Origin of the sequence: Streptomyces sp. NPDC098781 (assembly GCF_044759995.1) — a bacterium.
Taxonomy (GTDB): Bacteria; Actinomycetota; Actinomycetes; order Streptomycetales; family Streptomycetaceae; genus Streptomyces.
The window spans coordinates 115,344-171,524 of the sequence record NZ_JBIWAK010000009.1 but is presented as its reverse complement, the minus strand read 5'-3'; the positions used below and the strand labels follow the sequence as shown (position 1 = coordinate 171,524).

The following is a 56,181-nucleotide window of genomic DNA, read 5'->3' as shown; positions in this document are numbered from 1 at the left end:
CAGGCGAGGGGTTCGATGAGGAAGTCGTCGGCGTCGGGGTCGGTCTCGGCGTGGGCGACGCGGCTCAGGCCGCACACCTGACGCGCGTACTCCAGGAGCGCGTGCTGGAAGCCGCCGCAAGTGCCGAGGAACGGGATGCCCGCCTCGCGCGCGGTGCGGATCGCCGACAGCACACCCGCCTCACTGCGGTACGGGCTGCCCGGCAGCACCCACACGGCGTCGAAGCCGCGCACCGCGTCGTCGGCCTCGGCGTCCCGTGAGGGGATCCAGTAGGCGTCGAGGACGAGCCGGTCGCGTTCGGCGAGGGCGTCCAGCAGGAGCGGCACGCGAGTGTGCGAGGCGACGTTGGGGGAGCGGTCCCCGACCAGGGCGAGCCTGGCCGTCCGAGCGGCGATATGCGTCATGGGCTCATCCTGGGCGCGGCCCCGAGTTCACGTCCAACGATGATTTCTGCACACTCGATAAGCGCCACTGATGCCCTGCGGGATGCTGTCGCCCATGGACCCGCACCTGCTGCGCACCTACGTCACCGTCGCGCGTCTCGCCTCGTTCTCCGAGGCCGCACGCGAACTGGGCTACACCCAGTCCGCGGTCTCCCAGCACATCGCCGCGCTCGAACAGGACCTGGGCGCACCCCTGCTCACCCGCCGCCCGGTGCTGCCCACGGCGGCCGGCGAGCGGCTCCTCGAACACGCGGGCCCCCTGCTGCTGCGCCTGGAGGCGGCCCGAGCGGACGTCGTACGGGTCGCCGCCGCACCCGACCACGGGCTGACTCTCGCGACCGCGCCGACCGCCCTCGGCCCCCATGTCCTCGCCGCGCTCCCGGCATCCGGCGTGACGCTGCGCGTGCTGCCCCGCGAAGAGGTCCCCGCCGCTGTCGCCACCGGCACGGCGGACCTCGGCCTCGTCGACGGACTGGCCGCCCCCAGCGACCCGCTGCGGCTGCCCGACGTGGCACCGCTCACCACCCACGGTGTCGCGGAGGAGCCGGTCTGCGTCCTGCTGCCCGACACCCACCCGCTCGCGAGGCGCACCGGTCTGCGCCTCGCCGACCTGGCGGACGCCCGCTGGCTCGACGCCCCCGACACAGGCCTGCCACTCGCCCAGTTGCGCGCCGCGAACGGCGGCCACGGCTTCCGCCCCGCCCTGCGCTACGACGGCACCGACATACGCGCGCTCACCGCCCTCGCGGGCGCCGGGCACGGCCTGACCCTGCTGCCCTGCTCGGCGGCCACCGGCGTGGCCGGCACGGTCGCCGTACCGGTCGAGCAACCGCGTGTCGTGCACCGTACGGAACTGGTGTGCGCCGGGGCGCCCCAGGGAGCGGCGGCGACCGTCGCGAGGGCGCTGGCCGAGCGGCGGTGAGGCGGACCGCGCACCCCGCCCCACGTGGTGGTCCTCGGCCCGACGGCTATGACTTCCCGTTCCTGACCACCGGTCAGTCTCACTCGTTCGTGGCTCGTTGTGCGCCGGTGCGCGGGGTAGTCACCAGCCGGAGGCGATCCGATGGAACAGACCGCGTTGCGACCCAAGCCCATGCCTGGTCAGGGGCCGGGTGACGAAGCCACGACCGGCCCCGGAGCACGGCGCCCGCACGCCGCGCCCCGGCGCCGCGGCCGACGGCTCACCACCCTGTTGTGCGCCCTGCTGGCCGGGCTGGTCCTGATCCTCACCGGAGTCGGACTCGGCACGCTCGGCGCCACGGTGATCGGCATGAGCCGACTCGCCGAACTGCAACGGCAGATGGCACCGGGCGGCCCCCCGAAGCCGGCGCCCTCGACGGCCCCCGCCCCGACCGCCTCGCCGTCCCCCGCCGTCGCCGCCACCCTCGGCGTGGAGGCCGTGGACGCCGACAAGAGAGGGGCCCTGGTCGTCGGCGTCCATGTGCCCGGCCCGGGGTACACGGCCGGTCTGGTCCGCGGCGACGTACTGCTCGCGTTCGGCAGGACCCGTATCGACTCCGCCGCCGACCTCGCACGAGCCGTCGCCGGGTCCCGTCCGGGCGACGAGGTCACCCTGACGGTGCGCCATCGCGGCGGCGGCCACCAGCAGCTGACGGTGGTGCCGGGCGTCGTCACCTGAGCGCCCCGCGGCTCGGGAAGTCAGCGAAAACCACTCGTCACGTCGCGCCCGGGGGGCCACCATGACCCCATGCCGACCACCCTCCTCGCGTTCCTAGGGGCCTGCACCCTCGTCGCCGCCTCACCCGGCCCGAGCACCGTGCTGATCATCAAGCAGTCCCTGCACAGCAGACGCTCCGGCTTCCTGACCGTCCTCGGCAACGAGACCGGCGTCTTCATCTGGGGAGTCGTCGCGGCGTTCGGCCTGACCGCGCTGCTGACGGCCTCGGAGATGGCGTACGACGTGACCCGCTTCGTCGGCGCCGCCGTGCTGATCGGCTTCGGCATCCAGGCCCTGCGCCAGGCACGACGTGCCAAGAGCGCCGAGCCGGGTGCGTGGGAGCCCACCGTGAGGAGCGGCTGGGCCTCCTACCGCGCCGGGCTGCTGCTCAACCTCGCCAACCCCAAGGCGGCCGTGTTCGCCATGTCCTTCCTGCCGCAGTTCGTACCGCGCGGCGCCCCGCACCTCCCGGCCATGCTGGGCCTCGCCGCGCTCTGGGCGGTCTACGAGGTCGGCTACTACGGCCTGTACGTCTGGTTCGTCGGCCGGCTCAGGTCCGTGCTGTCCCGCGCGGGCGTGCGCCGGCGCCTGGAGCAGGTGTCCGGAGGCGTGCTGCTGCTCCTCGGCGTCCGTATGGCGCTGGAAGGCTGAGCCGTGACGGAGCGGCCGTTCGAAAGACCCGCCGACCGGCTCGCGCCGCCCTCCCGGTCCGGGCAGGATGCTGCCCGTAGCCCCTTCACGCGCCCAGGGAGGCCCGGATGACCGGCACCGCACCCGCGCCCTTCACCGCCGACGACTACCGGGCCCGTATGGAGCGCGCCGCGCGGACCGCCGCCGACGCGGGCCTGGCCGGACTCCTGGTGGCGCCCGGCCCGGACCTGGTCTGGCTCACCGGCTACGCGCCCACCGCCGAGACCGAGCGGCTCACCCTGCTGGTCCTCGTCCCCGGCCGGGACCCCGTCCTCGTCGTCCCCGCGCTGGAAGCCCCCGACGCCGCGAAGGCCACCGGCGCGCCCGGCCTGACCCTGCGCGACTGGACCGACGGCAAGGACCCCTACGCCGCCACCGCCGCCCTCCTCGGCTCGAGCGGCCGGTTCGGCATCAGTGACAACGCCTGGGCGATGCACCTGCTGGCATTGCAGCGGGCGCTGCCCGGCACCTCGTACGCCTCCCTCACCGACGCCCTGCCGATGCTGCGCGCCGTCAAGGACGCGGCCGAGCTGGAGCTGCTGGCTGCCGCGGGTGCGGCCGCCGACGCGACGTTCGAGGAGATCCGGAAGGTTCCCTTCGGCGGCCGTCGCGAGTCCGAGGTCGCCGCCGACCTCGCCCATCTGCTGCGCCGCTTCGGTCACTCCCAGGTCGACTTCACCATCGTCGCCTCCGGCCCCAACGGCGCCAATCCGCATCACGAGGTCGGTGACCGCGTGATCGAACAGGGCGACATGGTCGTCCTGGACTTCGGCGGCCTCAAGGACGGCTACGGCTCCGACACCTCCCGCACGGTCCACGTCGGCGAACCCACCGACGAGGAACGCCGGGTCCACGACCTGGTGCGCGAGGCCCAGGAGGCGGGATTCCGCGCGGTACGGCCCGGCGTGGCGTGCCAGGAGGTCGACCGGGCCGCCCGCGCGGTCATCGCGGACGCCGGGTACGGCGAGCGCTTCATCCACCGCACCGGTCACGGCATCGGCGTCACCACGCACGAGCCGCCGTACATGATCGAGGGCGAGGAGCAGGCCCTCGTGCCCGGCATGTGCTTCTCCGTGGAGCCCGGCGTCTATCTGCCCGGCCGCTTCGGTGTGCGGATCGAGGACATCGTGACCGTCACCGAGGACGGCGGGCGGCGCCTGAACGACACCACCCGCGAGCTGGTCATGGTCGACTGACCGCCGACCGACCCGGCGCGAGGAGCCCCGCGGACCCCGACACAGACCCCCGAGCGACAACGGCGCGACCATGACACAGGCACCGACACCCACCGCGGACACCGTCCGCCGACTGGTCCGTTCCCTGCTCAAGGACGGCGGGGCCGAATCGGCCGGACCCGACGTACGGCCCGCCGCCCCGGGCGCCGAACCCGCCACCTGGTGGGTCGGCACCCGCCATGTGCTGCGCCTCGCCCCCGACCGTGCGGCCGCCGCCCGCCAGCGCCGCGAGCTGCGACTGCGCGACCTCGTCCGCACGCATGTCCCGGTCGCCCTGCCGACGAGCGTGGCGTTCGGCGAGTGGGCGCCGGGGCTGACCTACACCCTGGACACCAAGGTGCCCGGCGGATCGGGCGCGCGGCACGACATCTCCGCCGTCGGCGAGGCCGACCTGGCCGCACTGCTCACCGGGCTGCGGGAGGTCCCGGTACGGCAGGCCGAGACCCTCGGTGTGCCGCGCGCCGCGCCACGCTCCCTGGAGGCCCTGCGCCGCGCCGCCGAAGCCGCCGCCGCCCGCCTCGCGGACGCGGACGAGTTCGACGCCGCCCGGCTGCGCCAGCTCACCCAGCCCGCCGCCGTGCAGCTCGCGGCGCAGCCCACCGCCGCCGTCCTCGTCCACCACGGCCTCACCCCCGACCACCTCGTCGTCAGCGCCGACGGCCGGGTGCGCGGCGTCCTCGGCTGGGCCGACACCGCGCTCGGCGACCCCGCCGAGGACATCGCCGGCCTCGCCCGCGCCGTCGGCTCCCCGGCCGCCGTCCGCGCCGCCACCCTCGCCGGTTACGGCGCCCGCCCGTGCCTGCGCGGCCTCTGGCTCGCCCGCTGCGACGCCCTCCTCCACCTCGCGGACCGCCTCGACGGCAAGAGCGACACGCCGCCGCCCACGCTGAGAGCACAGCTCCGCCACGCGTGGGAGGCGATCCTGCTGGAGCGCGTGACAGAGCTCCGGGACGAGGAAGAGGACCAGGAGCTCCACTAGGTGGTCTGTGACTGTCCCTGTCCGCCCCGGGCCGTCCGGCACGCAGGCGCGCCGCGTCGCCGAAGCGCCCGCCCGGTTCACCGGCTCACCCCTGCAACAGCACCACACCCGACTCCCCGGGCACGTGAAGCACCCCGTCCGCCCCCGGCGCCGCCACGGGCTCCCACGCCGCCAGTACGGCCGCCTGGCGCGGCCCCAGCGGGATGGCCGCGGGTTCCTTGGCGAGGTTGACGGCCACCCGGACGTCACCGCGGCGGAAGGCCAGCCAGCGCTGCTGCTCGTCGTAGGCCACCTTGGTGTCCGCGAGGTCCGGATCGGTGAGGTCGGGGTGCTCGTGCCGCAGGGCGATGAGGCGGTGATACCACGCGAGCACGCGCGCGTGGGGCTCGCCGTCGAGCTCGGACCAGTCGAGGCAGGAGCGGTCCCGGGTCGCCGGGTCCTGCGGGTCGGGCACGTCCTCCTCGGCCCAGCCGTGCGCCGCGAACTCCCGCCGCCTGCCCCGCCGTACCGCCTCGGCGAGCTCCGGGTCGGTGTGGTCGGTGAAGAACTGCCAGGGCGTACTCGCGGCCCACTCCTCGCCCATGAACAGCATCGGCGTGAAGGGCGCGGTCAGCGTCAGCGTGGCCGCGCAGGCCAGCAGGCCGGGGGAGAGGACGGCGGCGAGCCGGTCGCCCTGCGCGCGGTTGCCGACCTGGTCGTGGGTCTGGCTGTAGCCCAGGAGGCGGTGCGCCGCCACGCGCGTACGGTCCAGGGGGCGCCCGTGGCTTCGGCCCCGGAAGCTGGAGTACGTGCCGTCGTGGAAGTAGCCGCCGGTGAGGGTCTTGGCCAGGCCCGCCAAGGGTGCCCGTGCGAAGTCGGCGTAGTAGCCCTGGGACTCGCCGGTCAGCGCGGTGTGCAGGGTGTGGTGGAAGTCGTCGTTCCACTGCGCGTGCAGACCGAGGCCGCCCTCCTCGCGCGCGGCGATGAACCGCGGGTCGTTCAGGTCCGACTCCGCGATCAGCGACAGCGGCCGGCCCAGGTCGGCGGCGAGGGCGTCGACGGCCGTCGACAGCTGCTCCAGGAAGTGGCACGCGCGCGTGTCCACCAGAGCGTGCACCGCGTCCAGGCGCAGCCCGTCGAGGCGGTAGTCCCGCAGCCAGGCCAGCGAGCTCTCCACGAGGAACGCCCGCACCTCGTCCGAACCGGGCGCGTCCAGGTTGACGGCGGCACCCCAGGGCGTCTGATGGGTGTCCGTGAGGTAGGGACCGAAGGCCGGCAGATAGTTGCCGGAGGGGCCGAAGTGGTTGTGCACGACATCGAGGACCACGCCCAGGCCCAGTCCGTGCGCCCGGTCGACGAAGCGTTTCAGCGCCTCGGGGCCGCCGTACGGCTCGTGCACGGCCCACAGCGAGACGCCCTCGTACCCCCAGCCGTGCCGCCCGGGGAAGGGGTTCACGGGCATCAACTCGACGTGGGTGACGCCCAGTTCGGCGAGATGCCCGAGCCGCTCGGCGGCCGCGTCCAGGGTGCCCTCAGGCGTGTACGTGCCCACGTGCAGCTCGTACAGCACCGCACCGGGCAGGGGCCGGCCCGCCCACTCCGTACGCCACTCGTGGCCCGCGTGGTCGACCACCGCGCTCAGCCCGTCCGGGCCGTCCGGTTGCCGGCGCGAGCGCGGATCGGGCAGCACCGGGCCGTCGTCCAGGGCGAATCCGTACCGGGTGCCGTCCCGCGCCTCCGCCTCCCCCCACCACCATCCCGCGCGATCGGGATCGCGCTCCAACGCGCGCGTGGCGCCCTCGCAATGGAGCGTCACACGGTCGGCCTGCGGTGCCCACACCTCGAACTGCACGGACGGTTCCCCTTCGTCTGCTCACCGTGATGTAGCCCGTCCATGGTGCTCCAAACGAGATCAATGCGCTTTTGAATCTTCCCTTTTGCGGCAGGTGTCGCCAGGAGTTCCGTCGATCACGTGCGCATGGTGGCCGTTCGGCCGTTTTCTGGACACCCGGGAGCCACTGACCGACAATCAGCACCGTGACGTCGTCCTTCGAGTTCAACACGTACCCCGCGCGGCTCTCCGACGCGGAGCGCGACCAGGCGCTGAAGGTGCTCCGTGACGGCGTCGCCATGGGCCGGCTGTCGCACGACACGTTCGTACGCCGCATGGAACTCGCCCTCGCCGCCCGCCGCGCGGACGAGCTCGCCGTCCTCACCGCCGACCTGCCCTCCGAGAGCCGGCTGTCGCGGGTGGTCTTCGGCACCGTCGAGGCGGTCTCCGGCTTCACCGTGCGGCTGCGCAGGGCCTGGCAGGCCGAGCGGCTGCCCAAGCTGCTGCTGCCGCACCGCGCGTCCGGTCATCCGCTGCGGATAGGCCGTGACCCCGCCAACGGGCTGCGGCTGACCCACGAGACGGTGTCCCGGGTGCACGCCGAACTCAGCCACCAGGCCGGTCTGTGGATCCTGCGCGACCTCGGCTCCACCAACGGCACCACGGTGAACGGCCGACGCGTCATCGGCGCCGTCGTGGTCCGCGAGGGCGACCAGGTCGGCTTCGGCCGGATGTCCTTCCGGCTCGCCACGCACTGAGCCGAACCCCGGTTCCGGCCCTGGCCCCCCTTGATGGCCGGTGCAAGTCCCTTTGCCTTTCGTGGTGTTGACGTACTGGTCAACTCGTGACTGACTGTGCGTACACCATGCACACCAGGTGAACCGACGGCACCACATTGTGGAGGTGTGCCCTGCCGCCACTCCTCCGCTACCCGACCGTCGACGAGCTGGGCGCACGGGCTGCCGCGCTCGTCGCCCGCCGCCCCCGCGAGGCCCGACTGCGCCGTGTCGGGACGTCCCGCGCGGGCACCCCGCTGTGGCTGCTGTCCATCGGTCACGGCAGCCGGCAGGCCCTCGTCGTGGCCGGCCCGCACGCCAACGAGCCGGTGGGCGGCGGCACCGTGCTGCGGCTGGCCGAACGGGTGCTCGCCGACCCGAGGCTGCACGAGGGCGCCGACGCCACCTGGAACCTGCTGCTGTGCCTCGACCCGGACGGACTGCGCCGCAACGAGGGCTGGCTGCGCGGCCCGTACGCCCTCGGCGGCTACTTCCGGAACTTCTTCCGGCCCGGCTTCCTGGAACAGCCCGAATGGCTGCCCGACGGGGCGGACGCCGCCACGCTGCCCGAGACCTGCACCCTGCTCGAACTCCAGGACGAGCTGCGGCCCTTTCTCCAGTGCTCCCTGCACGGCGTCGACGTCGGCGGCGGCTTCGTCGAGCTGACCCACGACCTGCCCGGCCTCGCCCAGCGCGTCGCGCACTGCGCCGCCCGCCTCGGCATCCCGCGCGAACTGGGCCCCTACGACACCCTGTACTGGCCGGAACTGGGCCCCGCCGTCTACCGGATCCCCAGGCCGCGCAGGGGTGACCTGGCCGCCGCCATCACGGAGGCGGCCGTCGAGTCGACCTGGTTCCATCCGCACCGGCACGGCACGGTCACGGCGGTCGTCGAGGCCCCCATGTGGGGTGTGGCGGCCGTGGAGGACCCCGCTCCGCATGTTGATGAGGAAACGGTCCTGCGCAGGGTGAGCCACACCCTGCGCCACGACGCCCGCCTGCTGGAACGGCTGCTGGAACGCCTGCGGCCACATCTTCCCGCCGGACCGGAGACGGCCCGGCTGCTCGCCCCGGTCGACGACTATTTACTGGTCTGCCCAGGGCTCGCCGACACCTGGGACCCCGAGGTCGAGGACCGGGTCGGCGCCCACCCCCTCCCGCCGCTGAGCACCGCCCACCTGGCCGCCCTGCGGATCGCCGGACGGCGCCTCGCCCTGCGCACCGCGGGACTGCTGCACCAACTGGTGACCGCCGCGGGACGCGATCCGGCCGGGGTGCTGCCGGAGCTGGACCGGCGCATCGACGAGTGGTGCGACGACTACCGCGACGGCTGCGGGGCCCGCTGGATACCGGTCGCGCGCCAGGTCGAGTACCAGGCCCGGGTGGTGCTCGCCGCGTTCGAACTCGCCGGACGGCACGCGCCCGCCTGCTCCCGTTCGGGTGAGTCGGGGTGGAATGCCGGGGCCGCCGTGCCGATACACCGGGAATGACGCGACGTAGCACTGCGGTACGAGGCGGCCTGCTCGCGGTGGCCGCCGCCCTCGCCCTCGGCGTGACCACGCCCCCGGCGACGGCACAGGACTCCGACTCCGGCAACTGGCTCTTCGTCACGGTCACCCGCGGCGACGGCGACCGCTCCGAGGCGCCCGGCAGACTGCTGCTGTGCGACCCGCCGATGGGCCACAAGAAGGCGGCCGAGGCCTGCGCGGACCTCGACCGGGTGGGCGGCGACATCACGCGGCTCCGACGGAAGGACGCCTACTGCCCGATGATCTACGCGCCGGTGACCGCCCACGCGCGCGGGGAGTGGAACGGACACCCGGTCGAGTACCGGGAGACGTTCTCGAACGGCTGCGGGATGGCGGCACGGACAGGAGCGGTGTTCGCGCTCGACGGCTGATGCCGACCGGCAACGGTTCACCGCACGGCGCCGCACGCGCGCGTGGCCGCCCGCGGCCTCACGCGCGCCTGCGGCGGCCCGGGCTCAGGCCGCCCGGTCGCGCGCGTGCAGCGCCGCCGCGACGACCGTGCGGGACTGGTGCTCGATCTGGTGCTCCAAGGGCACCCAGCGGGCGCGGAAGCGTTCGGCGAACGCGTCGCTCCAGGTCGCCACGAGCTGTTCGAGGCGCTGGGCCCCGAGGTCCTCGGTCTCCCGCAGGACGCGCAGCAGCATCGCCGCCGCCCGCAGCGGCAGCCGGCGCCCGAAGGCGTCCACGCTCCCGACGTAGGCCATGGTGTTGTCGGCGGGCGGCGTGTGCGTCCAGTCGGCGGCCAGCCCCGGCACCAGCTCCAGCGCCCACTTCGCGGCCCGCAGCAGCGGCCCGTCGACGCCGTCCAGCCGGGGCAGCGCCTCGGTGAGCACCCGGTCGACCTCCCGGCCGTCCCGCAGCAGCCTGGCCCCCAGCCCGCGCAACGCCCGGGCCGGGTCCGGATGCGGCGCCGGATCGTCCACCAGGTCGCTCGCCCACATCGGCACCTCCACGACCGCGGTCAGCCCGCCGTACCGGTGCACGTGGTACCAGGTGCTGCTGCGCGCGTCGTCCGGCATGCTCGGATACGCCGCTCCCGCACCCGGCGCCGGCATCACATGCACCCCGGGTCCGGCCGCGGGCCAGCCCGCCGCGTCCGAGGCGCCGGTCTCCACCGGTATGTGCAGCTCGGCCGCGGACTTCGCGAACGGTTCGGCGAGCCCGGGGACGTCCTTGGTCAACTGCACCCAGCTGCCGCCCAGATCGGTGCCGTGCAGGGTCACCTGGAGGTAGGGCCGCAGTTCGTCGATGACCCGGGTCAGCACGCGCGTCTCGGGCGGCAGACGGTCCGCCGGCAACGTGGCCGGAGCCCACTCGGGCTGCTCCGGAGCGGCGGGCCGGAAGAAGCCGCGGTGGTAGTCGAGCAGGCTGCGGGGCGCCGGAGTGACATGCAGACTCGCCCCGTCGGGGTCCACGCAGAGCAGGAAGTGCCAGGAGATGTCGGCCCGCAACTCCCGCTCGCGCAGAACCCTTTCGGCGACCGCGAGAAGCGCGGGGCCGCCCGTGGGTTCGTTGGCGTGCGCGCCCGCGACCACCAGGACGGCCCGTCGCGCCTGGCCGATGGAGAGCAGGTGCAGGGGTCTGCCCGCCCGGGAGGACCCCACCTGTCTCAGTGTGCACAGTCCGGGTCGGTGAGCCGCCAGCGCACGGGCGGACAGCACCAGTTCGGCAAGGGTGGGGTAGCGCAGCTCCGGCAGAAGACTCACCCCCGTCTCGTCCGCCCCGGATTCGCAATCCGCAGTACCCCATGGTCTCGTTGAGGTGTCAAGGACTTGGCGGGGGAGGCTCCCGGGGGCGCCCGGTTGCGTTCACGCCGAGGGGCGCGGCGGTGGGCGCCACCGGGAGAGCCGGGTCCGTCCCGCCCGGGATACCGCACGCCGTTGTCCTGCCCCGACGGACCCCGGGACACCGGGGCGCGGAGGGAATCCCGCCGCTCGCCACCACGCGCCGGCCGTCGGGCCCGCGCCCCGGGAGCGCGCGCGGGCCCGAGCCGGTCGTGCGGGTGACGGGACGGCGTGCGACAGCGCCGCGAGCGCGCCCGCTCAGCCCGCCTCTTCCTCGCCGACCCGTTCCAGCAACGCCACCGGCAGCCGGGCGAACAGGTCCTCCACGCGCGCCTTCCCGGTGAACTCCCGCTCCGGGTCCAGCACATCCGCCCACCGTCCCGGCGGCAGCGGCAGCACAGTCTCGCGCCAGCCGCCCGACCGCACCAGCCGCAGCGACAGCCGCGTCACGGCGGTCAGCACCTCCCCGGACCGCACGAAAGCCGCGCAGTGGGCGCCCGCCGGCCCCTCGGCGGTCAAGGGCGCGTACGACGCCGAGTCGCCGAACACCTCGGGACGCCGCCTGCGCAGCCGAAGCGCCGCCGCCGTCACCGCGCCCTTCTCACCCGGGTCCGGGTGCGGGTAGTCCACGGCACGGCGGTTGTCCGGGTCCACCAGCGCCCGGTACTCGGCCTCCGTGCCCTGATAGACGTCCGGCACGCCCGGCATCGTCAGCTGGGTCAGGGCCATGCCCAGCACGTTGGCCCGGACGTGCGGCTCCAGACCGCTCCGGAAGGCCGTCACACGCCCGCCGGACGCCCCGCACGGCCCCCCGGCGACGAACGCCGCCACCGCCTCCTCGTACGGCGGCTCCTGCTCGGTCCAGCTCGTGAACAGCCCGGCCTCGCGGACATGCTTCAGCAGCGCCCCCTCAACGCGCTCCACATCCGCCTCGCCCAGCCCGAACACCGTCTGCCAGGCGGCCCACGCGAGTTGCGCGTCCGGTACGCCCTCGCCGTCGAGGGTCACCTGGGTCAGGACGTCGGCCCAGAGCTCCGGGCACTCGGTCAGCACGGCCAGCGCGGCCCGTACATCGGCACTGCGCTTGGTGTCGTGGGTCGACGTGACCGTCCCGGTCACCGGCCAGTCGCGCTGCACGCGCGCGCAGTACGCGTGGAACTCGTCCGGCGTGATCGCGGGGCTCCCCGGATTCCCGCCGACCTCGGTCGCCGACAGCAGCGGCACATAGCGGTAGAACGCCGTGTCCTCCACGGACTTGGCCCGCAGTGCCGACGCGGTCTGCGCGAACCGGGTCCGGAACTCCACATGGTCCGGCCCGTCCCCGGCCCGCCCGAGCACCAGCTCACGCACGACGTCGACCGCGCCGGCCTCCTCGGGCACCACGAAGGCGAGCCGGGCCTGGGCGGCGGCCTCCTCGGTGACCACCAGGGCCGCGTCACCGGAGGCGTACGGCCGGTAGACCTCCAGCCGGACGAGGAGTTCCTCCAGCGCCGTGCGCAGCGCCCAGGGCGCCCGGTCGCGCAGCGCGGGCTCCGCCGACGTGGCGCACACGCGGTTCGCGACCCGCGTCAACCGGTCGACCTCCGCGACCAGCTCGTGCGTGAGGACCTTGTACGCCGCCCGCCGCACCGTCGCCTCCCAGTCGCCGCCCCGGTCCGTCTGGGGGGCCGCGAACCGGCGGTACTGGCCGAGGAGTTCACCGAAGCCGGCCGGGTCGGTGAAGAGGCCGTCGACGTGCCGCAGGGCGTCGTAGCCGGTGGTGCCGGCGACGGGCCAGGAGGCCGGCAGCCGCTCCCCGTCCGACAGGATCTTCTCCACGACCGTCCAGCGCCCGCCGGTCGCCTCGTGCAGGCGCTGGAGATAGCCGTCGGGGTCGGCGAGGCCGTCGGGATGGTCGACGCGCAGACCGTCGATCACGCCCTCGTGGAGCAGCTGGAGGATCTTCGCGTGCGTGGCCTCGAACACCTCCGGGTCCTCCACCCGCACCCCGATGAGCTCCGAGATGCTGAAGAACCGCCGGTAGTTGAGCTCCGTACGGGCCAGCCGCCACCACGCGAGGCGGTACCACTGGGCGTCCAGCAGCTGCGGCAGCGGCAGTTCCCCGGTGCCCTCGCGCAGCGGGAACACATGGTCGTAGTAGCGCAGCACGTCGCCGTCGACCTCCAGGTCGCCGAGCGTCTCGCCGAGCGGCTGCCCCAGCACCGGCAGCAGCACCTGGCCGCCCTGCGCCTCCCAGTCGATGTCGAACCAGCGCGCGTACGGCGACTTGGGGCCCTCGCGCAGCACTTCCCACAGGGCCCGGTTGTGGCGCGGGGCCATGGCCATGTGGTTCGGCACGATGTCGACGACGAGTCCGAGACCGTGCTCGCGCGCGGTGCGCGCCAGCGCGCGCAGCCCTTCCTCGCCGCCGAGTTCCTCGCGCACGCGCGCGTGGTCGACGACGTCGTAGCCGTGCCCCGATCCGGGGACGGCCTCCAGGACGGGGGACAGATGCAGGTGCGAGACGCCGAGCGAGGCCAGGTACGGCACGGCCGCCGCGGCGGCCCCGAACGGGAACGCGGGCTGCACTTGGAGTCGGTAGGTGGCGGTCGGCACCATCGGGTCGGGTCGCTCAGGTGTCATGGAAACCTACGTACCCGCCTCGGCGCGCTTCGTGTCATCGTCCCCTCCACGTGGGCCCACGCGCGTGCCTAACGTCGAGCGATGACGAAGCCGGGGGAGGACGGGGAGACCATGGCACGAGGCGGCGCGTCGGCGACCTACCGCGAGGTCATCGGTCTGACCGGGCCGCTGCTGCCCGTGATGTCGTTCCTGGCCCGGCTGCCGACCGCCACCATCCAGTTCGGCAGTGTGCTGCTGATCGCGCGGACCAGCGGCTCCCTCGCGGCCGCCGGGCTGACCGGCGGCGCGCTCGCCCTCGGGCAGGTGGCCTGCGGTCCGCTGGTGGGCCGGCTCGCCGACCGGCACGGCCAGCGGGCGGTCGTCCTCGTCTTCGCCCTCGCCAACGCCCTCGCGGTGGCCGCCCTGGTCGCCGGGGCGCTCGCGGGACTGCCGACGCCGGCGCTGGTGGTGCTCGGGGCGGCGGCCGGCGCCACCGTGCCGCAGATCGGACCCATGGCCCGGGCACGGCTGGTCGCGCTGGCCCGCCGGACCGGAGCCCGCGAGAGCACCGTGGGCGCCGCGCTCTCCTTCGAGAGCACCCTGGACGAGATCTCCTTCGTCCTCGGGCCGGCCCTGGTCGGCCTGGCCGCGGTGACGGCGCATCCGGCGTACGCGCTGGGCGGCGCGGCGGTGCTGGTCGGCCTGTGCGGCACCGGGTTCGCGCTGCACCGGACGGCCGACGTGGAACGGCCCCGGGCCCTGCGCACGCCGTCGGAGCGAGGAACCGGTCCCGCCGCGCCTCGCATCCCCCGCGCCATTCACCCCCTGCGAGCCGCGCTCGCCCTCCAGGGCGCCATGTTCGGTGCCTGTCAGGCCGGTATCACCGCGCTGACCGAGCGGCTCGGACAGCCGGAGCAGGCGGGGCTCGTCTACGCCGCCATGGGCGTGATGAGCGCCGTCGCGGGGTTCTCCATGGCCGTCGTGCCGAGCCGCGTCGGGCTGAGCGCGCGGTGGCGGGCGGCCACCGGGGCCGCGTTCGCGCTGTCCCTGCCCCTGCTGTGGACCGACGGCCTTCCCGCTCTCTACGTCACCGTCACGGTCCTCGGCGTGGCCTACGCCCCGCACCTGATCACGGTGTTCGGGCTCACCGAGCGCGTGGTACCGCCCGCGCGGCTCGCCGAGGCGATGACGGTGGCGACGAGCGCGCTGGTCGGCGGGCAGGCGCTGGCCGTCGCCGGAGCCGGGCGCCTCGCCGAGTCGTACGGCCCCGCGGCGGCCTTCGGGGTGGCGAGCCTCGCCGCGGCGCTCGCGTGGCTGATCGCGCTGGCGGTGCGCCCGGCGTCGTACACCGGACGGACCGCCGGAAGCGAACGCCACGCGCGCGTGCCGGAGCGACCACCGAGCCCGTCCGGCTAGACCGGCCGCTGAAGCACCGTCATGCTCCGGTCCACCAGCGTCAGCCGGTCTCCGCCCGTCACCTTCTGTCCCTCGCCGCGCAGCACGCCGTCCGCGCCGGCGGTGTCGACCACGACCTGCCACTGCCGGCCGTGGTTGACCGGCACGACGAAGTCCAGCGTGCTGGGCGAGGCGTTGAACATCAGCAGGAACGAGTCGTCGCCGATCCGCTCCCCGCGCGCGCCCGGTTCGGAGATCGCGTTGCCGTTGAGGAACACCGTCAGCGCCGAGGCGGGCGCCGAGTCCCAGTCCTGCTGGGTCATCTCCTGGCCCTCCGGGGTGAACCAGGAGATGTCCGACAGCTCGTCGTGGGTGCCCGCCACGGGCCGCCCGTGGAAGAAGCGGCGCCTGCGGAAGACGGGATGGTCCTTGCGCAGCCACACCATCGCGCGCGCGAACGCGTGCAGCCCGCCCTCGTCCTCGTCGGCGTCCGGCCAGTTCACCCAGGCGAGTTCGTTGTCCTGGCAGTACGCGTTGTTGTTGCCGCGCTGGGTGCGGGCGAACTCGTCGCCGTGGCTGATCATCGGCACGCCCTGGGACAGCATCAGCGTGGCGACGAAGTTGCGCATCTGGCGGGCGCGCAGCTCCAGGACGTCCGCGTCGTCGGTCTCGCCCTCCGCCCCGCAGTTCCAGGACCGGTTGTGGCTCTCGCCGTCGCGGTTGTCCTCGCCGTTGGCATGGTTGTGCTTGTCGTTGTACGCGACGAGGTCGTGCAGGGTGAAACCGTCGTGGCAGGTGACGAAGTTGATGGAGGCCAGCGGGCGCCGGCCGTCGTCCTGGTAGAGGTCGGACGATCCGGTCAGCCGGGACGCGAACTCCGCCAGCGCTTGCGGCTCGCCCCGCCACAGGTCCCGCACGGTGTCGCGGTACTTGCCGTTCCACTCGGTCCACAGCGGCGGGAAGTTGCCCACCTGGTAGCCGCCCTCGCCCACGTCCCACGGCTCGGCGATCAGCTTCACCTGGGAGACCACCGGGTCCTGCTGCACCAGGTCGAAGAACGACGACAGCCGGTCCACCTCGTGGAACTGGCGGGCCAGCGTGGCCGCCAGGTCGAAGCGGAAGCCGTCGACGTGCATCTCGGTGACCCAGTACCGCAGCGAGTCCATGATCAGCTGGAGGACGTGCGGGGACCGCATGAGCAGCGAGTTGCCGGTCCCGGTGGTGTCCATGTAGTAGCGCGGGTCGTCGGTCAGACGGTAGTACTGCGGGTTGTCCAGGCCCTTGAAGGACAGGGTGGGGCCCAGGTGGTTGCCCTCGGCGGTGTGGTTGTAGACCACGTCGAGGATGACCTCGATGCCCGCCTCGTGCAGCGCCCGCACCGCCGACTTGAACTCCAGCACCTGCTGGCCGCGGTCGCCCCAGGAGGCGTACGCGTTGTGCGGGGCGAAGAAGCCGATCGTGTTGTAGCCCCAGTAGTTGTTCAGGCCCATGTCGACCAGCCGGTGGTCGTTGACGAACTGGTGCACCGGCATCAGCTCCAGTGCCGTCACACCCAGCTCGGTGAGGTGCTCGATGAGCGCCGGGTGCGCGAGGGCGGCGTAGGTGCCGCGCAGCTCCTCGGGCAGCCCCGGGTGCCGCATCGTCAGGCCCTTCACATGGGCCTCGTAGATCACCGTGTGGTGGTACTCGGTGCGCGGCCGCCGGTCGTCGCCCCAGTCGAAGTAGGGGTTGACCACGACCGACGACATCGTGTGCGGTGCCGAGTCGAGGTCGTTGCGCCGGTCGGGTTCGCCGAAGTGGTAGCCGTACACCTCCTCGCCCCAGCCGATCGAACCGCTGATCGCCTTCGCGTACGGGTCCAGCAGCAGCTTCGCGGAGTTGCAGCGCAGCCCGCGCTCGGGGGCGTACGGGCCGTGCACCCGGAAGCCGTACCGCTGTCCCGGCATGACGCCCGGCACATACGCGTGCCGCACGAAGGCGTCGCTCTCGCGCAGTTCCACCGCCGTCTCCGAGCCGTCGTCGTGCAGCAGACACAGCTCTACTCGGTCCGCGGCCTCCGTGAAGACCGCGAAATTCGTGCCGGCGCCGTCGTACGTGGCACCGAGTGGATATGCCTCTCCAGGCCAGACCTGCATGGACACGACTCTTTCAGCTCGGGCACGCCGTCGGGGACGCCTTGACGTCGAGTCTCCCCGAAAGTGATGGAACCACCTATGACTTACGTCCCTCTTACCGGTCGACCAGTGCAGAAGACAGGTATGCCGACAAGCGCGTACCAGTGGGGCCGACACGTACTCCCGGGGACCTACGGGGAGTAGGGGGAAGATGTGCGCAAGATAGTGCACCGCCACCTGGGCAAGGTGGTGGCAGGTGCGGCGATCGCGGTGGCCGGAACGGCCGTGATGGTCGGAATCACCCTGCCGGGGACGGCGGGGGCCGACGAATCGGGAGAGGACGGCAGCGGCCGGTCCGCCCAGCAGGCGGCCCAGGGGCAGGGGGCCGCGGCGGCGCCGCCCGGCGTCGTCGAGCAGGCGCCCGACGAGGGCGACCGGGGCACCGGCAACGACCCGCTGACCGACGACGAGCTGGAGCGGGCCGCGAAGCTCGCGGCGAGCCCGCAGATGCGCAGCGCCGCCGAGGACGTCGACGGCGACCGCGGCCCGCAGCGCGTCGGCGTCGACCTCGCCGAGCCGGAGTCCGGCGAGCAGGCCAGGGCCGACGCCCCGCGCCGCGCCGAGGTGACGTTCTACGACTACAAGGCCGACACGCTCGTCACCAGGACGGTCAACCTCGACACCGGCAAGGTGGAGCAGACCACCACCGAGCGCGGCGTCCAGCCGCCGCTGAGCCGGGACGAGTACGCCGAGGCGGCGAAGATCCTGATCGCCGACCCGCTCGGCGCCGGCATGAAGGCCGACTTCAAGGACGCCACCGGCAAGGAACTCACCTCCCCGGACCAGCTGCTGCTCAACGGCGCCGTGTACCGGGCCGCCCCGGGCGCCCAGCCGGCCGTACTCGACAAGTGCGGGGACCACCGCTGTGTGCGCCTGTTCCCGAAGGTCAAGAACGGGCCCTGGATCGACGCCCGGTCCTTCGTGGTCGACCTGAGCGCCCGCAAGGTCGCCAAGCTCGACATGGGCTGAGCCGCAGTCGGTTCAGTTTTCCAACCCGCACTCCACGCAACCGCACCTCACGTACTTGCACCTCCTGTAAGGGAGTCACTTCTTCATGCGCGTGAACAGAATGAGCCGTGCCCGCAAGGGCGCAGCCCTGGGCCTGTCCGTGGCCGCGCTGGCCGCCGGCGCGACGACCGGCGCCGGGCCCGCCTCCGCCCAGCCGAAGAACGCCCCGGCGCCCGCCGCCGATTGCAGCGCCGCCTACCGCATCGAGCAGAAGCTCACCGGCGGCACGACCTGGCGGATGTGCTGGCGCTACGACGGCAAGGCCGGACTCGTCCTGGAGAACATCTCCTACCAGCCCAAGGGCGAGACCAAGCCGATCAAGGTCCTCAACAGCGCCCGGCTCGGCCAGATCCACGTCCCGTACGACGACGGAAGCGTCGAGTACGACGACCTGACGGGCTTCGGCTTCGCCCAGGGCCTGATGAACCTGGCGCCCGGCGAGTGCCCCGGCGGCACCATCAAGACCGTCAAGGTGCCGGAGGCCTGGGACCCGCAGAACCAGAACGTCAAGGGCCTGTGCACCACCACCCGCGCGCGTGGGCACGCCTACCGCATGCAGGGCGACAGCGCCGACAAGGTCTACCAGGCGCAGAGCAAGGACCTGCTCGTCTACTCGGTCAACCAGGTCGGCTGGTACGAGTACATGACCGAGTGGCGCTTCCAGGACGACGGCACGGTCACGATGAACGTCGGCGCGACCGGCAGCCTGTCGTACGACGACTACGACGCCGGCGACGGCCGCGGCTGGCCCATCGGCAAGGGCGACCGGGCCAAGGCCACCAGCCACAGCCACAACGTCTTCTGGCGCCTCGACTTCGGTCTGGACGGCTCCACCAAGAACCGTGTCGAGCAGTACGACTCGACGGTGACCGCGCCCGCCGCCGGTGACCGGGCCCCGAAGACCAAGACCACGGTCACCAAGGTCGGCAAGGAGCTCGCGGGCGACGCCAAGGCCTACCGCTGGTGGCGCATGGTGAGCGCGACCGGCAAGAACAAGGACGGCCACGCCCGCTCGTACGAGATCGTCCCCGGCGCCACCACGAAGTACCCGGGCCGCAGCTTCACCAAGCACGACGTGTACTTCACCGAGTACGACAAGTGCGAGAAGTTCGCCTCGAACAACCCCGGTTGCGGCAACGGCCACCCCAAGAACGTCGACAAGTGGGTCGGCGGCCAGGCACTCAAGCACCCGATCACCTGGATGAACGTGGGCTTCCACCACATCGCCCGGGACGAGGACCAGCAGCCCATGCCGGTCCACTGGCAGGGATTCTCCATCGTCCCGCGTGATGTGACGGCTATGAATCCGCTCACTCCGGGCGAGCTCGCCTGGCAGAACGGACACTGGCAGCCGCGCAGTTGAGAAACGACGTGTCCATCCGGCTGCACCGCCCACCGCTCCCGGAGTACCCTTCCTTGATCGTTGGGACGGGGAGTGCTCGGGGGAGCGGAAGGCGGTGCGCGGGTGGGCTCGGGAGGGCTGGAGTTGCCCCCTGGTGACGAGGGTCACGAGGGGAACTCCACAGAGGTCCCGCCCGGCACGGTGTCCCTGGCACGGCCGATGGAGACGAACTCCATCGGCCCGGAGCTGGACTGGGACACCGACGCCTGGCGCGAGGTGCGTACGCGCGCCCAAAGAGCCGGCCGGGCCTACATCTGGCTGAACCTCGTCGAACAACGGCTGCGCGCGGTCGTGGCCGCCGTGCTGCGCCCCATCTACGAACCCGTCCACGGCGACGAATGGGTGGTCGCGGCGGCCGGCCCGGCAGGCCAGGAGTGGGTGCAGCGCGCGGTCGCGGTACGCGAAGTCAGCCGCCGCAAGGGATACTTGCTCGACCCTGCAGACGACAACGTCCTCAGCTTCCTGACGCTGCCCCAGCTGCGCGAGCTGATGGTGCAGCACTGGCCGTGCTTCGAGCCGTACGTCGACGACCGCAGAGACGTCGAACTCGCGCTGGACGAGCTCGAGGTGAGCCGGAACGTCGTCTCGCGCAACCGCGCCCTGTCCGAGGCCGTCCTCAACCAGGCGGAACGGGCCTCCGCGCGCCTGCTGGAGATCCTCGGCACGGCCGGTGACGTGCCCTCCGCGCGCCGGCTGCCCATCGACGCCGTGGAGGACCTGGTCGGCGACCGGTACGCCGATGTGGTCGCCGTGCACCCCGACCGGGTGCGGCTGCTGCGGCAGTTCCCGGCGGAGGACATCTTCGGCGGCGCCCGGCGGCTCGACGCCATCGGCATCGGCCTCAACCTGCTGGTGCAGAACTTCTCCGGCCGGCGCCTGGTGCGGCTCGCCGAGTCCGGGTGCCGGGTGCGGCTGCTGTTCCTGAACCCGGCCTCCAGCGCGGTCAAGCGACGCGAACGCGAACTCGGCATCAAGCGGGGCGAGCTGAGCCGCGCGGTCGAGATGAACATCCTGCACATGCGCCGGGTGCGGGCCCGGCTGCGTGACCCCGACGCCTTCGAGATCCAGGTCTTCGACGACACGCCCCGCTTCACGGCGTATCTGGTGGACGGCGACGGCGCGGACGGCGTCGCGGTCGTGCAGACCTATCTGCGGCGGATGCGGGGTCTGGAGGCGCCGGTCCTGGTGCTCCGCAACGGCAGCAAGATGGTCAAGTCGGACGAGATCGACGAAGGTGGACTCTTCCCCACCTATCGCGAGGAGTTCGAGCTGATGTGGGCGGATTCGCGACCGGTGTCCTGAACCGTCCGGCAGGAGGGCCCGGCCCGCCTGTGCCCGCCGCCAAGCGGAATGCGGTCCTCTGATTGTCAGTGGCCCATGGGAAGGTGGAGACCACTGGGGGAACGCACCACAAGAAAGGGGGACCGCCCATGGGCTGGCACCGTGAGCTGCTGATCGGCTTCGACCTGGAGACGACGGGCACCGATCCGCGCGAGGCGCGCATCGTGACGGGGGCCGTGATCGAGGTCGGGGACGGGCAGCCCATAGGGCGCAAGGAGTGGCTGGCGGATCCGGGCGTGGAGATCCCGCCGGACGCGGTCGCGGTCCACGGGATCAGCAACGAGCGCGCGGCCGCCGAGGGCCGCCCGGCCGACCGGGTGGCGGACGCCATCGCGGACGTCCTCGTCACCTACTGGAAGACAGGCGTGCCGGTCGTCGCCTACAACGCCGCCTTCGACCTGAGCCTGCTCTCCGCCGAACTGCGGCGTCACGGACTGGCGTCCCTGCGCGACCGTCTGGGCGGCGCGGACCCCGCTCCGGTCATCGACCCGTACACCATCGACCGCTGGGCCGACCGCTACCGCCGGGGCAAGCGCAACCTCGAAGCGGTCTGCCGGGAGTACGGCATCGCTCTCGACTCGGCGCACGACGCGTCCGCCGACGCCCTCGCCGCGGCCCGGCTGGCCCGTGCGATAGCCCACCGCCACCCCAAGATCGCGGGCCTCGGCCCGGCGGAGCTGCATCGCCGTCAGATCGAGTGGCATGCCGAGCTGGCGGCGGACTTCCAGAACTTCCTGCGCCGCAAGGGCGACGCCACGGCGGTGGTCGACGGGACGTGGCCGCTCAGGGAACCGGCGGAGGAGACGGTGCCGGGAGAGACGGTCTGAGGTCCGGCGACGGAGGCCGAGCCCGGAGTCACACCTGTGCCGGTGCCGCGATGCGCTCGATCCGCGGCTTCGCCAGCCGCTCGTAGTCCGCGCCGGACAGGAGCAGCGAGCGGTCGAGCCGGGCGGCGTTGAAGTACAGCCTCGGCCGGGCCACGACGTCCGGATCGGCGACGACCTCAAGTCCGGGATCGAAGCTGAACGGCAGGACCGTACCGGGGACGGCCCGGGCCAGCCGCTCGGCGGTCTCCGCGTCGCTGAAGCCGACATAGCGCGCGTCGAACAGCGCCCGGACGGCGTCCAGGTCGACCCGCCGGTCCCCGGGCACGACCGCGAGGACGTGGCGTGTGGTGCGGCGGTCCACCTTGACCCGCAGCACAAGGCACTTCGCGGCCTCGGAGGCCGGGTGGCCGCGCAGGGCGCTGACGGCCTCGGTACTGCCCTCGGGCTCGTGGTCGATGAGGCGGTGGTCGACGCGGGAGGACTCGAGCAGGGAGATCAGCCGCTCGTAAGTGTCGTAGGCGCTGTGGGCGCGGTGGCCGCCGTCGGTGTGCTCGGGCATACGGAGTCCTTGCTGAGGGTGGGGGCGTGGGCGTTGGCGTGAGTCTGGGTGTCGGCCGAGGGGCGTGCGGGTTGCGGTGCGCCGCGATGGGTCCGCTCCACCGCCTGGCCCCAGTACGTTCCGGCGACCATCAGCGCCGCCCCGAGGAAGGTGAGCGGTGTGAGGTGCTCGCCGCCGAGGGCCACGCCCACCGCGACGGCCCACACCGGCTCGGTGCCCAGCAGCAGGCTGGCGCGGCTCGCGGAGGTGCGTTGCACGGCCCAGGTCTGGGCGAGGAAGGCGAACACGCTACAGAACAGGGCGAGATAGAGGAGCTGGGCCCAGGTCGCCGGGTCCGCGCGGACCAGCGCCGGCAGGTCGTGAGCCGCGACGGGCAGGAACAGGGCCGTGCCGACGAGCGTCTGCACGGTCGTCAGGTGGGCGGGCCGGACCGCCCGTCCCGAGGTGAAGCGGCCCACGAGGGCGACATGCACGGCCCGGATCAGCGCGGCGCCGAGCATCAGCAGATCGCCGAGCCGGGGTGAGTGGAAGCCGTTGCCGGACATCAGCAGTCCGACGGCCAGGACGCACACCGCGGTCGCGGCGAAGAAGGCGGGAGGAAGGGTGCCACGACGGCCGCCGCGGTCGAGGAGCGGGGTGAGGACGATGGTCAGGCTGATGATGAGGCCGGCGTTCGCGGCGCTGGTGTGGGCGACGCCGTACGTCTCCACGATCAGGACAGCGGCCTGGGTCACCCCGAGGGGAACACCGGCCCGCAGCTCTTCACGCGTCCACCGCCGCTGCCCGCGCCGCTGGGAGGCGAGCAGACCGAGGCAGGTGACGGCCGACAGGGCGTAGCGGGCGAACAGCACGAGCAGGACGGGGAGCGCGGCCGTGGCTGTCTGGGCGGACAGATAGCTGGAACCCCAGACGAGCGCGACAAGGAGGAGTACCGCATCGGTACGGCGGACGTCGGACACCCGCCCACCGTGCACCGCAGCCGTCCCTGAAGCCCAGTACCACTTTCTAAAACGATCATTTAGCGTGACTACATCGTCTTCCCTACACTGAGGCGATGGACGAACGGCAGCTGCGGATCCTCCGGGAGCTCGGCGAACTGGGCAGTGTCACGGCGGTCGCCGAGGCGCTGCTCGTGACGCCGTCGGCGATCTCCCAGCAGTTGCGGCTGCTCCAGCGCGCGATGCCGGTGCCGCTCACCGAGCGCCAGGGCCGGCGGCTGGTGCTCACCGACGCGGGGCAGGCGCTGGCGGGTGCGGCGGTGCAGGTGGAGACGGCGCTGGCACGGGCACGGCACACGGTGGAGGAGTTCGTCGGGCGGCCGGACGGGGAGGTGTCGGTGGCGGCGTTCCACAGCGCGGGCGCCGCGTTCTTCCCTTTGCTGGTCCGCGCACTGGCCGGCCCGGGCCATCCGGTGCCGAGGCTGGCCGACGAGGATGTGCCGCAGGAGGACTTCCCCCGGCTCACCCGGGAGTACGACATCGTCCTGGCCCACCGGCTCGACCACGCCCCGCCATGGCCGCAGACGGTGGCCGCGACGACGCTGCTGCGTGAGCCACTGGACGTGGCGATGCCCGCGGACCATCCCTTGGCCGCGAAGCGCCGGGTCACCCCAGGAGACGTGGCCGACGAACCGTGGATCACCGTGCACGACGGCTTCCCGGTCCTGGCGGTCATCGAGGCCATCGCCGCGGCGGCGGGCCGTCGCCCCCATCTGGCGCACCGCATCAACGAGTTCGCGGTGGTCGCGGAGGTCGTGGCCGCCGGGGGCGGTATCGCCCTGATGCCACGCCTGACGATGCGCCCGCATCCGGCGCTGGTGCTGAGACCGCTGAGCGGCGTGCAGGCGAGAAGGCACATCGACGCCCTCTATCGCCCCGAGCGGACGGCGAGAGCGGCGTTCCGCACGGTCCTGACCGAACTGCGCCACGCCGCGCGCACGATCCAGGACAGGGAATCCGACGGCACCGCGTCGTCGTAGACGGGTGTGGGGGAGAAGGGCCGTATGACGTACGGCCGGGGCCCCGGTGCCGGCGTCTGAGGTCAACCCCTCAGAACGGATACCACCGCACCGTCTCGTCCGCCTCCCGCAGCGACGCCACCCGTCGCCCGAACTCCGCCAGCGCCTTCGGGTTGCTCGGCGCATGCTGAGCGACCCACGCACAGCTGGCCGTCTCCCGGGCCCCCCGCAGCACCGGACACCCCTCCCACTCCCGCACATCCCAGCCGTACTTCTCGACGAACGACTCATAGGCCGCCGCGGGCAGCCCGTACCGGTCCCGCGACAGCGCCATCACCACCAGGTCGTGCTCCCGCAGATCGAAGGAGAAGGTCTCCAGATCGACCAGCACCGGCCCCGCCACCCCCACATGCACATTGCGCGGCAACGCGTCCCCGTGGATCGGCCCCGGCGTCAGGCGCGGAGTCAGCCCCGCCGCGGCCGTGGCGAACCCGTCCCGTCGCTGCCGCAGATACGCCGCGTCCGCCGGGTCGATCGCATCGCCCGCCAGCCGCAGCCACCGCTCCACACCGCCCAGCAACTCACGGGGCGGCAGCTCGAAGGGGGGTGCCGGCAGGGCGTGCACGAGCCGCAGCAGTTCGGCCAAATCCCGTGGCTCGGCGGGCCGTAGCGCTTCGGGCAGCCGGTGCCACACGGTCACCGGGTGCCCCTCCACCAGCCGCGCCTTCGGCTCGGCCGCCCGCACCGCCGGCACGCCCGCTTCGGCCAGCCACACGGCGATGTCGAGTTCGCGCCGCGCCCGGTCGAACAACTCCGCGTCCCTGCCCACCTTGACGACCAGGTCACCGGCGGCGAACACCGCGTTCTCGCCCAGGGCGAGCAGTCGCGCGTCCCGCGCCGGCCCGGGCAGTACGTCCGCCGTGGCCAGTACGTCCCGGGCCCGTGCCTCGTCCATCGTCCGCCTCCGTGTGGTCGTACGCCTGCGTGAACGGCGTCGGATTCCCGCCATCGCCGCTCAGTCTCGCATTTCCACAGGTCGGACCGCGTGCGCGCGGCCTTGACGGGGTACGGCGCCTTCACGACCATGACGGGGCCCACCCGAGCCGTGCAAAGGGGCTGATTCCGTGACATTGGTGACCGAGGCGGAGAGGCCGGTGAGGCCTGCGCCGGGCGGCAAGGGCCGGCGGCGCGGCACGGATCACGGCGCCTGGTTCCTCGTCCTGCCCGCCCTGATCCCCATCCTGATCCTGAGCGTCGGACCGCTGCTCTACGGCATCCTGCTGGCCTTCACCGACGCCCAGTCCGGACGCACCCGGCCCACCCAGTGGATCGGCGCCCTCAACTTCCGGGACCTGCTGCACGACACGCTGTTCTGGGAGTCGTTCCGGATCGGCCTGGTCTGGGCCGTCGGCGTCACCGTGCCGCAGTTCCTGTTGGCGCTCGGCCTCGCCCTCCTCCTCAACCAGGATCTACGGCTGAGATGGCTGGCGCGTGCCCTCGCGATCGTCCCCTGGGCCATGCCCGAGGTCGTCGTCGGCGTGATGTGGCGGCTGGTCTACAGCCCCGACGCGGGCATCCTCAACGAGACCCTGCGCGACCTCGGCCTCGGCGACGGCCGCGACTGGCTCAGCGGGCTCGGCACCGCCCTGCCCGCCGTGATCGTCGTGGGCGTGTGGGCGGGAATGCCGACCACGACGGTCGCGCTGCTGGCCGGCCTCCAGAACACCCCGCGCGAACTGCACGAGGCCGCGGCCGTGGACGGCGCCGGTGCCTGGCGCCGCTTCCGCACGGTCACCTGGCCCGCCCTCAAACCCGTGGCCCTGTCCATCACCGCACTCAACCTGATCTGGAACTTCAACTCCTTCGCCCTGGTCTACGTCCTCACCAGCGGCGGCCCCGGCGGCCGCACCCGCCTTCCGATGCTCTTCGCCTATGAAGAGGCCTTCCGCTACGGCCAGTTCGGCTACGCGGCGGCCATGGGATGCGTGATGGTCGCGCTGATCTCGGTACTCCTCGCCGTGTTCCTGGTCGGCCGGCTCCGGGGAGGTGACGAGGCGTGAGGACCAGCCGCACCGGCCGCGCCGGACAGTACGCCGCCCTGCTCGCCTACCTCGTCTTCCTCGCGTTCCCCTTCCTGTGGCTGGTCTCCACCGCCTTCAAACCCCCGCGCGAGCTGGGCAGTCTGCACCCCACCTGGATCCCCGACGACCCCACCCTCGCCAACTTCCGCCAGGCCTTCGACGAGCAGCCCCTGCTGCACGCCGCGCTCAACTCCCTGATCGCCGCGCTCGGCGCCGCCCTGATCGCCGTACTCCTCGCGACGCCGATGGCGTACGTCATGGCCCGCCGGCACCGCACCCCGCTCGCGCGGGCCGCGACCGGGTGGGTGGTGGTCAGCCAGGCCTTCCCGCTGGTGCTGGTGATCATCCCGCTGTTCCTGGTGCTGAAGAACCTGCGCCTGATCAACTCCATGCCGGGTCTGATCATGGTGTACGTGGTGTGGGCGCTGCCGTTCGCGCTGTGGATGCTCGTCGGATACGTCCGCGCGGTGCCGCCCGAACTGGAGGAGGCGGCGGCGGTCGACGGGGCCGGGCGGCTGCGCACCCTCGTCTCGGTGACCGCGCCGCTGCTGGCGCCCGGGATCGTGGCGACGGGGCTGTTCGCGTTCGTCACGGCGTGGAACGAGTTCTTCTTCGCGCTCGTGCTGCTGAAGACCCCCGAGAAGCAGACCCTGCCGGTCGTCCTCACCCACTTCATCGGCGCGGAGGGGGTCGCGGACCTGGGTCCGCTGGCCGCCGCGGCGTTCCTCGCGACCCTGCCCTCGCTGGTGGTGTTCGCAGTCCTCCAGCGACGGATCACAGGCGGCATGCTCGCCGGGGCGGTGAAGAACTGATGCGCGTCAAAGTCGCGGGCCTGATCGCCCTCGTCCTGCTGCTCGCCGGCTGCACCTCGGACGGCGGCGACACCGGCACCGGCCGCGTCACCCTTCGCTTCCAGTCCCTGGCCTGGCAGGAGGAGTCCGTCGAGGTCAACCAGGAGCTGGTGAAGGAGTGGAACGCCGCCCATCCGGACGTCAAGGTCGAGTATGTCCAGGGAAGTTGGGACGGCGTCCACGACCAGTTGCTCACGTCCTTCGAGGGCGGCGAGGCGCCGGACATCATCCACGACGCCTCGGACGACCTCGCGGACTTCGCGTACGGCGGCTACCTCGCCGATCTGACCGACCTGCTGCCCGAGCGACTCAAGTCGGATATCCCGCAGCGCAGTTGGGAGACGGCGACCTTCGGTGACGGCGTCTACGGCGTCCCCTTCCTCCAGGAGCCACGGGTGCTCGTGGCCAACGCGAAGTGGCTGAAGGAGGCCGGCGTACGTATCCCCACTCCCGAACACCCGTGGAGCTGGCCCGAGTTCAAGAAGATCACCGACGAACTCGGCGGCGACGGCAGGTACGGGGTGGCCTGGCCGCTCAAGGAGCCCGTCTCCGCCACGCTCAACCTGTCGCTGTCGTCCGGCGGACAGCTCTTCCACCGGGGCGCCGACGGCAAGGTGACCGTCCGCTTCGAGGCCGCCGACGAGGTCATGCCGCGCACCGTCCGGGACCAGGTCAACGCCGACCGCAGCGCCTCGCCCACGACCCTGGGCAGCGGTGGCTCGGACACCCTGCCCGGCTTCTTCGGCGGCCGGTACGCGATGGTCCCGCTCGGCTTCTCCTACCGCCAGCAGATCGTGCAGCAGGCGCCGAAGGGCTTCGACTGGCAGGTGCTGCCCGCCCCGGCGGGCGCCGACGGCCTGACCCAGGGCGTCAGCCCGCAGACCCTGTCCATCGCCGAGGACAGCCCGCACCAACGGGAGGCGGCCCGGTTCATCGACTTCCTGCTGCGCCCCGAGAACATGGTGCGACTGGCGCTCGGCGACTGGATGCTGCCCACCGGTACGCAGGCCCTGAAGGACCCCGCCCTGCATACCACCGAGGACGACTGGGCCACCGGCACCGCCCTCGCCGGCCACCTGCGTTCGGCGCCCGCGCAGTCCGTGCGGGGCTACCCGGAGTGGAAGGACAAGGTCGCCACGCCCGCCTTCCAGGAGTACTACAGCGGGGCGATCGGTCTCGGTGAGCTGCGGGAGCGTCTGGAGGAGGACGGGAACCTGGTCCTCGCGCGCTACCAGCGCTGACGTAATTCGGTTGTCCGCGCCGTCCGGCCGCGCCTAACGTGCCGTCCGTGGCAGCGAACAACGCGATCATCATCACCGGTCTCGGCCGGGGCGACGCGCACTCCGTACGGATGCGCCGCGGCCCCGGAGCCCTGACCGGCCCGGGGAGCCACGCCCGCTGATCCGTCGCGGACGCGCTTCGCCCCCTTTCTTCTCCTCTGTCTTCCGGTCAGGGCCTTCGTCTGCCCTTCCCCTCTCTCCACGGAAGACAAGGACCGCAGGCCATGGCCCGCCCCACCCGCGTTTCCCGCGCGCTCTCCCAGAACTTCCTCGCCGACCGCGCCGCCGCCCGCCGCCTCGCCCGGCTCGCCGTACCGAAGGGACGCAGCGCACCCCTGCTGCTCGAAGCGGGCGCCGGAGAAGGCGCGTTGACCGAGCTGCTCGCCCCGCGCTGTCAGCGCCTGATCGCCTACGAGATCGACCCACGGCTCGTCCCCGCACTGCGCTCACGTTTCTCCGGCACTCCCCAGGTCCGCGTCGTCGGCGAGGACTTCCTCACCGCACGAGCACCGCGCACGCCGTTCTCCGTCGCCGGGAACGTGCCCTTCTCCCGTACCGCCGCCATCGTCGACTGGTGCCTGCGGGCCCCCGCTCTCACCGACGCCACCCTCCTCACCCAGCTCGAGTACGCCCGTAAACGCACAGGGGACTACGGCAGTTGGACCCGGCTGACGATCCTGACCTGGCCGCGCTACGAGTGGCGGCTCGTGGGCCGGGTCGGGCGGTACAGCTTCCGGCCCGTGCCGCGCGTGGACGCCGGCGTCGTGCGGATCGAGCGGCGCCGCACCCCGCTGTTGCCGGCCGGTGCCCAGGACAGCTGGCGGCGCCTGATCGAGCTGGGCTTCCGGGGAGTCGGCGGCTCGCTGCACGCGTCCCTGTGCCGGGCGCACCCGAGGCGGCGGGTGGACGCGGCGTTCCGGGCGGCCCGGCTCGACGCGAGGGTTCTGGTCGGTGAGGTGCCGCCGGCGGCATGGCTGAGGCTGCACGAGGTGCTGGCGTCATGAGAACGGACGCGACCGACGCCGAAACAGGTTGCACGAGACGTATCGTCTCGTTTATGGTTCACGACATGACCACCCCCGCGCACATCGCCATGTTCTCCATCGCCGCCCACGGCCACGTGAACCCCAGCCTCGAAGTGATCCGAGAGCTCGTGGCGCGCGGGCACCGGGTCACCTACGCCATCCCCCCGGCCTTCGCCGAGAAGGTCGCCGTGACCGGGGCCGAGCCGAAGCTCTGGAACTCCACGCTGCCCGGACCCGACGCCGACCCGGAGGCGTGGGGGAGCACCCTGTTGGACAACGTCGAGCCGTTCCTGGCCGACGCGATCCAGGCCCTCCCGCAGCTGATCGAGGCGTACGACGGGGACGAGCCGGACCTCGTCCTGCACGACATCACCTCGTACCCGGCGCGCGTCCTCGCCCACCGCTGGGGCGTGCCCGCGATCTCGCTCTCGCCGAACCTCGTCGCCTGGGAGGGCTACGAGGAGGAGATCGCCGAGCCGATGTGGGCGGAGCCGAAGAAGACCGAGCGCGGGCAGGCGTACTACCGGCGCTTCCAGACATGGCTGGAGGAGAACGGCATCACACAGCACCCCGATCCGTTCGCCGGCCGACCCGACCGCTCGCTCGTCCTCATCCCGCGGGCCCTTCAGCCCAACGCCGACCGCGTGGACGAGTCGGTGCACACCTTCGTCGGCGCCTGCCAGGGCGACCGCACCGCCGAGGGCGACTGGCAGCGGCCGGCCGGTGCCGAGAAGGTCGTCCTGGTTTCCCTCGGGTCCGCGTTCACCAAGCAGCCCGCCTTCTACCGGGAGTGCGTGCGCGCCTTCGGCGAGCTGCCGGGCTGGCACCTGGTGCTCCAGGTCGGCCGGCATGTCGACCCGGCCGAGCTGGGTGACCTGCCGCCGAACGTCGAAGTGCGTTCCTGGGTGCCGCAGTTGGCGATCCTGAGGCAGGCCGACCTGTTCGTCACCCACGCCGGCGCCGGCGGCAGCCAGGAGGGGCTGGCGACGGCCACCCCGATGATCGCCGTACCGCAGGCCGTGGACCAGTTCGGCAACGCCGACATGCTCCAGGCGATCGGCGTCGCCCGGCACGTCCCGACCGAGGAGGCCACCGCCGATACCCTGCGCCAGACGGCTCTCGCGCTCGTCGACGACCCCGAGGTCGCCCGGCGGCTGAAGGACATCCAGGCGGAGATGGCCGGGGAAGGCGGCACCCGGCGGGCCGCCGACCTGATCGAGGCGGAGCTCCGGGCGGCCGGGGCATGAGCGAGGGCCCGTCGGTTCCCACGGAACCGACGGGCCCTCTGTCGGGCGGGCGGGGTCAGACGGGCACCCGCTGGCCCTCGTCGTCCCGGGCGGCGCCCCGGGTCACGGCCTCCGGCGCCTCGTCGTGCGTGAGGTCCGGCAGGCGGTTCAGCCACTTCGGGAAGTACCAGTTGCGCTCACCGAGCAGTGCCATGACCGCCGGGAGCAGGACGCCCCGGATGATCGTCGCGTCGATGAGGACCGCCGCCGCGAGGCCGACGCCCATCTGCTTCATGGACTGCATGGACAGCGTTCCGAAGATCGCGAACACGGCGACCATGATGACCGCTGCGCTGGTGACGACCCCGGCCGTGGTGACCACGCCGTGCTGGATCGCGTCCTTCGTCGTACGGCCCCGCAGCCGCGCCTCGCGGATCCGCGAGACCACGAACACGTGGTAGTCCATCGACAGGCCGAACAGGATCACGAAGAGGAACAGCGGCAGCCAGGTGATGATGGCGCCGACGCCCTCCGCGCCCACCAGGGACGCACCCCAGCCGTGCTGGAAGACCGCGACGAGGATGCCGTACGCGGCGCCCACCGACAGCAGGTTCAGCACGATCGAGGTGATCGCGATCGTCAGCGAGCGGAAGCACAGCAGCATCAGCAGGAAGGCGAAGACCACGACGAAGGCGAAGACCGGGACGACCGCTCCGGCCAGCTGGTCGTTGAAGTCCTTCGAACCCGCGACCTGACCGGTGATCGGCGCCTCGACACCGTCCACCTTGCCCAGCGTGGCCGGACGCACGTCGTCGCGCAGCTTGTCCAGGCTCGCGCCCGCCTTGTCGAGGTCGGAGCCGCCGACCAGCGGCACGTACACGAAGGCGACGTTCTGCTCGTCGTGCAGCTTGATCTCGACCGGGCCGCGTGAGGCACCCGAACTGATCGCCCGGTCACGGAAGTCGGCGAGCGCGGACTTCACGTCCGGGGCGTTGATGTCGTTCGCCTTGACGATCACCTCGGCCGGCTCGGAACCGCCCGGGAAGGCCTCGTTGACCCGGTTGTACGTCTGCACGATCGGCAGTGAGTCGCCGAACTCCTGGTCCAGCGTGAGGTTCTGCGTCTTCATGCCGACCGCCGGAGCCGCGATGGCCAGCAGCGCACCGGCCGCGACGACGAACGCGATCACCGGCCGGGCGAGGACGCCCTTCAGCACGGCCGTCCAGAACCGGCTCTCGCGGGTGCCCTGCCCCCGGTTGCGACGGAGCTTGCTCTGCGGGTGCAGGAAGGGGATCTTGCCCTTCTCGACCCGCTCGCCCAGCAGGGACAGCAGCGCCGGAAGCACCGTCACCGACCCGACCATGGCGACGGCCACGACCATCAGCGAGGCCAGGCCCATCGCCTCGAACTCGGCGAGACCGGTGAACAGCATGCCCGCCATCGCCACGCACACCGTGACGCCGGAGACGATGATCGCCCGGCCGCTGGTGGCGGCGGCGACCCTCAGCGCGGTCTGCGCGTCCCGGCCGGCCTCACGCTCCTCGCGCTCACGGCGCAGATAGAACAGGCAGTAGTCGACGCCGACGGCCAGGCCGACCAGCAGCATCACCGAGTTCGCGGTGTCGCTCATCGGCATCACATGGCTGACGATGCCCATCAGGCCCATCGTCGCCATGATCGCGGTGACCGCCAGCAGCACCGGCAGCAGGGCCGCCACCAGCGCGCCGAAGGCGATGAGCAGAATGCCGAGGGCCACCGGCACCGCGGAGTACTCGGCCTTCTGGAAGTCGTCCCCGAACGCGTCGTCGAACGTCTTCATCATGCTCGCGCCGCCGATCTCCTCGATCCGCAGCGACTGATGGTCCTTCTGGACGTCCTCGACGGCCTTCAGCACGGGCTCGACACGCTCACCCGCGGTCTCCGACTCGCCTCGGATGTCGAACTGCACGAGCGCGCTGCGCCCGTCCTTCGAGATCGTCTGTGTGTCGTACGGCGATGTCACGTCCGCGACCTTGCCGGTGCCCTCGACCGCCTCGACGACCGCCGTGACGGCCGTTCGGAACTCGCTGTCGGTCGCCTTGAGCGAGCCGTCCTTGGCCTGGATCAGGACGGTCTCACTGGCCGGCTCCTCGATCCCGGCATCCTCGATGATCTTGGCGGCGGTGTAGTTCTCGCCCTTCAGCTGGTCGCTGTCCTTGACGTCGACGCGGCCGGCCGCCGAACCGAGCCCCATCGCCAGGACGACGAACAGCACCCAGATGCCGACGGCAGCCCATCGGTGCCGGGCGCTCCAGCCGCCGGCGCGAGCGGCGAGACCTCGCACCCGCGTATCTCCGTTCACCATGACGGGCTTGCCCCCTATGTATTGCGGTGGCGGCCCCCTGCCGCCTCCTTTCGATTCGAAGGTATGGGGCGGATAAACCCATCTCGTCGTGCTCCCCGGTGAGGTGCGACGGCCGCAACTCATCCCCGCGACCCCCGGGCCCTCCCCACTGGGGAGGATGACGGCCCCTTACATCTACCCGGCACGGTCGGGGTGAGGATCCCGGGGAGGAAGCCGTGGATCGGGCGAAGGAGGTTGTGTTTCGTGCTGACCGGTAAGTAACTTACGGGTTCCGGCCGTCGTGCCCGCCCCCACGGGGCACGACGGCCGCCCACGGCCGGTCACCTCGCCTTAAGGTGGCCGAATGACGACGTATGCGGCGCTGCTGCGCGGAATCAACGTGGGCGGCAGCAGAAAACTCCCCATGGCCGACCTGCGCACCCTGCTCACCGGACTCGGCCACGACGGCGTACGCACCTACCTCCAGAGCGGCCAGGCGGTGTTCGCCTCCGACCACGGCGACGAGGAGTCCCTGGCGGCGGAGCTCGCGACGGCGATCGAGAAGCGGTTCGGCTTCACTGTGGACGTGATCGTGCGCGACCACGCCTATCTCCGGTCGATCGCCGACAACTGCCCTTTCCCGGCCGCCGAGTTGGAGCCCAAGCAGCTCCACGTCACCTACTTCTCCGCCCCGGTCGACGCCGACCGCTTCGCCGAGATCGACCGAACCGCCTTCCTGCCCGAGGAGTTCCGGCTCGGCGACCGCGCGCTGTACCTGTACGCCCCCAACGGCCTCGGCCGATCCAAGCTTGCCGAAATCCTGTCGCGGCCCCGGCTCAACAAGGGTTTGATCGCCACCAGCCGTAACTGGAACACCGTCGTGAAACTCGTGGAGATGACCGGTGACTGACGTCCATGGCGCCGCAGTGGAAGCCGCCGTCGAGGGGGAACTGCGCCTGCTCCAGCCGCAGGTGCGGTCCTCCGCCGAACTGCTCGCCCAGCTGCTGCACCCGCAGTTCCGGGAGTTCGGCGCGTCGGGACGGCACTGGGACCGCACCTCGATCATCGAGTCCCTCGTCTCCGGCGAGGACGCGGGGCCCCGGCCGGTCGTCGTGTCACGGATCGACGGCGTCCAGCTCGCCCCCGACCTCGTCCACCTCACCTTCGACACGGAGTACAACGGCAGCCACGCGCACCGCAGTTCACTGTGGCGGCTGACGGAGGACGGCTGGCAGATGTACTTCCATCAGGCGACGCCGTTCACGCCCGAGGCGGAGTGACCGTGCGCTACGTCATCATCGGTGCCGGAGCCGTCGGCGGCGTCATCGGCGGACGGCTCGCGGGCTCGGGACACGAGGTCGTCCTGGTCGCCCGGGGCGCCCACTTCGAGGCCCTACGGGATCAAGGGCTGCGGCTCAGGGTGCCGGAGGGGGAGCTGACCCACCGGCTGCCGGTGGTCGACGGACCCGCCGGGCTCGGCGTACTGTGCCCCGACGACGTCCTCGTCCTCGCGGTGAAGACACAGGACAGCGCCGCCGCGCTGCGGACCTGGGGGCCGGCCCCGGTCGAGGGCGGCGGTACGGCCGCCGAGCGGCTGCCACTGGTCTGCGCGCAGAACGGCGTCGAGAGTCAGCGCCTGGCCCTGCGGCTCTTCAGACGGGTCCACGGCGTCTGCGTCTGGCTGCCGTCGACGTACGTCGAACCCGGCGTCGTCGCCGCGGCCGGCCACCCCCTCACCGGCATCCTCCACCTCGGCCGCCACCCGCACGGCACCGACGAGACCGCCCGACTTCTCGCCGAAGACCTGGAGAAGTCGCACTTCGAGGCGCCGGTGGTGGCGGATGTGGCGCGCTGGCAGTACGCCAAGCTGCTGTCCAACCTCGGCAACGCGCTGGAGGCCGTGGCCGGTCCCGTCGACGGCGAGGACGCCCGGGAGCTGTTCCGGCGGGTGCGGGCCGAGGGCGTGGCCGTGCTGGACGCCGCCGGGATCGCGTACACGAGCGCAGAGGAACAGCGCGCGGTCCGGGGCGACAAGGTCACCCTCGTCCCCCTCGACGGGGCCCCGCGCGGCGGCGGTTCCTCCTGGCAGTCCCTCTTTCGGGGCACCGGCACCATCGAGGCCGACTACCTCAACGGCGAGATCGCCCTGCTCGGCCGGCTGCACGGCGTACCGACACCGCTGAACGAGCTCCTACAGCACCTCGCGGACACCTTCGCGCGCGAGCGGCGGGCGCCGGGATCGATGCCGGTGGGGGAGCTGGTGCGGCTGGCCGATGACGCGGTTGTCAACCTGGGCTGATCATCCGACCGCCGCTCGGTCCAACCGCAGGACAAGGGGTCGGTGTTGTCCCTAGGGTGATCGGCGCGACCACCGGGAGGCGGGACAGTGAGCAGCTACAACATCCGTGACATCGACGGTCCGTCCGACAACGGCGCCGATCCGGCCGCGGTGCTGCGCCACGCGGAGCGGCTCGTGGAGCTGCTGGGCATCGAGAACCCGGCGCTCGTCCCCAAGGGCGAGATCGTCCGGGACGAACTGCGCCACGCCGCCCTCGACGGCCTGCCGGCCAACCGAGGCCGAATCCGCTTCGCCCTGGAGGCCATCCGCACCGGCGTACCGGCGGGCAGCGGCAGCCTGGCCCTGGTCCAGCAGATGGACCGGGTGCTCGGGCTCTGACGCGGGGGCGTGGCGCTTTCAGCCCTGACGGCTGCGGGCACCAAGCGTCGCGCTCAGGCCCCGATCGCCGTCAGCACCGGCGTCCGTGCCGCTTCGTAGCGTTCCAGCAGGACCCGGGCCACCTCGGGGGCCGGTCCGAGTACATCCGCCAGTACGTCAGCCTCGGCCGCGCCCCGGGCGATGCGGTCCGGGAGGAAGCCGGGGGCCAGGACGTACGGCGAGACCGCGATCCGTGAGCAGCCCAGGGCGCGCAGCTCGCGCACCGCGTCCTCCGTACGGGGGAGAGATGCGGAGGCGAACGCAGGCCGCACGGCGCACCAACCGGTGTGCCGCCACTCCCGCGCGATTTCTGCGATCACTGCGATCGCCTCCGGGTCGGTGGACCCCGCCGAGGCCAGCACGACCCCGGTCGAGGACTTGTCGGCGGGCGTCAGGCCCGCCTCGTACAGGCGCCGTTCCAGGGCCGACACCAGCAGCGGTGACGGACCGAGCACCTCCGCCTGCCGGATGCGCAGGCTGCGCGGCGCGTCGCGCAGGACCGCCGGGATGTCGGCCTTCGCGTGGAAGGCGCGGGTCAGCAGCAGCGGGAGTGCGACGACGTCGCGGACGCCCTCGGCCGCCAGCGACTCCAGTACCCCCTGCACGGACGGGATGTTGAAGTCCAGGAAGCCGGTCTCCACCCGCACGTCCGGGCGCAGGCGGCGCACGCGTCGCACGAGGGCGTGCACCGTCGCGGCATGGCGCGGGTCGCGGCTGCCGTGGGCGATGACGAGAAGGACCGGTTTCACGGACATCGGGATTCAGCTCCTTGCCAGCAGACCGCGGCTGCGCAGCACCCACCGCTCCAGCGGGCTGAAGATCAGCAGGTCGATGGCGATACCGACGATCAGGATGAGGAGGATGGCGAAGAAGACCATGGACATGGAACTGGTGTTGCGGCCGTTCTCCAGCAACTGGCCCAGGCCCACGCCCAGGTCGGGGGAGGACGCGATGATCTCCGCCGCCATCAGCGAACGCCAGGAGAAGGCCCAGCCCTGCTTCAGACCGGCCAGATAGCCGGGCAGCGCGGCCGGCATCACGATGTGCCAGGTGCCCTTCAGGCCCGTCGCGCCCAGCGTGCGGCCCGCCCGCAGGAAGAGGGGCGGCACCTGGTCCACGCCGGAGACCAGGCCGTTGGCGATCGAGGGCACCGCGCCCAGCAGGATCACCGCGAACATCATCTTGTCGTTCAGACCCAGCCAGATCACGGCGGGCGGCACCCACGCGACCGATGGCAGCGACTGGAGACCGGACAGGATCGGCCCGATCGCCGCGCGCACGAACTTCACCCGCGCCACCAGCAGACCCAGCGGCGTCCCGATCACCAGCGCCAGCAGGAAGCCGAGCAGGCCGCGCGAGACGGACGTCCAGATGTACTCGTGGAGCGTGCCCTGGAGCCACGCCTCGCGCAGCTCGCCCCACACGTCGGCCGGCGCGGGCAGCTTGGACGGGTCGTCGGCGACTCCGGTCGACACCAGGAGCTGCCAGATGCCCAGCACCAGGGCGACGGCGACGATCGGCGGCAGGACCTTCTGGGTCAGGGTCCTGCGCAACGGCGTACGGCTCGTCTGGACCGTGTCCAGGGCGTCCAGGCCGGCTTCGAGTCCGGCGAGATCGTTGCCGTCCTTGGCGGTCGTGTCAGTGCTGGCCATGACGGCGGATCTCCCCACGCAGTTCTTCGGTGATCTCCCGGGACAGCTCCGCGACCGCGGCGTCCTCGATACGGCGCGGCTGCGGAATGCCCACCTCCCATTCCCGGGCGACCCGGCCCGGACGGGAGGACAGCAGCACGACGCGCTCGGCCAGCCGAACCGCCTCGCGCACGTTGTGCGTCACGAACAGGACCGACACACCCGTCTCCCGCCAGATGCGGGTCAGTTCGTCGTGCAGCACGTCCCGCGTGATCGCGTCCAGCGCGGCGAACGGCTCGTCCATCAGCAGCAGCCGGCTGTCCTGGGCGAGCGCGCGGGCCAGGGCGACGCGCTGGCGCATACCGCCGGACAGCTCGTGCACCCGCTTGCCGTACGCGCCCTTCAGCCGGACCAGTTCGAGGAGCCCCTCGGCGCGCTCGCGCCGCTCGGCCTTCGCGATCCCGCGCAGCTTCAGGGCGAGTTCGATGTTCTTGCCGGCCGTCAGCCACGGGAACAGCGCGTGCTCCTGGAACATCAGCGCCGGACGCCCGTCGGTGGTGATGGCGCCGGCCGTGGGCTTGTCGAGCCCGGCCACCAGGTTCAGCAGCGTCGACTTGCCGCAGCCGGACGCCCCGAGGAGGGTGACGAACTCACCGGGCGCGACATCGAGCGTGATGTCGTCGAGGACCAGCTGCTGTCCGGCGGGGCCGGCGAAGGACTTCGACACGTGCTCGATGCGCGCGGCGTGCTCCACGGACACATCCGTGCCGGCGGCCTTGGCGAGGGCTGTTGCCATGGTCGTCACCTCCTGGGATCTCTCGGAATGGGGCTTACTGGACGCCGAGTCCGGCGTCGTCCACTTCGCGTTCGCCCTCGGCCTTGAGGACCTTGTTCAGCGGGGCCAGGTCGTAGATGCCGGTCAGGTCCGGCTTCTGGAGCAGTCCGGCCTCGACCGCGTGCCCGGCCTCCGTGGTGAGCGTGGTGGCCAACGGGTCGTCGGTGACCTGGATGGACTGCCACGCCGGGTCGAGCACGTCGGCCGGCAGCGGCTTGCCGGTGTCGGCCTTCAACTGCGCGTTCGCCGCGGCCTTCGCCTTGTCCGGGTTGGCGCCGATCCACTCGTTGGTCTTCACCGAGGCGCGCAGGACTGCCTCCACGGCCTTCGGGTGCTCCTTCAGGAAGCTCTGCGACACGATCACGTTCGTGATCACGAACTTCTTGTCCGGCCACAGGTCGGCCTCGTCGAGCAGCACCTTCCCGCCCTCGGCGACCAGCTTGGACGCCGTCGGCTCCGGCACCCACGCCCCGTCGATCGAATCGGACTTGTAGGCGTCCGGCGTGATCTTGTTGTCGCTGCGGACGACCGAGACATCACCCTGGCCGCTCTCCGCGTCGACCTTCCAGCCCTGCTCGGCGATCCAGTTGAGGAAGGCCACGTCCTGCGTGTTGCCCAGCTGAGGCGTGGCGATCTTCTTGCCCTTGACGTCCTTCAGGGACTTGATCTTCTCGGGGTTCACCACCAGCTTCACGCCGCCCGAGGCCGAACCGGAGACGATCCGCAGGTTCTTGCCGCCGGACTTGAGGTAGCCGTTGATCGCGGGGGAGGGGCCGATCCAGCCGATGTCGACGGACCCGGAGTTGAGCGCCTCGATCTCGGACGGACCGGCGTTGAACGTCGAGTACTTCGCCGTCGTGCCGCCCAGCTCCTTCTGGAACAGCCCCTCGTGCCGGCCGACCAGCGCGGTGGCGTGGGTGAGGTTCCCGAAGTAGCCGATCTTCACCGAGTCCAGGCCGTCGACCTTGGGCGCCCCCGCGATGGCCTGCTCGGTGTTCTCCTTGGCCTGCGAGCCGTAGCCGCACGCCGCGAGGGCGAGCAGCGGCAGCGCGGCCAGGACGGCGAGCGTCCGTCGCAGGGCGGGGGTGGCAGGCACGGGGAGGGGTTCCTCTCGGTGGCCCGGCACTCACGCCCTGGTCAGGCGCGGCCGGGAGATCGGCAGATGGACGAAGGACGGGTCAGCGCACACATCGCGACACACCGCCCTGTCCGCTGCCGAGGGCGCCGCTGCCGACGCGGCCACCCTCCTTCGCGAACGTGGAGTAGACGTCCTGGGCCCTCATGTCAGAAGTCCCACCCGTCGTCATCGGCCTCGTCCTTGACCGGCTCCGGCGAGGCGAAGGACTCGCCGACCATGCCCGCGGTGAGCGTGGTGCCGTCGCTGGGGTCGATCAGGATGAACGAGCCGGTGCGGCGCGAGTCGGCGTAGGAGTCGACCGGCAGCGGCTCGGCGGTACGGATCTTCACCCGGCCGATGTCGTTGGCGACGAGCTGTCCCGGGTGCGGGTGCAGGGACAGGTCGTCCAGCGTCAGCCGGGACGGGATGTCCTTGACGATCGCCTTCACCGTGCGGGTGCCGTGCTTGAGCAGCACCCGGTGGCCGACGGTCAGCGTGGCGTCCGCCACATGGCAGACGGTCGCCTCGATGTCCTGCGTGGTCGCGGGAGCGTCCTTGGTCGGCACGATCAGGTCGCCCCGCGAGATGTCGATGTCGTCCTCCAGCAGGACGGTCACCGACTGGGTGGTCCACGCGATGCCGACCGGCTCGCCCAGCAGGTCGATGCCGGAGATCCGCGACGTACGGCCCGACGGCAGCACGGTCACGGACTCGCCGACGCGGAACGAACCGGCGGCGATCTGACCGGCGTAGCCCCGGTAGTCCGGGTGCTCGGAGGTCTGCGGCCGGATCACGTACTGCACGGGCAGCCGGGCGTGGCAGTGGCTGAGGTCGTGGCTGACCGGGACCGTCTCCAGGTGCTCCAGGAAGGTCGGGCCGCCGTACCAGTCCATGTTCGCGGACGGGTCCACCACGTTGTCGCCGGCCAGCGCCGAGATCGGGATGGCGGTGATCTCCGGGACGCCCAGCTCCAGCGCGTACGCCGTGAACTCCTCGGCGATCGCGGCGAACACGGACTCCTGGTAGTCGACCAGGTCCATCTTGTTCACGGCGAGCACGACGTGCGGCACCCGCAGCAGCGCGGCGATCGCGGCGTGCCGGCGGGTCTGCTCGACGACGCCGTTGCGGGCGTCGACCAGGATCACCGTCAGCTCGGCCGTCGACGCGCCCGTGACCATGTTGCGGGTGTACTGCACATGGCCGGGGGTGTCGGCGAGGATGAACCGGCGCCGGGGCGTGGCGAAGTAACGGTACGCCACGTCGATCGTGATGCCCTGCTCCCGCTCGGCCCGCAGGCCGTCGGTGAGCAGCGCGAGGTCCGGGGCGTCCTGCCCGCGCGAGGCCGACGCGCGCTCCACTGCCTCCAGCTGGTCGACGAGGACCGACTTGGAGTCGTGCAGCAGGCGGCCGACGAGCGTGGACTTGCCGTCGTCGACGGAGCCGGCGGTGGCGAACCGCAGCAGGGTCGTCTCGGAGAGTTCCGTGGTCGTGCTCATGCTTAGAAGTACCCCTCGCGCTTACGGTCTTCCATCGCGGCCTCGGACATCTTGTCGTCGGCGCGGGTGGCGCCGCGCTCGGTCAGCCGGGACGCGGCGATCTCGGTGATGACCTGCTCCAGCGTCACCGCGTCGGAGTCGACGGCGCCGGTGCAGGACATGTCGCCCACGGTCCGGTAGCGCACGAGACGCTTCTCGACGGTCTCACCGTCCTTCGGGCCGCCCCACTCGCCGGCCGTCAGCCACATGCCGCTGCGCGCGAACACCTCGCGCTCGTGGGCGAAGTAGATCTCCGGCAGCTCGATGCCCTCGCGGGCGATGTACTGCCAGACGTCCAGCTCGGTCCAGTTGGACAGCGGGAACACGCGCACATGCTCGCCGGGGGCGTGCCGGCCGTTGTACAGGTTCCACAGCTCGGGCCGCTGGCGGCGCGGGTCCCACTGCGAGAACTCGTCCCGCAGCGAGAAGACGCGCTCCTTGGCCCGCGCCTTCTCCTCGTCCCGGCGTCCGCCGCCGAAGACCGCGTCGAACTTCTCGCTCTGGATCTTCTCCGTCAGCGGCACCGTCTGGAGCGGGTTGCGGGTACCGTCCGGACGCTCCTTGAGCGCGCCGCGGTCGATGTAGTCCTGCACGGACGCGACATGCAGCCGCAGACCGTGCTGGGCGACCGTACGGTCCCGGTACTCGATGACCTCGGGGAAGTTGTGCCCGGTGTCCACGTGCAGCAGCGAGAAGGGGATCGCCGCGGGGGCGAACGCCTTCAGCGCCAGGTGCAGCATGACGATGGAGTCCTTGCCGCCGGAGAACAGGATCACCGGCCGCTCGAACTCGCCCGCGACCTCGCGGAAGATGTGCACCGCCTCGGACTCCAGCGCGTCCAGGTGCGAGAGGGCGTACGGCGCGTCCGTACCCTCCTCCACCTTGGCGACGGTCGTCGTCATGCCAAACCCCTTTCGCTGAGCAGGGCGTACACCGACGCCGCGGACTCCTGCACGGTCTGGTTCTGGGACTCGATGCGCAGATCCGGCGTCTCCGGCTCCTCGTACGGGTCGTCGACGCCCGTGAGCCCCTTGAGCTCGCCCGCGGCCTGCTTGGCGTACAGACCCTTCACATCGCGTACGGAGCACACCTCGACCGGAGTGGCCACGTGCACCTCCAGATACGGCGTCCCGCCCTCCTGGTGGCGCTTGCGCACCGCGTCACGGCTGTCGGCGTAGGGCGCGATCACCGGTACGAGCGTCTTGACGCCGTTACGGGCGAGCAGTTCGGCCAGGAAGCCGATGCGCTGCACGTTGGTGTGCCGGTCCTCGCGGCTGAAGCCGAGGCCCGCCGAGATGAACTCGCGGATCTCGTCGCCGTCGAGCACCTCGACGCGGTGGCCCTCCGCGCGGAGCCGGCCGGCCAGCTCGTGGGCGATGGTGGTCTTGCCGGCGCTCGGCAGACCCGTGAGCCAGACGGTGGCTCCGGTCGTCACCTGCAACTCCTCAGTGTTCGTCGTCATCCGTGCAGCCCGCACTCGGTCTTGCCGCGGCCCGCCCAGCGGCCGGCGCGGGCATCCTCGCCCTCCAGCACCCGGCGGGTGCAGGGGGCGCAGCCGACGGAGGCGTAGCCGTCCATCAGCAACGGGTTGGTCAGCACGCCGTGTTCGGCGACGTAGGCGTCCACGTCGTCCTGCGTCCAGCGGGCGATCGGGGAGATCTTCACCTTCTGGCGCTTGTCGTCCCAGCCGACGACCGGGGTGTTCGCCCGGGTCGGGGACTCGTCGCGGCGCAGCCCGGTCGCCCAGGCCACGTACTCCTTGAGCCCTCGCTCCAGCGGCTCGACCTTGCGCAGCTTGCAGCACAGGTCGGGGTCGCGGTCGTGCAGCTTCGGGCCGTACTCGGCGTCCTGCTCGGCGACCGACTGACGCGGGGTCAGGGTGATGACGTTGACGTCCATCACCGCCTCCACCGCGTCGCGGGTGCCGATGGTCTCCTCGAAGTGGTAGCCGGTGTCGAGGAACACGACGTCCACGCCGGGCATCGCGCGGGAGGCGAGGTGGGCGACCACCGCGTCCTCCATCGACGAGGTCACGCAGAAGCGCTTGCCGAAGGTGTCGGCCGCCCACCGGAGGATCTCCAGCGCGGAGGCGTCCTCCAGGTCACGGCCCGCCCGCTCGGCGAGCGCCTTGAGATCGTCGGTCGTGCGCTCTTCCTGAACCGCGGTCATATCTCGTCTCCCCCTGCGTCGTTGGGCTGAAGGCCCCGGGTGAGCAACCCGAGGAACTTCAGCTGGAATGCGCGGTTGCACGCCGCGCATTCCCACGCGCCGTGGCCCTGCTCGCTGGGACGGAGGTCCTCGTCGCCGCAGTAGGGGCAGTAGAAGGGGGCGGCCCGCTCGCTCATGACAGGGCCTCCTCGGAAGCACGCGCCGCCCACGTGGCGAACCGCTCGCCGTCCTCGCGCTCCTCCTGGAACCGCTTCAGGACGCGCTCGACGTAGTCCGGCAGCTCCTCGGAGGTGACCTTCAGGCCACGCACCTTGCGCCCGAAGCCGGCCTCCAGACCGAGCGCGCCGCCCAGGTGCACCTGGTAGCCCTCGACCTGCTCGCCGCGGTCGTTGACGACCAGCTGCCCCTTGAGACCGATGTCTGCCACCTGGATACGGGCGCAGGCGTTCGGGCAGCCGTTGATGTTGATGGTGAGCGGCTCGTCGAAGTCCGGGATACGGCGCTCCAGTTCGTCGATGAGCTGGGAGCCGCGCGCCTTGGTCTCGACGATGGCGAGCTTGCAGTACTCGATGCCGGTGCACGCCATGGTGCCGCGCCGGAACGAGGACGGCCGGGCGGTGAGGTCCAGCGCCTCCAGGGACTCGACGAGCGAGTCGACCTGCGCCTCCTCGACATCGAGGATGATCATCTTCTGCTCGACGGTGGTCCGGACCCGGCCCGAGCCGTGTGCCTCGGCGAGCTCGGCGATCTTCGTCAGGGTTGTGCCGTCCACCCGGCCGACCCGCGGGGCGAACCCGACGTAGAAACGGCCGTCGTTCTGCCGGTGCACACCGACGTGGTCGCGCCAGCGCTGGAGCGGCTGGGCGGGGGCTGGGCCGTCGACCAGCTCACGCCCCAGGTACTCGTCCTGGAGGATCTGGCGGAACTTCTCCGCGCCCCAGTCCGCGACCAGGAACTTCAGACGGGCGCGGGTGCGCAGCCGCCGGTAGCCGTAGTCGCGGAAGATGCCGATCACGCCCGCCCAGACGTCCGGGACCTCGTCCAGCGGCACCCAGGCGCCGAGCCGGACACCGATCTTCGGGTTGGTGGACAGGCCGCCGCCGACCCACAGGTCGAAGCCGGGACCGTGCTCGGGGTGGTGCACACCGACGAACGCGACGTCGTTGATCTCGTGCGCCACGTCCAGCAGCGGCGAGCCGGAGATCGCCGTCTTGAACTTGCGCGGCAGGTTGGAGAACTCCTTGCTGCCGATGTACTGCCGGTGGATCTCGTCGATGGCCGAGGTGCCGTCGATGATCTCGTCCTCGGCGATACCGGCGACCGGCGAGCCGAGGACCACGCGCGGGGTGTCACCGCAGGCCTCGGTGGTGGACAGGCCGACCGCCTCCAGCCGGTTCCAGATCTCGGGCACGTCCTCGATCCGGATCCAGTGGTACTGGACGTTCTGCCGGTCGGTGATGTCGGCGGTGCCGCGCGCGAACTCCTGCGAGACCTCGCCGATCACCCTCAGCTGCTGGGTGGTGAGCCGGCCGCCGTCGATCCGCACCCGCAGCATGAAGTACTTGTCGTCCAGCTCCTCCGGCTCCAGGATCGCGGTCTTGCCGCCGTCGATCCCGGGCTTGCGCTGGGTGTAGAGGCCCCACCAGCGCATCCGGCCGCGAAGGTCGTTGGGGTCGATCGAGTCGAAGCCACGCTTGGAGTAGATCGTCTCAATGCGTGTCCGCACATTGAGACCGTCGTCGTCCTTCTTGAACTGCTCGTTGCCGTTGAGCGGGGTGAAGTGTCCCGCGGCCCACTGACCCTCGCCGCGGTGACGGCTCACCTTGCGGCGGGGAGTCGCGGCGGCAGGCTTCTGCGGGGTGGCGGCCATGGTTGATACGTCCTTCGGGACAGGCGGGAAAGCGGCTCTTACCTGCGCATACGGGCGCATGGGTATACGTGCGCGTCATTGCGCGGAAAGGAAGCGGGAAGAGAGAGATGTCGGGCGCTGCGGGGCTGTCAGCGCGCCGGACAGATGGCGCTGGACATGCGGCCGAGGTCGACGTGCCGCCGACTCACCAAGGCAATTCCAGTTCCAGACATGACGGAAGCGTGGCACGGCGATCTGGACACAGTCCAGCTTTGTCCGTCATGCGGACACTCGTGTCCCGTAGAGTGAGACACGCGTGTCGTCGGTCACATGGCCGTATTGGGTCGTTTCTGCCCAGGTCAGGCTGGGTATGCCCCCGGCCACGGTCCGGGCGTCGAGGCCAGGGCCTCCTCCTCGACCTTGGTGTCGAAGAGCTTGAAGCCACGGCGCTGGTAGTTGTCCATGGCGTGCTCGCCGTCCTTGCTGCACGTGTGCAGCCATACCCGCTTCGTCGGCGCCAGCCCCGGCCAGCGGTCCGCCAGATCCCAGGCGCGCGCGGCGCCGTACGCCAGCAGGTGCCCGCCGATACGGCGGCCGCGGAAGGCCGGGATCAGGCCGAAGTACTCGATCTCCACGACCCCTTCGTCCTGCGGGCCCAGCTCCACGTACCCCGCCGGCGTCCCCCGGTCGTAGGCCACCCACGTCTCGACCCCCGGACGGTCCAGGTGCTCCTGCCACCGCGCGTACGTCCAGCCCAGCCGGTCGATCCACAGGATGTCGCCGCCGACCGAGGCGTACAGGAAGCGGCTGAACTCGGGCGAGGGCACCTCGGACCGGACGATCCGTACGTCCCCCTCCGGCGCCGCGGCCGGGAGGAGGTCGGTGGGCGAGGTCTGCTCCAGGGACCAGGTGGTCACGGGGATGTTGGTCATGACCGCCAGGGAACCACCCGAGTGGCCGATCTGTCGATCGGCGTCCACGCGGGGCGGCACCACGGCGGACCGGCCGCCCCGGCTAGCCGAGCGCCCCGTCGACCGACGTCAGCGGCACGGCGAACAGCATCCGGCCCGACTGGGACCAGACCTCACCGGTCGCCTCCCAGTACGACAGGGGTCCCACCCGGGTGCCCCAGCACCTGGGCGCGTCCTCCTCGCCGCAGCGGGTCGCCTCGGCGCCGTCGGTGTCCTGGCGCCACAGGCTGCCCTGCCGGTCGGTGCTGCCCGGGTCGCGGCCCACGTACCAGTCGGAGCGGTCGGCCCCGCTCGCCCGGTGCGACAGGACGCCCCGGATACCGGACGCCTCCGTCTCGTACGCCTCGACCGGGGCGACGGACCCGGTCGCGTCGGTGGCCGGCAGGCCGGTGCGGGCCGGGTCCCCGCTGAAGTCGTAGCGCCACAGCCGGGCGGGCCGGTCGCTGTCGGCGGCCGTCGACTCGCTCGCGACCAGGCTGTCGGGCGCGGTGCTGCGGTCGAGGGAGATACCGCCGATACGGGGAGCGGCGCTCCCGCCGGTCAGGCGGTACGTGCCGACGGCCGGGAGCACGAAGCGCTGGCCGTGCGCCGACCAGCCGGTGTCCACGCGGCCCACCGCGGCGCTGTCGACCGTGGTGCGCTGGACGCGGTTCATGTCGTACACGTACAGCCCGTCGGCGGCGGTGACCAGCAGCTTGTCCTGGTACCAGACCATCCCGGTCAGCCGGGAGGTCAGCGCGCGGTAGTCGCGTCCGCCGTCGACCGGGACGACCAGGAGGGCCGAGGCGTAGCGCAGATGCGCCAGGTCGTTCGCGTCGACGAAGGCGACCCGGGCGAGTCCGCGCTCGGCGGTCCCCTGGCTCCAGCCGGAGAGGATCACCCGATGGTCGTTCCACCAGCCGTCGTCGTCGGCGTCACCCGAGGTGGTGACGGCCCCCGCACGCCAGCCTCGGGTGGAGGCGCTGTCCCAGCAGTACGCGCGGGTGGCCGCCGGTGCGACCGGCAGGGCGGTGCGCTCGACGGCCGCACAGCCGCTCGCCTCGCGCAGGCTCCGGTCGGCGGTCGCGAGGACGGCGCCGACACCGACCGGCTCGCCCATCCCGGCGGAGAGTTCGTCGAGGGTGGTCTGCGGGACCAGTTGCTCCCGCAGGCGCAGCGCGTCGCTGTCGGCGGCCCGGGTGAGAGGAGTGAGCGCCCCCGGGTTGTCGCCGACCGTGGCCTGCGAGGCGCTGATCATCGTGGCGGCGGCGGTGAGCGCCAGGGCGGTTCCGGCGAGGAACGCCCGGACGGCCCGGCCCTGCCTGCGTCGGCGGTGTCTGCCGCGGTGCTTCATTAAACCTCCCGAGGCGAGCCAACTGCTGCCATTGGTCTGTGTGTTGACCAAAGGAGCAGGTGGGGTGGCCCGTAGAGGGATGCTACGGCAGTTGAGTACGTCTGCGGACTAAGACCCCGCAAATATGCGCCCCGAGACAGCACGTATATGCGTGCGGATTGGGCGGAAAGGCTGACGACTCAGGACATGCCGGTCGAGATCCGGCCCCGCGCCACCGTCGGTGCCGAGGAGTGCGGCAGCAGATCACGCGGGTCGTCCGGCAGCAGCACCTCGACCTCCGCGTCCTCCCGGAAGCGGTACGGCCGGTGCTCCAGGAAGGCCCCGAGATAGCGCCGTACCCGCGACATCTCGGCGCGCACCGTCACCGTGCGGCCCGGGTCACCGAACATGTCCTCGGCCAGCTCCGCGGCGCTGCGCCCCGCCGGGTGCAGCGCCAGCAGATACACCAACTCGGCGTGCCGAGGGCTCAGTTCATGGCTCCAGGAGCCGGCGCCGCCACCGGACACCGTCACCGACCAGCGGCGCGGCCGGGTCAGGTCCAGCGTGATCCGGGTCGCCCCCGGCGGCACCGGCTCGTCGGCGCCCCGCAGCAGCCAGCCGCCCGCCAGCGGCTCCACCGAGCACGGACCCAGCGTCGGCAGCCAACGCCGCCCCGGCGTCAGTCTCTTGGGCAGCGAGATCCGGTTCGGATACGGCATCCCGGTCACCGCGGCCGTCCAGCCGTCCCGGTCCACCGCCAGCGCCCACCCGGTCAGCCGCGCCAGCACCGGCGCCGCCACCGCGCGCAGCCGCTCCAGCGCGCTCAGATGCAGCTCCCGCAGCCGGGCCTCGGCGAGTTTGGCCACCGAGTCGACCCAGGCGAGCGTGGCCGGATGCATGGTCTCCAGCGGGCCGCTGACATCCACCACGCCGAGCAGCCGGCCGTCCCGCGGGTCCGTGATGGGGGCGCCGGTGCAGGTCCAGGAGGTCTGCGAGCGCTGGAAGTGCTCGGAGGCGAAGACCTGTACGGGCCGGCGCACCACGACCGGGGTGCCGATGCCGTTGGTGCCGACGACGTCCTCCCGCCAGTCGGCGCCGAGTTCGAACCCGAGGCTGTCCGCCTTGCGCAGCACGGAGGAGTTGCCCTCCCGCCACAGCACCCGGCCCTCGTCGTCGGCGACCACCATGATGTGGTGGGCCACGTCGGCCACCGACAACAGCCCCTCGCGCAGCACCGGCAGCACATGTCTGAGCGCGGTGTCCTCCCGGCGCCGCTGCACCTCCTCGCGGGACAGCAGTCCCGAGCGGAAGTCGTGGTCCGGGTCCACACCGCTGCGCAGCATCCGCTCCCAGGACCGCTCGATCACCGGGCGCGGCGCGACCGGCGCGCGCTGTCCGGAAAGGGTGGCCGCGCGGACCTCGCTGAGCACGCGCGCCGCCCGCGCCGAATCCACGGTGGCCAACTGCGTCACGTCCGTCGGCGAGAGAGCCAAGGGTCCTCCCGGGGGAAGCGGTCTCATCCTGACCGTGCGTCTCATTTCTGCGCGTCCGATGGTGCGTGTCTCATAGTGCCGCCCCATCGCTCGCGGAGGGACACAGTCCGCACACAGACGCCAACAAGTTGCAACCCCTTGCAACCCTGGTGGACCGCCTTGGCCTGATTGAGACTTGAGCAACGCCGTCCCGAGCGGCGTTCGTGGCCTCGAACGGGCCAAGCGCGGGGGTGGTGCCGTGTCGGCGCAGCACCACCCCCGTCTCCCGTTCGCTCAGGCCTGTGGCCTGGACCGATCCACCACCGACGCCAGGTTCAGGGTGGACGGCAGGGTGCCGAAGGCCGAACCCCCGTCACCGCCCAGCCGGGACGCGCAGAACGCGTCGGCCACCTCCGATGGCGCGTACCTGACGAGCAACGAGCCCTGGAGCACCAGCGCGAGCCGCTCCGTCAGGCGCCGGGCGCGTGCCTCGACGCCCTCCAGATCGGCCAGTTCCGTCAACAGCCCCTTGATCGCGCCGTCCAGCCGGTGATCGGCACCGCGTGCCAGGCCGACCTCCCGCAGATACGCGTCCAGCGCGCCCGGCTCCCGCTGCAACGCCCGCAGCACGTCCAGCGCCTGGACGTTGCCCGCGCCCTCCCAGATCGAGTTCAGCGGCGACTCCCGCACCAGCCGGGGCATCCCGGACTCCTCGACATACCCGTTGCCGCCCAGGCACTCGGACGCCTCGACCGTCACCGGCGTACAGCGTTTGGTCACCCAGTACTTGGCGGCCGGCACCGCGATCCGCAGCAGCGCCCGCTCCTGCTCGCCGTCGTCGTCGTAGGCCGCCGCGAGTCGCAGCGCGAGGGTGGTCGCCGCCTCCGACTCGATGGCCAGATCGGCCAGGACGTTGCGCATGAGGGGCTTGTCGACGAGCCTGCCGCCGAACGCCTGGCGATGGTCGCAGTGGTGGACCGCCTGCGCCACGGCCTGCCGCATCAGCCCCGCCGAGCCGAGCACACAGTCCAGCCGGGTCGCCGCCACCATCTCGATGATGGTGCGCACCCCACGCCCCTCCTCACCGACCCGGCGCGCCCACGTCCCGTCGAACTCGACCTCGGCGGAGGCGTTCGACCGGTTGCCCAGCTTGTCCTTGAGCCGCTGGATCAGGAACACATTGCGGCTGCCGTCCTCCAGCACCCGCGGCACGAGGAAACAGGTGAGCCCGCCCGGCGCCTGCGCCAGCACCAGGAACCCGTCCGACATGGGTGCCGAGCAGAACCACTTGTGCCCGGTCAGCTCGTACGACTCGCCGTCGGGCAGCGGGCGCGCGGCCGTCGTGCCCGCCCGTACGTCGCTGCCGCCCTGCTTCTCCGTCATGCCCATGCCGAACAGGGCGCCGGGCTTCTGGTCGGCGGGCCGCAACTGCTGGTCGTAGATCATGGACGTCAGGCGTGGCTCCCACTCGGCCGCCAGGTCCGGGTCGGTGCGCAGGGCGGGAACCGCCGCGTGCGTCATCGACAGCGGGCAGCCGTTGCCCGCCTCGACCTGCGTCCACAGCATGAAGGCCGCCGCCCGCCGCACATGCCCGCCCGGCCGCGCCCAGGCCGCGGTCAGCCCGGCCGACACACCCTTGCCGAGCAGCCGGTGCCAGGACGGATGGAACTCGACCTCGTCGACCCGGTGACCGTAGCGGTCGTGCGTCCGCAGTCGCGGCGGGTTCTCGTTCGCCAGCACGCCCCATTCCTGCACCTGCGCCGACCCGCAGGTACGTCCGAAGGCGGCCAGTTCCTCGCCGGCCTCGGACCTCAGGTCCGGGCCGAGGTGACGCTCGACGGCGGAGGTCAGGGCCCGGTCGGCGGTGTAGACGTCGTACCCGGTCAGGGGCGGGGGCTGGTTGGTCACGATGTGCGTGCTGCCTGCCATGCCTGTGAACCTATCCCTGCGGTGGGCGCTGAATTCCACCCTGACACGACGGCCGCGCGGGGGACCCGGCAGGTGGCGCGGGGTGCGCTTCCGGCGCCGCGATGAGTGCCACTCCGTACGGCGGATACCGTTAGGTCGTGCAGCCAGCAAGTGAACCGTCCCCCCAGCAGCCGTCCTCCGGGCGTCTCCACCGGGCGCGTGCCCTCTACCGGAACGTCTCGAAGCGCAGGACCGCCTGGCTGCTGCTCAAGGACACGGTCAACTCGTGCATCGAGTACCGCATCCTCGGCCTCGCTGCCGAGGCCGCGTTCTTCACGCTGCTCTCCGTGCCCCCGCTCCTCCTCAGCCTCATCGGCCTCCTCGGTTACGTCGACGACTGGACCGGCACCGACACCATCACCAGCCTGGAGACCAACCTCATCGAGGCCTCGCGCACCGTCCTGTCCGACAAGGGCGTGCGCCAGATCGCCCAGCCGATCCTGGACGACGTGATGAACGGCGGCCGCCCCGACGTGATCTCCGTCGGCTTCCTGTTCGCCCTGTGGTCCGGGTCGCGCGCGGTGAACGTCTTCATAGACACCATCACCGTGATGTACGGCCTCGACGGCGTCCGCGGCATCGTCAAGACCCGGCTGGTGGCGTTCCTGCTGTTCCTCGCGGCGCTGCTGATCGGCTCGGTGGCGCTGCCGCTGATGGTGGCGGGACCGGACGCGGTGGTACGGATCGTGCCGTGGTCGGAGACCTTGGTGCAGGTGCTGTACTGGCCGGTCGTGATCATCCTGTCGATCGCGTTCCTGACCACGCTGTACCACGTGTCCGTGCCGGTCCGCTCGCCCTGGATCGAGGACGTCCCCGGCGCCCTGGTCGCCCTCGCCATGTGGGTGCTCGGCAGCTTCCTGCTGCGCATCTACCTGACGAACACCATCGAGGGAGCGACGATCTACGGCTCCCTCGCCGCCGCGGTCGCCGTACTGCTGTGGATCGGTGTGTCCGCGTTCGCCGTGCTCGTCGGGGCCGCGGTCAACGCCGCCATCGACCGGGTGTGGCCGGCCGCCGCGACGGCCGCGGCCCGCGCCGCGAACGAGCGGATGCGGGAGGCGCAGGTCGCCGAGTACGTGGCCCGCGCCGCCGCCGGCCGCGAGCTGGACCCGGACGACCCCGACGACCCGGACATGCCGTCGGAGTTCCCCGAGCGCTGGTCCCGCTTCCTGCCGCCGGAGGACGTGACGTCGAGGCTGCGCACCCATGTGAAGAGCACCCACCACCACCCGCACAAGCCCGAGGACGAGTAGCAGCTCAGCGAGCCGCGGGCCCCCTCACGCCCTGCTCAGGCCTTCCACACCCCCGCCGCCGCGGCCTCCCGCACGAAGTCGGCGAAGTCGCGCGGCTCACGGCCCAGCACCCGCCGGACGTCGTCCGTGACATGGGCGTTGCGTCCGTCCATCAGGGTCTCGAAGATGTCCACCAGGAGCTCCACCTCCTCCGCCGGAACCCCGAACCCGGCTAGGGTCTCCCCGTACGAACGGGTCGGCACCGGTGTGTACGTGATCGTGCTGCCCGTCGCCGTGGAGATCTCCGCGACCGCCTCCCGCCAGGACAGCAGCCGCGGCCCGGTCAGCTCCAGCGTCCGCCCCGCATACCGGTCCCCGGACGTCAGCACCGCCGTCACCACGTCCGCGATGTCCCGGACGTCGACGAACGGCTCCTTCACCTCGCCCGCCGGGAACACCAGCTCCCCGTGGACCATGCCCTCCACCAGCGGCCCCTCGCTGAAGTTCTGGGCGAACCACGTGGCCCGCACGACCGTCCAGTCCGCCCCGGACGACTTCAGCGCCTCCTCGGTCGGCAGCGCCTGGTCCTCGCCGCGCGCCGACAGCAGCACCAGCCGCCGCACCCCGAGCCCGACCGCCTCCCGGGCCAGCGCGCCGACGCCCTCGGCCGCCGCCGGGGAGCCGACGTCGGACGGGTACATCAGATACGCCGCGTCCGCGCCGCGCAGGGTCTCGGCCCAAGAGGTCGGGTCCTCCCAGTCGAAGCCCAGCGCCCGGGACGCGGCCCGTACCGTGAGCCCCGCCTCGCGCGCCGCCTGTGCCACCCGGCTCCCGGTACGACCCGAGGCACCGGTCACCACCACCGTCATCGTTTGCTTGTTCGCCGTTTCGGCCGCGTTCTCAGTCATGCCTCCAGTCAACGGCCGCGCGCCCCAACAGCCCATCGCTGAACGGCTCATTCCCATGCGCGGGCGTCTACGCTGGCGGCATGGACGCCCTTGCCGGCCTGCTGGAGGGCCCACGTGCGCGTGGCGCCTTCATGATCCGCGCGTGCTTCGAACCGCCCTGGTCCATCCGCGTCGAGGACCGCGCCCCGCTGACGGTCATGGTCATGGTCCGCGGCGACGCCTGGGTGATCCCGGACCCGGGTGAGCGAAGCGAGATGGGGGTCCCCCCGGCCGAAGGCTCGGGGAGGATCCGGCTGCGCCCCGGTGACCTCGCCATCGCCCGCGGCCCCGACCCGTACGTCTGCGCCGACGACCCCGGCACCGCACCGCAGGCCCTGATCCTGCCCGGCGCCGAGTGCCGCTACCCCGACGGGCGCTCGCTGAACGGCTCGATGGACCTGGGCGTGCGCACCTGGGGCGACCGGCTCGACGGCTCCGCCGTGATGCTGATCGGCACCTATCTGTGGGAGGGCGAGATCAGCGGGCGGCTGCTGAAGGCGTTGCCGCCGCTGCTGTCCCTCACGGCCGACGTGTGGCAGTGCCCGCTCACGCCGATCCTCCTGGAGGAGATCGTCCGTGACGAACCCGGCCAGGAGGTCGTCCTGGACCGGCTGCTCGATCTGCTGGTCATCGCCGCGCTGAGGGCCTGGTTCTCCCGCCCGGAGGCGGCGGCGCCGGCCTGGTACGCGGCGATGGCCGACCCCGTGGTCGGCCGGGTGCTGCGACTCGTCCAGGACGACCCCGCCCACCCGTGGACGGTCGCCTCGCTGGCCGCCAAGGCCGGGGTGTCGCGAGCCGCGCTGGCACGCCGGTTCACCGAGCTGGTGGGGGAGCCGCCGATGACGTACCTCACGCAGTGGCGGATGGCCCTCGCGGCGGACGCGCTGCGCGACACCGACGACACGCTCGACGCGATCGCGCGGCGGGTGGGGTACGGCAGCGCGTTCGCTCTGTCCAGCGCGTTCAAGCGGGTGTACGGGGTCAGTCCGCAGGAACACCGGGGGCGGGCCGTCGTGGGGTAGGGCGGCCTTCGCCCGCCTAAGCTGGCGGTTGTGTACGAGGAACGTTCCGCACGGCTGGCGGGCGCGGTCGTCTGGACGAACACACCGTCCGGCGCGGGTGCCGGACGCGTCCTCCCCGACGGGTGCATGGACCTGCTGTGGAACGAGGGGCGGCTGCTCGTCGCCGGGCCCGACACCCGGGCGTACGTCACCGAGGGCGCGCCGAGTGCCTGGACGGGCGTCCGCTTCTACCCCGGTACCGCGCCCGCGGTGCTGGGCGTGCCCGCGCACGAACTGCGGGACCTGCGGGTCGACCTCGCCGATCTGTGGCCGGCCCCGGAGGTACGGCGGCTGAGCGGGCGCATCGACGCGGCGGCCGACCCCGTGACGGGGCTCGAAGACGTGGCCGTGGAATGCGCCGCCGCCGCGGAGCCGCCCGATCCGGTGCTCGGTCGGGTCGTCGCCGCCCTCGACGCGGGGTGCCCGGTCGCCGCCACCGCCGACGACCTGGGGCTCGGCGCCCGTCAGCTGCACCGCCGCTGCCTGACCGCCTTCGGGTACGGCCCCAAGACGCTGGCCCGCATCCTCCGGCTGCAACGCGCGCTGGCCCTGGCGCGGGACGGTGTGTCCCTCGCGGACACGGCGGTACGCGCCGGGTTCGCCGACCAGGCCCATCTGGCCCGGGACGTCAAGGAGTTGGCGGGAGTCCCGCTCGGCGAGCTACTCGGCCGGCGTGGCGGCTAGCGGCGCGAACAGGTCGACGCCGTTCCCGTCCGGGTCGTGCACCGAGGCGTACCGCTGGCCCCAGAAGGCGTCCCACGGTTTGAGCTCGCCGTGGTGGCCGGCGGCCAGCAACTCCTCGTACACCGTGTCGACTTCCGCCGGGCCGTCGCAGCGCAGGGCGAGCGAGTGCCGGCCGCTCCCGCCGGGCGGCTCCCACTGCGGGTGGAAGGACCGTACCGTCTCCTCGGTGTCGAGCAACAGGCGCAGCCCACCCGGTAGTTGCGCCTCGGCGTGCGGCTCGTTCTCGGCGCCGGCCGGGAAGTCGAAGCCGAGGCGACGGTAGAAGGCGACGGAGGCGGCCATGTCGGAGACGACGAGGCCGATGGCATCGAATCGTGGAGTCATGCGGCCACCGTAGGCAGCCCGGCGCCGGGCGGTCTTGAAGGAATCGGACACCTGGGGCCTGTCGTTCGGGCCAGGCCCTAGCGGAACGTGACCGGCCCGAGCGGGCTGTCCACCGTGAACGAGATCCCCACCGGTCCCGCCGTCAGGTCGAGGTCCGTGTCGAGGGCCGCCAGCAGCGGACGGATCTCGTCCGGGTCGGGGGCGCTGGCGGACAGGGACAGCAGGGGTGTGGTGGGCAGGTCCGAGGCGGTGGGGTGGAGCGTGGCTCCCCAGTCGATGAGGAACGGCACCAGCCCGGAGGGATGGGCGTCCTCGCCGTCGGTCAGGCGCCACTGGAGCAGGGTGCCGTCCGGCTTGCGGCGGCTCATCGACTGCGCCGGGCCGGGGTCGTAGCCCCGGGCGCGGGCGGCGGCGATGGCGGCGTCCAGGTCCGGCGGGCCGATCGCCCAGGTGACCGTGCGCGGCACGGTGAGGCCGTCGACCTCGAAGGGACGCGGCCGGTCCGGCTCGGACTGCTCGGGATCCGGACCGATGATCTCCAGATAGCGGGCGCCGCCCAGTGACACCAGGTGGTTACGGGTGCCGAACCCGACATGCACACCGCCCGGAGCCGGGGTCACACCGGTGCGCCGGGTGAAGTCGGCGACCGTGCCGGCCAGGTCCGGGGTCGCGAGGACGAGATGATCCAGGAGCGCGGGGATGGCGTTCATCGCAGCCGAGGCTACGCAGGGCGGACCACGATATGGAACACCTGTGCGCCATGCCGGCGGCAGGTCACTCGTCGTGGACGACGGACGGATTCGACACCGGCGGCTGTTGGACGGCACGGCGCGCACATCGAGCAGATGTACGGCACCCCCCGGCTCACCTAGGCTCGGTCGCATGCCCGTACGACTCCTCGTCCACACCCGCACCACCGCCTACCGGCACGAATCCATCCCGGCCGGCGTCGAGGCCGTCCGCACGGTCGGCGACTTCGACGTGGACCACACCGAGGACCCCCGGGCCTTCGAGAAGCCGCTCGACGCCTACGCCGCCGTCGTCTTCCTCTCCACCAGCGGAGAGGTCCTCACCCCCGCCGGGCGCGAGCGGCTCGCCGCGTACGTCGAGTCGGGCGGCGGCTTCGTCGGGGTGCACGCGGCCGCCTGCACCGAGTACGACTGGCCGTACTACGGCGAACTGCTGGGCGCCCGCTTCGACCGGCACCCCGAGTACCAGCCGGGCAAGGCGATCGTCGAGGACCGCGAACACCCGGCCACCCGGCACCTGCCGGCCGTATGGGACTTCGTCGACGAGTGGTACGACTTCCGCACCAACCCCCGAG

At 72.0% G+C, this 56,181-nt stretch carries 53 protein-coding genes and 1 pseudogene (2 of these 54 running past the window's edge); 27 read left to right on the top strand and 27 right to left on the bottom strand.

The features are described 5' to 3' along the window. Window positions 1-404: the 5' portion of a hypothetical protein gene (locus ACIQWG_RS32205; RefSeq protein ID WP_404102082.1), read on the bottom strand. The gene continues 334 nt to the left of window position 1, outside the view; only the first 404 of its 738 coding nucleotides appear in the window; it begins with the start codon at window positions 402-404; its stop codon lies beyond the left edge, outside the window. Between the two features lie 94 nt (window positions 405-498). On the opposite strand from ACIQWG_RS32205, the gene ACIQWG_RS32200 reads away from it, so the two are divergent. The 5 genes from ACIQWG_RS32200 (at window position 499) to ACIQWG_RS32180 (ending at window position 5,025) form a co-directional block, all read left to right on the top strand. After that, window positions 499-1,365, top strand: a complete 867-nt coding sequence (locus ACIQWG_RS32200) for a LysR family transcriptional regulator (protein ID WP_404102081.1) — start codon at window positions 499-501, stop codon at window positions 1,363-1,365. Between the two features lie 141 nt (window positions 1,366-1,506). Continuing rightward, the gene (locus ACIQWG_RS32195; protein ID WP_404102079.1) at window positions 1,507-2,082 is read left to right on the top strand and encodes a PDZ domain-containing protein; all 576 of its coding nucleotides are present in this window, start codon (window positions 1,507-1,509) and stop codon (window positions 2,080-2,082) included. Between the two features lie 69 nt (window positions 2,083-2,151). Next, the gene (locus ACIQWG_RS32190; protein WP_404102077.1) at window positions 2,152-2,772 is read left to right on the top strand and encodes a LysE family translocator; all 621 of its coding nucleotides are present in this window, start codon (window positions 2,152-2,154) and stop codon (window positions 2,770-2,772) included. A gap of 107 nt (window positions 2,773-2,879) precedes the next feature. Continuing rightward, complete coding sequence (locus tag ACIQWG_RS32185) at window positions 2,880-4,007, top strand: aminopeptidase P family protein (RefSeq protein ID WP_404102075.1); 1,128 nt, start codon at window positions 2,880-2,882, stop codon at window positions 4,005-4,007. A 70-nt stretch (window positions 4,008-4,077) separates the two neighbouring features. Further along, window positions 4,078-5,025 (top strand): aminoglycoside phosphotransferase family protein, encoded by a 948-nt coding sequence (locus ACIQWG_RS32180; RefSeq protein ID WP_404102073.1) that lies wholly within the window; start codon window positions 4,078-4,080, stop codon window positions 5,023-5,025. A gap of 85 nt (window positions 5,026-5,110) precedes the next feature. On the opposite strand, the gene treZ is transcribed toward ACIQWG_RS32180, so the two are convergent. Next, complete coding sequence (gene treZ, locus ACIQWG_RS32175) at window positions 5,111-6,856, bottom strand: malto-oligosyltrehalose trehalohydrolase (RefSeq protein WP_404102071.1); 1,746 nt, start codon at window positions 6,854-6,856, stop codon at window positions 5,111-5,113. Between the two features lie 185 nt (window positions 6,857-7,041). Here treZ and ACIQWG_RS32170 point away from each other — a divergent pair, with 185 nt between their 5' ends. The 3 genes from ACIQWG_RS32170 to ACIQWG_RS32160 all read left to right on the top strand — a co-directional run bounded on the left by ACIQWG_RS32170 (window position 7,042) and on the right by ACIQWG_RS32160 (window position 9,511). Then, the gene (locus ACIQWG_RS32170; RefSeq protein WP_404102069.1) at window positions 7,042-7,593 is read left to right on the top strand and encodes a DUF1707 and FHA domain-containing protein; all 552 of its coding nucleotides are present in this window, start codon (window positions 7,042-7,044) and stop codon (window positions 7,591-7,593) included. Between the two features lie 137 nt (window positions 7,594-7,730). Beyond that, window positions 7,731-9,101 carry a M14 family zinc carboxypeptidase gene (locus ACIQWG_RS32165; protein WP_404102068.1) on the top strand — a complete coding sequence of 457 codons (1,371 nt, stop codon included), beginning with the start codon at window positions 7,731-7,733 and terminating at the stop codon, window positions 9,099-9,101. Continuing rightward, complete coding sequence (locus ACIQWG_RS32160; protein ID WP_404102066.1) at window positions 9,098-9,511, top strand: SSI family serine proteinase inhibitor; 414 nt, start codon at window positions 9,098-9,100, stop codon at window positions 9,509-9,511. Before ACIQWG_RS32165 ends, ACIQWG_RS32160 begins: the two co-directional genes overlap by 4 nt. An 84-nt stretch (window positions 9,512-9,595) precedes the next feature. Here ACIQWG_RS32160 and ACIQWG_RS32155 read toward each other — a convergent pair whose 3' ends face one another. Next, on the bottom strand, window positions 9,596-10,846 hold the full coding sequence (locus ACIQWG_RS32155) for a M14 family zinc carboxypeptidase (protein WP_404102065.1): 1,251 nt from the start codon (window positions 10,844-10,846) through the stop codon (window positions 9,596-9,598). 336 nt (window positions 10,847-11,182) lie between these two features. Further along, on the bottom strand, window positions 11,183-13,546 hold the full coding sequence (gene treY / locus ACIQWG_RS32150; RefSeq protein ID WP_404102063.1) for a malto-oligosyltrehalose synthase: 2,364 nt from the start codon (window positions 13,544-13,546) through the stop codon (window positions 11,183-11,185). A gap of 81 nt (window positions 13,547-13,627) precedes the next feature. Here treY and ACIQWG_RS32145 point away from each other — a divergent pair, with 81 nt between their 5' ends. Beyond that, the gene (locus ACIQWG_RS32145) at window positions 13,628-14,941 is read left to right on the top strand and encodes an MFS transporter (protein WP_404102061.1); all 1,314 of its coding nucleotides are present in this window, start codon (window positions 13,628-13,630) and stop codon (window positions 14,939-14,941) included. On the opposite strand, the gene glgX is transcribed toward ACIQWG_RS32145, so the two are convergent. Further along, entirely contained in the window at window positions 14,938-17,055 is a 2,118-nt protein-coding gene (glgX, locus tag ACIQWG_RS32140) for a glycogen debranching protein GlgX (protein ID WP_404102060.1), read from the bottom strand. The two genes, ACIQWG_RS32145 and glgX, sit on opposite strands and share 4 nt — an antisense overlap. Before the next feature lie 192 nt (window positions 17,056-17,247). Between glgX and ACIQWG_RS32135 the strand changes: the two genes are divergently transcribed. The 4 genes from ACIQWG_RS32135 to ACIQWG_RS32120 all read left to right on the top strand — a co-directional run bounded on the left by ACIQWG_RS32135 (window position 17,248) and on the right by ACIQWG_RS32120 (window position 21,672). Continuing rightward, complete coding sequence (locus ACIQWG_RS32135) at window positions 17,248-18,063, top strand: Tat pathway signal sequence domain protein (RefSeq protein WP_404102058.1); 816 nt, start codon at window positions 17,248-17,250, stop codon at window positions 18,061-18,063. 85 nt (window positions 18,064-18,148) lie between these two features. After that, window positions 18,149-19,465 carry a copper amine oxidase gene (locus tag ACIQWG_RS32130; RefSeq protein WP_404102056.1) on the top strand — a complete coding sequence of 439 codons (1,317 nt, stop codon included), beginning with the start codon at window positions 18,149-18,151 and terminating at the stop codon, window positions 19,463-19,465. A gap of 102 nt (window positions 19,466-19,567) precedes the next feature. After that, on the top strand, window positions 19,568-20,806 hold the full coding sequence (locus tag ACIQWG_RS32125; RefSeq protein ID WP_404102054.1) for an SAV2148 family HEPN domain-containing protein: 1,239 nt from the start codon (window positions 19,568-19,570) through the stop codon (window positions 20,804-20,806). Between the two features lie 128 nt (window positions 20,807-20,934). Then, the gene (locus ACIQWG_RS32120) at window positions 20,935-21,672 is read left to right on the top strand and encodes a 3'-5' exonuclease (protein ID WP_404102052.1); all 738 of its coding nucleotides are present in this window, start codon (window positions 20,935-20,937) and stop codon (window positions 21,670-21,672) included. Between the two features lie 28 nt (window positions 21,673-21,700). Here the strand turns inward: ACIQWG_RS32120 and ACIQWG_RS32115 are convergent, their stop codons facing one another. Both ACIQWG_RS32115 and ACIQWG_RS32110 read right to left on the bottom strand, forming a co-directional pair. Next, entirely contained in the window at window positions 21,701-22,231 is a 531-nt protein-coding gene (locus ACIQWG_RS32115; protein WP_404102050.1) for a YbaK/EbsC family protein, read from the bottom strand. Beyond that, window positions 22,168-23,190, bottom strand: coding sequence for a DMT family transporter (locus ACIQWG_RS32110; RefSeq protein ID WP_404102048.1), 1,023 nt, complete (start codon window positions 23,188-23,190; stop codon window positions 22,168-22,170). Before ACIQWG_RS32110 ends, ACIQWG_RS32115 begins: the two co-directional genes overlap by 64 nt. Before the next feature lie 95 nt (window positions 23,191-23,285). Between ACIQWG_RS32110 and ACIQWG_RS32105 the strand changes: the two genes are divergently transcribed. After that, on the top strand, window positions 23,286-24,209 hold the full coding sequence (locus ACIQWG_RS32105) for a LysR family transcriptional regulator (protein WP_404102047.1): 924 nt from the start codon (window positions 23,286-23,288) through the stop codon (window positions 24,207-24,209). 70 nt (window positions 24,210-24,279) lie between these two features. On the opposite strand, the gene ACIQWG_RS32100 is transcribed toward ACIQWG_RS32105, so the two are convergent. Further along, on the bottom strand, window positions 24,280-25,143 hold the full coding sequence (locus ACIQWG_RS32100) for a phosphotransferase enzyme family protein (RefSeq protein ID WP_404102046.1): 864 nt from the start codon (window positions 25,141-25,143) through the stop codon (window positions 24,280-24,282). Between the two features lie 169 nt (window positions 25,144-25,312). On the opposite strand from ACIQWG_RS32100, the gene ACIQWG_RS32095 reads away from it, so the two are divergent. The 5 genes and pseudogenes from ACIQWG_RS32095 (at window position 25,313) to ACIQWG_RS32075 (ending at window position 30,672) form a co-directional block, all read left to right on the top strand. Continuing rightward, window positions 25,313-26,248 carry a carbohydrate ABC transporter permease gene (locus ACIQWG_RS32095; RefSeq protein ID WP_404102044.1) on the top strand — a complete coding sequence of 312 codons (936 nt, stop codon included), beginning with the start codon at window positions 25,313-25,315 and terminating at the stop codon, window positions 26,246-26,248. Next, window positions 26,245-27,081, top strand: coding sequence for a carbohydrate ABC transporter permease (locus ACIQWG_RS32090; RefSeq protein WP_404102043.1), 837 nt, complete (start codon window positions 26,245-26,247; stop codon window positions 27,079-27,081). The genes ACIQWG_RS32095 and ACIQWG_RS32090 overlap by 4 nt, the downstream gene beginning before the upstream one ends. Further along, complete coding sequence (locus tag ACIQWG_RS32085) at window positions 27,081-28,361, top strand: ABC transporter substrate-binding protein (protein WP_404102041.1); 1,281 nt, start codon at window positions 27,081-27,083, stop codon at window positions 28,359-28,361. The genes ACIQWG_RS32090 and ACIQWG_RS32085 overlap by 1 nt, the downstream gene beginning before the upstream one ends. A 263-nt stretch (window positions 28,362-28,624) precedes the next feature. Continuing rightward, the gene (erm, locus tag ACIQWG_RS32080) at window positions 28,625-29,404 is read left to right on the top strand and encodes an ErmE/ErmH/ErmO/ErmR family 23S rRNA (adenine(2058)-N(6))-methyltransferase (protein WP_404102039.1); all 780 of its coding nucleotides are present in this window, start codon (window positions 28,625-28,627) and stop codon (window positions 29,402-29,404) included. Between the two features lie 28 nt (window positions 29,405-29,432). Continuing rightward, window positions 29,433-30,672: pseudogene (locus tag ACIQWG_RS32075) on the top strand (glycosyltransferase). 55 nt (window positions 30,673-30,727) lie between these two features. Here ACIQWG_RS32075 and ACIQWG_RS32070 read toward each other — a convergent pair. Further along, entirely contained in the window at window positions 30,728-32,995 is a 2,268-nt protein-coding gene (locus ACIQWG_RS32070; RefSeq protein ID WP_404102038.1) for an MMPL family transporter, read from the bottom strand. Window positions 32,996-33,338: 343 nt separating this feature from the next. On the opposite strand from ACIQWG_RS32070, the gene ACIQWG_RS32065 reads away from it, so the two are divergent. The 4 genes from ACIQWG_RS32065 to ACIQWG_RS32050 all read left to right on the top strand — a co-directional run bounded on the left by ACIQWG_RS32065 (window position 33,339) and on the right by ACIQWG_RS32050 (window position 35,651). Further along, window positions 33,339-33,884 carry a DUF1697 domain-containing protein gene (locus ACIQWG_RS32065; protein WP_404102037.1) on the top strand — a complete coding sequence of 182 codons (546 nt, stop codon included), beginning with the start codon at window positions 33,339-33,341 and terminating at the stop codon, window positions 33,882-33,884. After that, window positions 33,877-34,254: a DUF4440 domain-containing protein gene (locus ACIQWG_RS32060; RefSeq protein WP_404102035.1), complete on the top strand. Its 378-nt coding sequence runs from the start codon at window positions 33,877-33,879 to the stop codon at window positions 34,252-34,254. The genes ACIQWG_RS32065 and ACIQWG_RS32060 overlap by 8 nt, the downstream gene beginning before the upstream one ends. A gap of 2 nt (window positions 34,255-34,256) precedes the next feature. Then, complete coding sequence (locus ACIQWG_RS32055) at window positions 34,257-35,273, top strand: ketopantoate reductase family protein (protein ID WP_404102033.1); 1,017 nt, start codon at window positions 34,257-34,259, stop codon at window positions 35,271-35,273. Window positions 35,274-35,360: 87 nt separating this feature from the next. Then, a complete protein-coding gene (locus ACIQWG_RS32050; RefSeq protein ID WP_404102031.1) occupies window positions 35,361-35,651 on the top strand; it encodes a hypothetical protein in 291 nt (96 codons plus the stop codon). 53 nt (window positions 35,652-35,704) lie between these two features. Here the strand turns inward: ACIQWG_RS32050 and ACIQWG_RS32045 are convergent, their stop codons facing one another. The 15 genes from ACIQWG_RS32045 to ACIQWG_RS31975 all read right to left on the bottom strand — a co-directional run bounded on the left by ACIQWG_RS32045 (window position 35,705) and on the right by ACIQWG_RS31975 (window position 50,510). Further along, window positions 35,705-36,445 carry a sirohydrochlorin chelatase gene (locus ACIQWG_RS32045; protein WP_404102030.1) on the bottom strand — a complete coding sequence of 247 codons (741 nt, stop codon included), beginning with the start codon at window positions 36,443-36,445 and terminating at the stop codon, window positions 35,705-35,707. Between the two features lie 6 nt (window positions 36,446-36,451). Then, entirely contained in the window at window positions 36,452-37,342 is an 891-nt protein-coding gene (locus ACIQWG_RS32040; protein ID WP_404102028.1) for an ABC transporter permease, read from the bottom strand. Further along, window positions 37,329-38,117: an ABC transporter ATP-binding protein gene (locus ACIQWG_RS32035; RefSeq protein WP_404102026.1), complete on the bottom strand. Its 789-nt coding sequence runs from the start codon at window positions 38,115-38,117 to the stop codon at window positions 37,329-37,331. Before ACIQWG_RS32035 ends, ACIQWG_RS32040 begins: the two co-directional genes overlap by 14 nt. 34 nt (window positions 38,118-38,151) lie before the next feature. After that, a complete protein-coding gene (locus ACIQWG_RS32030) occupies window positions 38,152-39,252 on the bottom strand; it encodes an aliphatic sulfonate ABC transporter substrate-binding protein (RefSeq protein ID WP_404102025.1) in 1,101 nt (366 codons plus the stop codon). Window positions 39,253-39,440: 188 nt separating this feature from the next. Further along, a complete protein-coding gene (locus ACIQWG_RS32025; RefSeq protein ID WP_404102023.1) occupies window positions 39,441-40,769 on the bottom strand; it encodes a sulfate adenylyltransferase subunit 1 in 1,329 nt (442 codons plus the stop codon). A gap of 2 nt (window positions 40,770-40,771) precedes the next feature. After that, window positions 40,772-41,710, bottom strand: a complete 939-nt coding sequence (cysD, locus tag ACIQWG_RS32020) for a sulfate adenylyltransferase subunit CysD (RefSeq protein WP_404102021.1) — start codon at window positions 41,708-41,710, stop codon at window positions 40,772-40,774. Then, a complete protein-coding gene (gene cysC / locus ACIQWG_RS32015; RefSeq protein WP_404102019.1) occupies window positions 41,707-42,270 on the bottom strand; it encodes an adenylyl-sulfate kinase in 564 nt (187 codons plus the stop codon). Before cysC ends, cysD begins: the two co-directional genes overlap by 4 nt. Next, the gene (locus ACIQWG_RS32010) at window positions 42,267-42,977 is read right to left on the bottom strand and encodes a phosphoadenylyl-sulfate reductase (protein ID WP_404102017.1); all 711 of its coding nucleotides are present in this window, start codon (window positions 42,975-42,977) and stop codon (window positions 42,267-42,269) included. Before ACIQWG_RS32010 ends, cysC begins: the two co-directional genes overlap by 4 nt. Beyond that, window positions 42,974-43,153, bottom strand: coding sequence for a hypothetical protein (locus ACIQWG_RS32005; protein WP_030967755.1), 180 nt, complete (start codon window positions 43,151-43,153; stop codon window positions 42,974-42,976). The genes ACIQWG_RS32010 and ACIQWG_RS32005 overlap by 4 nt, the downstream gene beginning before the upstream one ends. Beyond that, entirely contained in the window at window positions 43,150-44,847 is a 1,698-nt protein-coding gene (locus tag ACIQWG_RS32000) for a nitrite/sulfite reductase (protein ID WP_404102016.1), read from the bottom strand. The genes ACIQWG_RS32005 and ACIQWG_RS32000 overlap by 4 nt, the downstream gene beginning before the upstream one ends. Before the next feature lie 128 nt (window positions 44,848-44,975). Continuing rightward, the gene (locus ACIQWG_RS31995; RefSeq protein WP_310591794.1) at window positions 44,976-45,059 is read right to left on the bottom strand and encodes a putative leader peptide; all 84 of its coding nucleotides are present in this window, start codon (window positions 45,057-45,059) and stop codon (window positions 44,976-44,978) included. Window positions 45,060-45,185: 126 nt separating this feature from the next. Then, entirely contained in the window at window positions 45,186-45,758 is a 573-nt protein-coding gene (locus ACIQWG_RS31990; RefSeq protein ID WP_404102015.1) for a GNAT family N-acetyltransferase, read from the bottom strand. 82 nt (window positions 45,759-45,840) lie between these two features. After that, complete coding sequence (locus tag ACIQWG_RS31985; protein WP_404102013.1) at window positions 45,841-47,130, bottom strand: hypothetical protein; 1,290 nt, start codon at window positions 47,128-47,130, stop codon at window positions 45,841-45,843. 179 nt (window positions 47,131-47,309) lie between these two features. Then, window positions 47,310-48,602, bottom strand: coding sequence for a GAF domain-containing protein (locus ACIQWG_RS31980; protein ID WP_404102012.1), 1,293 nt, complete (start codon window positions 48,600-48,602; stop codon window positions 47,310-47,312). 273 nt (window positions 48,603-48,875) lie between these two features. Continuing rightward, window positions 48,876-50,510, bottom strand: a complete 1,635-nt coding sequence (locus ACIQWG_RS31975) for an acyl-CoA dehydrogenase family protein (protein ID WP_404102010.1) — start codon at window positions 50,508-50,510, stop codon at window positions 48,876-48,878. Between the two features lie 137 nt (window positions 50,511-50,647). Here ACIQWG_RS31975 and ACIQWG_RS31970 point away from each other — a divergent pair, with 137 nt between their 5' ends. Further along, window positions 50,648-51,802 (top strand): YihY/virulence factor BrkB family protein, encoded by a 1,155-nt coding sequence (locus ACIQWG_RS31970; protein ID WP_404102009.1) that lies wholly within the window; start codon window positions 50,648-50,650, stop codon window positions 51,800-51,802. A 35-nt stretch (window positions 51,803-51,837) separates the two neighbouring features. Here ACIQWG_RS31970 and ACIQWG_RS31965 read toward each other — a convergent pair whose 3' ends face one another. Then, window positions 51,838-52,689, bottom strand: a complete 852-nt coding sequence (locus ACIQWG_RS31965) for an NmrA family NAD(P)-binding protein (protein ID WP_404102007.1) — start codon at window positions 52,687-52,689, stop codon at window positions 51,838-51,840. A gap of 80 nt (window positions 52,690-52,769) precedes the next feature. On the opposite strand from ACIQWG_RS31965, the gene ACIQWG_RS31960 reads away from it, so the two are divergent. Further along, window positions 52,770-53,750: an AraC family transcriptional regulator gene (locus ACIQWG_RS31960; protein WP_404102005.1), complete on the top strand. Its 981-nt coding sequence runs from the start codon at window positions 52,770-52,772 to the stop codon at window positions 53,748-53,750. A 30-nt stretch (window positions 53,751-53,780) separates the two neighbouring features. Then, window positions 53,781-54,473 carry a helix-turn-helix domain-containing protein gene (locus tag ACIQWG_RS31955; RefSeq protein WP_404102004.1) on the top strand — a complete coding sequence of 231 codons (693 nt, stop codon included), beginning with the start codon at window positions 53,781-53,783 and terminating at the stop codon, window positions 54,471-54,473. Here the strand turns inward: ACIQWG_RS31955 and ACIQWG_RS31950 are convergent. Next, window positions 54,450-54,857: a VOC family protein gene (locus ACIQWG_RS31950; RefSeq protein ID WP_404102002.1), complete on the bottom strand. Its 408-nt coding sequence runs from the start codon at window positions 54,855-54,857 to the stop codon at window positions 54,450-54,452. The genes ACIQWG_RS31955 and ACIQWG_RS31950 overlap by 24 nt on opposite strands. 77 nt (window positions 54,858-54,934) lie before the next feature. Beyond that, on the bottom strand, window positions 54,935-55,567 hold the full coding sequence (locus tag ACIQWG_RS31945; RefSeq protein ID WP_404102000.1) for a VOC family protein: 633 nt from the start codon (window positions 55,565-55,567) through the stop codon (window positions 54,935-54,937). A gap of 172 nt (window positions 55,568-55,739) precedes the next feature. Between ACIQWG_RS31945 and ACIQWG_RS31940 the strand changes: the two genes are divergently transcribed. After that, window positions 55,740-56,181, top strand: partial view of a ThuA domain-containing protein gene (locus ACIQWG_RS31940; protein ID WP_404101999.1) — the 5' portion only. It continues 212 nt past the right edge of the window; the window shows 442 of its 654 coding nt (coding positions 1-442); the start codon lies at window positions 55,740-55,742; its stop codon lies beyond the right edge, outside the window.

Bases quoted from the DNA above. Each gene is read 5' to 3' on its own strand.
- ACIQWG_RS31995 (WP_310591794.1), bottom strand. From the start codon at position 45,059: ATGTCTGGAACTGGAATTGCCTTGGTGAGTCGGCGGCACGTCGACCTC.
- ACIQWG_RS32035 (WP_404102026.1), bottom strand. From the start codon at position 38,117: ATGGCAACAGCCCTCGCCAAGGCCGCCGGCACGGATGTGTCCGTGGAG.
- ACIQWG_RS32005 (WP_030967755.1), bottom strand. From the start codon at position 43,153: ATGAGCGAGCGGGCCGCCCCCTTCTACTGCCCCTACTGCGGCGACGAG.
- ACIQWG_RS32120 (WP_404102052.1), top strand. From the start codon at position 20,935: ATGGGCTGGCACCGTGAGCTGCTGATCGGCTTCGACCTGGAGACGACG.
- ACIQWG_RS32190 (WP_404102077.1), top strand. From the start codon at position 2,152: ATGCCGACCACCCTCCTCGCGTTCCTAGGGGCCTGCACCCTCGTCGCC.
- ACIQWG_RS31950 (WP_404102002.1), bottom strand. From the start codon at position 54,857: ATGACTCCACGATTCGATGCCATCGGCCTCGTCGTCTCCGACATGGCC.
- cysC (WP_404102019.1), bottom strand. From the start codon at position 42,270: ATGACGACGAACACTGAGGAGTTGCAGGTGACGACCGGAGCCACCGTC.
- erm (WP_404102039.1), top strand. From the start codon at position 28,625: ATGGCCCGCCCCACCCGCGTTTCCCGCGCGCTCTCCCAGAACTTCCTC.
- ACIQWG_RS32145 (WP_404102061.1), top strand. From the start codon at position 13,628: ATGACGAAGCCGGGGGAGGACGGGGAGACCATGGCACGAGGCGGCGCG.
- ACIQWG_RS32185 (WP_404102075.1), top strand. From the start codon at position 2,880: ATGACCGGCACCGCACCCGCGCCCTTCACCGCCGACGACTACCGGGCC.
- ACIQWG_RS32040 (WP_404102028.1), bottom strand. From the start codon at position 37,342: ATGGCCAGCACTGACACGACCGCCAAGGACGGCAACGATCTCGCCGGA.
- ACIQWG_RS32195 (WP_404102079.1), top strand. From the start codon at position 1,507: ATGGAACAGACCGCGTTGCGACCCAAGCCCATGCCTGGTCAGGGGCCG.
- ACIQWG_RS32115 (WP_404102050.1), bottom strand. From the start codon at position 22,231: ATGCCCGAGCACACCGACGGCGGCCACCGCGCCCACAGCGCCTACGAC.
- treY (WP_404102063.1), bottom strand. From the start codon at position 13,546: ATGACACCTGAGCGACCCGACCCGATGGTGCCGACCGCCACCTACCGA.
- glgX (WP_404102060.1), bottom strand. From the start codon at position 17,055: ATGCAGGTCTGGCCTGGAGAGGCATATCCACTCGGTGCCACGTACGAC.
- ACIQWG_RS31965 (WP_404102007.1), bottom strand. From the start codon at position 52,689: ATGACTGAGAACGCGGCCGAAACGGCGAACAAGCAAACGATGACGGTG.
- ACIQWG_RS31960 (WP_404102005.1), top strand. From the start codon at position 52,770: ATGGACGCCCTTGCCGGCCTGCTGGAGGGCCCACGTGCGCGTGGCGCC.
- ACIQWG_RS32045 (WP_404102030.1), bottom strand. From the start codon at position 36,445: ATGTCCGTGAAACCGGTCCTTCTCGTCATCGCCCACGGCAGCCGCGAC.
- ACIQWG_RS32070 (WP_404102038.1), bottom strand. From the start codon at position 32,995: ATGGTGAACGGAGATACGCGGGTGCGAGGTCTCGCCGCTCGCGCCGGC.
- ACIQWG_RS32100 (WP_404102046.1), bottom strand. From the start codon at position 25,143: ATGGACGAGGCACGGGCCCGGGACGTACTGGCCACGGCGGACGTACTG.
- ACIQWG_RS32180 (WP_404102073.1), top strand. From the start codon at position 4,078: ATGACACAGGCACCGACACCCACCGCGGACACCGTCCGCCGACTGGTC.
- ACIQWG_RS32010 (WP_404102017.1), bottom strand. From the start codon at position 42,977: ATGACCGCGGTTCAGGAAGAGCGCACGACCGACGATCTCAAGGCGCTC.
- ACIQWG_RS32025 (WP_404102023.1), bottom strand. From the start codon at position 40,769: ATGAGCACGACCACGGAACTCTCCGAGACGACCCTGCTGCGGTTCGCC.
- ACIQWG_RS31990 (WP_404102015.1), bottom strand. From the start codon at position 45,758: ATGACCAACATCCCCGTGACCACCTGGTCCCTGGAGCAGACCTCGCCC.
- ACIQWG_RS31985 (WP_404102013.1), bottom strand. From the start codon at position 47,130: ATGAAGCACCGCGGCAGACACCGCCGACGCAGGCAGGGCCGGGCCGTC.
- ACIQWG_RS31945 (WP_404102000.1), bottom strand. From the start codon at position 55,567: ATGAACGCCATCCCCGCGCTCCTGGATCATCTCGTCCTCGCGACCCCG.
- ACIQWG_RS32000 (WP_404102016.1), bottom strand. From the start codon at position 44,847: ATGGCCGCCACCCCGCAGAAGCCTGCCGCCGCGACTCCCCGCCGCAAG.
- cysD (WP_404102021.1), bottom strand. From the start codon at position 41,710: ATGACGACGACCGTCGCCAAGGTGGAGGAGGGTACGGACGCGCCGTAC.
- ACIQWG_RS31975 (WP_404102010.1), bottom strand. From the start codon at position 50,510: ATGGCAGGCAGCACGCACATCGTGACCAACCAGCCCCCGCCCCTGACC.
- ACIQWG_RS32065 (WP_404102037.1), top strand. From the start codon at position 33,339: ATGACGACGTATGCGGCGCTGCTGCGCGGAATCAACGTGGGCGGCAGC.
- ACIQWG_RS32085 (WP_404102041.1), top strand. From the start codon at position 27,081: ATGCGCGTCAAAGTCGCGGGCCTGATCGCCCTCGTCCTGCTGCTCGCC.
- ACIQWG_RS32160 (WP_404102066.1), top strand. From the start codon at position 9,098: ATGACGCGACGTAGCACTGCGGTACGAGGCGGCCTGCTCGCGGTGGCC.
- ACIQWG_RS32105 (WP_404102047.1), top strand. From the start codon at position 23,286: ATGGACGAACGGCAGCTGCGGATCCTCCGGGAGCTCGGCGAACTGGGC.
- ACIQWG_RS32130 (WP_404102056.1), top strand. From the start codon at position 18,149: ATGCGCGTGAACAGAATGAGCCGTGCCCGCAAGGGCGCAGCCCTGGGC.
- ACIQWG_RS32200 (WP_404102081.1), top strand. From the start codon at position 499: ATGGACCCGCACCTGCTGCGCACCTACGTCACCGTCGCGCGTCTCGCC.